Genomic DNA, 55,388 nt, shown 5'->3' with positions numbered 1-55,388 from the left:
GGCCATGGGCGAAACGCTCGTCACGGGTGGTGCTCTCGGTCATGTCGGCTCGTCCGTCCCCGGCTCCCGCTCGTGCAGCAGCCGTACGTAGTGATCGATCTTGTCGTCCAGGGCCGACGCGTTGCGCCTGAGCGCCCGGATCCGCTCCGCCAGCCCGGCCCGGTGCTCCCGGAGCATCGCCAGCCGGTCGGCGACCGTCGCGTCCCCCTTTGCCCGCAGCCCCGCGAAACGCTGCATGTCCGCGATCGACATGCCGGTCTCGCGCAGCCGCAGCAGGAACTCCAGCCAGGCCAGGTCCGCCGCCCGATAGCGCCGCTGGTTGCCGCTGGTCCGGCCGACCCGCTCGATCAGGCCGGCCTTCTCGTAGTAGCGCAGCGTGTCGTGCGACAGGCCGGTGCGTTCGACGACCTGAGCGATGGTCAGGGAGGTCTCCCCGTCCTGTCGGAGGGGCTGTCCGTCGGTCATGACACGACCGTAGAACCTGGAGTGCGCTCCAGGTCAAGCCCGATATCGGTTCACCTGCGGCTCATATGGGCGACGACGTTTGTTTTCCGAGTGATAACCGGTGATTTCCTTATGTCGGTGACGTGTATTCGGAATTCACTTCGTCAATTTTTGAGAGCGGCACAACCATCCGGAATGAAGGCCCGTCTAAGGGGGCGAATCGAACAGGCGCGGGGGCGACAACCCCGGACCGAGACGCGCCGCGTCACAAATCTTCTGGGGGTTACCGAGAATGGACGGCACGACCCTGTCCGTGGCCGATGTTCCCGGGAACCGGCGACGCCGCACGGACGGGAACAGGGTGTGAAACCGACGATGCGTCCGGCATTGCTGAGCGGCCCCGGGAAAGCGGCCTCCCTGCTCGCTGCGGCCATCACCGTCATCGCCCTGTGCGCCGCGGACGTGGTCGCCCGCAGCTACCCCTTCGGGCCCCGCACCCGCTCCGTCAACGACCTCGGCAACCAGTACGTGCCCTTCCACGCCCACCTGTGGGACCTGCTGCACGGACGGGCCGACGGCGGCCTCCTCGTCAACTGGCAGTCCGGATTCGGCGCGAGCTTCCTCCCCGACCTCGGGACCTACCTCAGCAGCCCGTTCGCCCTGCTCGTCGGGTTGTTCCCGCGTGACGAGATCGACCTCGCTGTCTATGTGGTCACCCTGCTGAAAATGGCGTCCGCCGGCGCCGCCATGGCCTGGCTGCTGCTCACCCTGCGCCCCGGCCGCTGGTGGGCGGCGGGGCTCCTGGGCGCCTCCTACGCGCTGTGCGGCTGGAGCGTGGCGGACGCCGCGTACAACCCGATGTGGCTCGACGGCCTGGTCGCCCTGCCGCTGCTGTGCCTGGTCGGCGAGTGGACGCTGACCGGACGGCGCCGGATGCTCGGCGTGCTGGTCGTGGCACTCGCCTGGATCGCCAACTTCTACACCGCCTACATGGCCACCATCGGCGCCGTCCTGGTGCTGCTGCTCCGGCTGCTGCTCGCCGATCTGCCGCGCCGCCGGGCCCTGGCGGCGGCCGGCCGCGGCGCCCTGACCGTGGCGCTCGGCGTGGGCCTGGCCGCACCGCTGGTGGCGGTGGTCTACTTCGGCACCCGGCACGCCTACCCGGGCCGGGTCCGGCACTTCGCCCCGGTGCCGAGCGAGGACCTGCTCGCCCGGCTGCTCCCGACGACGTACAGCTTCAGCTCGCCCGCCCTGTACGTGGGCGTCACGGCGCTGCTGCTCGTCCTCGCCCTGCCGTTCCACCGGTCGGTGCCCCCGCGGGTGCGCGGGGGGTGGACGCTGCTGGTGGTCGGGGTGGCGCTGTCGATGCAGTGGGGGCCGACCCATCTGGTCTGGCACGCCTTCGCCACACCGCAGGGCAGCTCCTACCGCCAGGCCTTCGTCCTGTGCGCGCTGCTGGTGATCGCCGCCTGGCACTCCCTCTCGTACGGCCCGCCCGACCGGCGCGCGCTGTACGCGGCGGGCGCGCTGCTCGCGCTGATCGCCGTCGTCGCGAGCCTGAGCCGGGTGGTGCGCCCCTTCGCCTGGCCGGTGCTCCTGCTCGCCGCCGTGGGCGCGCTGGGCGGGCTGGCCCTGCTCAGGCTCGCCGGCGACGACCGCGCCGGCGACGACCGCGCCGGCGACGACCACGCGGGCAACCACCGCACGGGCGACGAGCGTTCGGGTGCCGACCGCAAGGACGGCGTCCTCGCGGGCCGGACGCGTTTCGCCGGCCTCGGCCGTCGCGTCACCCCGGCGGGGCTCGCGATACTGCTGCTCGTCGGCGCGCAGTTCGGCGAGGCCACCGCCACCGCCGCGGTGGCCACCAGGCTGCGGCTCGCGCACATGGACGACTACGCGCCCTGGGGCGAGCGGCAGCAGGAGCAGTCGGAGGCGATCGCGCGGGCCGAGGACTGGCCCCGCTACCGCACCGACCCGGGCCGTGAGCAGACCGTCGGCAACGACCCGCTGATGGTGGGCGGCCAGGGTGCGCAGTACTACAGCAGCCTGACCTCCGACGTGCTCAGCCGCACCCTCACCGCCCTCGGCGACGGCTGGACCTCGCGCGGCCGGAACCTGCAGAGCCTCGACAACGCCGTCACGGACGTGATCTTCTCCGTCGGCGCCCGGGTGCACTCCCCGCCGGACCCGCACCAGGCGTGGTTCGCGCAGGACGGCAGCGGGGTGACCGTGTCCCGGCAGGACGTCCCGCCCCTGGTGACGGTGCGTCCGGGGCACACCCGGACCGGCCCCGCCGCCTTCGGCCCGTCGCCGTACCACAACCAGGAACTGCTGCTGGGCAGCCGCGTCTACACCGTGCCCCGGCTCACCGTGCGCACCGCCGCCGGGAAGCGGCCGGACCGCAGCGACGACGAGCGGCCGGGCCTGCGGCTCGGCCCCCTGCCCGCCGGAACCTCCGGGACCGCCGTGCCGACGCCGACGATCACCGCCCGGTGCCCGGCCGGCAGCGCGGTCTACCTGTGGGCGCCCCACTTCTCCGGCACCGCCCGGCTCCCCGGTGCCCCGGCCGACGGCCCGACCGGGCTGTTCAGGTCCGACCACCCCGTCACCAAGATCGCGTCCATGCAGCGGCTCGGCAGGGTCCCGGCCTCCGGACGGCTGCGGATCGACCTGTCCCCGAACCGGACCAGCGTCGTCCGGGACGGCGCGGTCGGCTGCCTGGACACCGCCCGGCTGCGCGCCGCCGTCGACCGGCTCAAGGCCACCGGCGCCACCCGAGTGACCGTCTCCGACGCGACCCTCCACGCCGAACTGCCCGCCGGCAGCACCGGGACCGCCGTCGTAGCCGTCCCGCGGACCGCCGGCTGGCGCTGCGCCACGGGGAATCGTTCCGCCGTACCCGCCGGTGAGTACTACGGACTCGTCGCGGTGCCGCTCGACGGCTCGTCGACCAGCCTCACCTGCACGTTCCATCCGCCCGGCCTGCGGCTGGGCGCGACGGCCGGGGGCGTCTCGCTCCTTGCCCTGATCCTGCTCGGTGTCCTGTCCGTCGTCCGCCGACGGCGTGCCATGGGCCGCCCCACGCCACCGACGACCACACCGGCGCCCGGGCGCCTGACCAACGCGCTGTGAACCGTGTCCACTGGGGGAGAACCATGCTCATCTCGATCGTCGCACCCTGCTACAACGAAGAGGACGTCATCGAGCGCTTCCACGACCGGATCCAGCAGGTCGCGGAGGAGTTCCTGCCGCTCGGCCACGACATGGAGTTCGTGTACGTCGACGACGGCAGCCGCGACCGGACCCTGGGCGCCCTGAAACGGCTGGCCGAAGAGGACTCGCGCGTCCGGTACGTCTCCTTCAGCCGCAACTTCGGCAAGGAGGCGGCGCTGCTCGCCGGCCTGCGGCACGCCGCGGGGGACTCCGTGATCGTCATGGACGCGGATCTGCAGCATCCGCCGGAACTGATCAAACGGATGGTGGACCTGCGCGACGAGGGCTACGACCAGGTCCTCGCCCGGCGCACCCGGACCGGCGACGGGTTCGCCCGCACCGTCGCCGCCCGCCTGTACTACCGGCTCATCAACCGTCTCGTCGACGTGGAACTCGTGGACGGCGTCGGTGACTTCCGCCTGCTGTCGCGGCGCGCGGTGGACGCGGTCCTGGCCCTCACCGAGTACAACCGCTTCTCCAAGGGCCTGTTCGCCTGGGTCGGGTTCCCCAGCACCACCTTCGAGTACGAGAACGCGGTGCGCGAGCACGGCCGCAGCTCGTGGAGCCTGCGCAGCCTGCTCAACTACGGGCTCGACGGTCTGATCTCGTTCAACAACAGGCCGCTGCGGGCCGCCCTCTACCTGGGCCTGGGCCTGCTGCTGTGCGCGGGGGTGTACACGGCGTGGATCGTGGTGGCCGCGCTCGTCAACGGCGTCGAGACGCCGGGCTACGTCACGATCATCACCGCCGTCAACGCCCTGGCCGGCGTACAGATGATCATGATCGCGGTCATCGGGGAGTACATCGGCCGGATCTACTACGAGGTCAAGGGACGCCCGCACTTCCTGGTGAAGGCGACCAACGTGGAACGGATGAAGGGCCTCATCCGCTGATGCGCACCCTGCTCGCCCGCCCGATATCGCGGCAGATCCTGACCTTCGGCGTGGTCGGTGTCATCAATACCTCCACGTATTACGGTCTTTACCTTTTCTTCCTCACCCTTTTGCCTTATCTCGGCGCTCACGTCCTCGCATTCCTGATCAGTATGGCGGGATCCTTTTTCCTGAACGCGCGCTTCACCTACCGGACGCGGCCGACCCTGCGGAAATTCCTGCTGTTCCCCCTGACGAACGCCACCAATTTCCTGGTCACCACCGCGGGCGTGTACGTGATCGTCGAGGTGCTGCACGCCGGGAGTCGGCCGGCCCCGCTGTTCGCGTCCGCGGCGGCCATCCCGGTGACCTTCGTGGTCTCCCGCCGGATCATGCTCCCGAAGGTGGAGGCGGAGGTGGAGGCAGAGGTGGAGATAGGGGCCGCCTAGGAGCGCGCATTGCATAAAAGTGCAGCGATACGTATAGTCATGCCATCCAGGAGGAGGGTGACATGGCGGTACGAGCGGCGGTGGCCGGAGCGAGCGGGTACGCGGGCGGAGAGGTCCTGCGGCTGCTCCTCGCGCACCCCGAGGTCGAGATCGGTGCCCTGACCGGCAACTCCAACGCCGGTCAGCGGCTCGGCGCGCTCCAGCCGCACCTGCTGCCGCTGGCCGACCGCGTGCTGACCGAGACCACGGCCGAGGCCCTGGCCGGGCACGACGTCGTCTTCCTCGCCCTGCCCCACGGACAGTCCGCCGCCGTCGCCGAGCGGCTCGGACCGGACGTCCTCGTCGTCGACATGGGCGCCGACTTCCGGCTGAAGGACGCCGCCGACTGGGAGCGGTTCTACGGCTCCGCGCACGCCGGCACCTGGCCCTACGGCCTCCCCGAACTTCCGGGTGCCCGAGCCGCGCTGGAGGGGTCCAAGCGCGTCGCGGTGCCCGGTTGCTACCCGACCGCCGTCTCCCTCGCGCTCTTCCCCGCCTACGCGGCCGGGCTCGCCGAGACCGAGGCCGTGATCGTCGCCGCCTCCGGCACCTCCGGCGCCGGCAAGGCCCCCAAGCCCAACCTGCTGGGCAGCGAGGTCATGGGGTCCATGTCGCCGTACGGCGTCGGGGGAGGCCACCGGCACACCCCCGAGATGATCCAGAACCTCAGCGCGGCCGCCGGCGAGCCGGTCTCGGTGTCCTTCACCCCCACCCTCGCGCCGATGCCCCGCGGCATCCTCGCCACGTGCAGTGCCAGGGCCAGGCCAGGCGTCACCGCCGAGTCCGTGCGCGCCGCCTACGAGAAGGCCTTCGCCGACGAGCCCTTCGTCCACCTCCTGCCCGAGGGCCAGTGGCCCGCCACCGCGTCCGTCTACGGTTCGAACGCCGTTCAGGTGCAGGTCGCACACGACGCAGCGGCGGGCCGCATCATCGCGATCAGCGCCATCGACAACCTGACCAAGGGCACCGCGGGCGGTGCCGTACAGAGCATGAACCTCGCCCTCGGGCTCGACGAGACCACGGGGCTTTCCACGATCGGAGTCGCGCCTTGAGCGTCACGGCAGCCAAGGGATTCACGGCGGCGGGCATCGCCGCCGGAATCAAGGAGAACGGCAACCCCGACCTGGCCCTCGTGGTCAACAACGGGCCCCGCCGCGCCGCCGCCGGTGTCTTCACCTCCAATCGTGTGAAGGCCGCGCCCGTGCTCTGGTCCGAGCAGGTCATGAAGAGCGGCCAGGTCTCCGCGGTCGTCCTCAACTCCGGCGGCGCCAACGCCTGCACGGGGCCGAAGGGCTTCCAGGACACCCACGCCACCGCCGAGAAGGTCGCCGACGTCCTCGGCCGGGGCCCCATCGAGGTCGCCGTCTGCTCCACCGGCCTGATCGGCGTCCTGCTCCCGATGGACAGGCTGCTCCCGGGCGTCGAGACCGCCGCCGCCCAGCTCTCCGAGCACGGCGGCGAGAAGGCGGCCATCGCCATCAAGACCACCGACACCGTCCACAAGACGTCCGTCGTGACCCGGGACGGCTGGACCGTCGGCGGCATGGCCAAGGGCGCCGGCATGCTCGCGCCGGGCCTCGCCACCATGCTGGTCGTCCTCACCACCGACGCCGACGTCGACAACGACGTACTGGACCGGGCGCTGCGCGCCGCCACCAAGGTCACCTTCGACCGCGTCGACTCCGACGGCTGCATGTCCACCAACGACACCGTGCTGCTGCTCGCCTCCGGCGCCGCCGGGGTCACCCCCGAGTACACGGAGTTCGCCGAGGCCGTACGACAGGTCTGCGACGACCTCGGCCGGCAGCTCGTCCGGGACGCCGAGGGCGCGAGCAAGGACATCAAGGTCGAGGTGATCAACGCCGCGACCGAGGACGACGCCGTCGAGGTGGGCCGCTCCATCGCCCGCAACAACCTCCTCAAGTGCGCCCTCCACGGCGAGGACCCCAACTGGGGCCGCGTCCTGTCCGCGATCGGCACCACCGCGGCCGCCTTCGAGCCCGACCGGCTCAACGTCGCCATCAACGGCGTCTGGGTGTGCAAGAACGGCGGCGTCGGCGAGGACCGCGAGAAGGTCGACATGCGCTACCGCGAGGTGCACATCGTCGCCGACCTCGCCGCGGGCGCCGAGACCGCCACCATCTGGACCAACGATCTGACCGCCGACTACGTCCACGAGAACAGCGCCTACTCGTCATGAGCAACGCACCCACCCGGAAACACACCGCACTCCCCAAAGCCCAGATCCTCATCGAGGCGCTGCCCTGGCTGACCCGCCACCACGGGAAGACCGTCGTCATCAAGTTCGGCGGGAACGCCATGGTCAACGAGGAGCTGAAGGCGGCCTTCGCCCAGGACGTGGTCTTCCTGCGGCACGCCGGCCTCAAGCCCGTCGTCGTGCACGGCGGCGGCCCGCAGATCAGCGCCGCCCTCGACCGGCACGGCATCGTCAGCGAGTTCAGGGCCGGCCTCCGGGTCACCACCGAGGACGCCATGGACGTCGTACGGATGGTGCTGGCCGGGCAGGTGCAGCGCGAGCTGGTCGGCCTGCTCAACCAGCACGGACCGCTCGCCGTCGGCCTCACCGGCGAGGACGCGCACACCATCACCGCCACCAGGCACCAGCCCGAGATCGACGGCGAACTGATCGACATCGGGCGGGTGGGCGAGATCACCGAGATCGACACGGGCGCGATCGAGGCCCTGCTCGCCGACGGCCGCATCCCGGTCGTCTCCTCCATCGCCCGCAGTCAGGACGACGGACATGTCTACAACGTCAATGCTGATACGGCGGCTGCGGCACTCGCTGCGGCACTGGGCGCCGAAACCCTCATGGTCCTCACGGACGTCGAGGGCCTCTACGAGGACTGGCCGCACAGCGACGAGGTGATCAGCCGCCTCACCGCGACCCAGCTGGAGAAGCTGCTGCCGGAGCTGTCCTCCGGCATGGTGCCGAAGATGGAGGGCTGCCTGCACGCCGTACGAGGCGGCGTCCGCACCGCCCGCGTCATCGACGGCCGGGTCCAGCACTCGATCCTGCTGGAGATCTTCACCGACGAGGGCATCGGCACGATGGTCGTGCCCGACGAGACGCCGAACGCACAGTCGCACGCACTGCCGGACGGACAGGGGGAGTCATGAGCAACCAGGAACTGACCGCGCGGTGGCAGGGCGCGCTCATGAACAACTACGGCACCCCCCGGCTGCCCCTCGTGCGCGGCGCGGGCGCGAAGCTGTGGGACGCCGACGGCACGGAGTACGTCGACTTCGTCGGCGGCATCGCGGTCAACGCCCTCGGCCACGCCCACCCCGCCGTCGTCGAGGCCGTCAGCAGGCAGATCGCCTCCCTCGGCCACGTCTCCAACCTCTTCGTCGCCGAACCCCCCGTCGCCCTCGCCGAACGCCTCCTCCAGCTCTTCGGCCGGGACGGCAAGGTGTTCTTCTGCAACTCCGGCGCCGAGGCCAACGAGGGCGCCTTCAAGATCGGCCGGCTGACCGGGCGCACCCACATGGTCGCCACCCAGGGCGGCTTCCACGGCCGCACGATGGGTGCCCTCGCGCTCACCGGCCAGCCCGGCAAGCAGGCCCCCTTCCTGCCGCTGCCCGGCGACGTCACCCATGTGCCCTACGGCGACGCCCAGGCGCTGGCCGCTGCCGTGACCGAGCAGACCGCCCTCGTCGTCATCGAGCCCATCCAGGGCGAGAACGGCGTCGTCGTCCCGCCGGCCGACTACCTGAAGGCGGCCCGCGCGATCACCGCCGCCAGCGGGGCCCTCCTGGTCCTGGACGAGGTGCAGACCGGGATCGGCCGCACCGGCACCTGGTTCGAGTACCAGGCCCACGAGGGAGTCCTGCCCGACATCGTGACCCTGGCCAAGGGCCTCGGCGGCGGACTGCCGCTCGGCGCCACCGTCGCCTTCGGCCGCGCCGCCGACCTCCTCCAGCCGGGCCAGCACGGCACCACCTTCGGCGGCAACCCGGTCGCCTGCGCGGCCGGACTCGCCGTACTCGACACCCTCGCGAACGAGGGGCTGCTGGACAACGTCAAGCGGCAGAGCGGGCGGTTGCGGGACGGAATCGAGTCACTGGGCCACTCGTTGATCGGCCATGTCCGAGGTGCGGGCCTTCTGCTCGGTATCGTGCTCACCGAGCCGCTCGCGCCCCAGATGCAGCAGGCGGCTCAGGAGGCCGGTTTCCTGGTGAACGCGCCCGCCCCCGACGTCGTACGGCTGATGCCACCGCTGAACCTCCACGACGACGAGGCGGACGCTCTTCTCCGGGCGCTGCCCGGCATCCTCGACGCAGTGCACGGGGACGGACGATCCGGAGAATGAGACGACGATGAGCCAGGCGCAGGACCACGACCAGACGGGCGCCGGGCCCGCCGTGCCGCAGACCCGTACCGCCCGCCACCGCCGGATCGTGGACATCCTCAACCGGCAACCGGTGCGCTCGCAGAGCCAGTTGGCGAAGCTGCTCGCCGACGACGGGCTGAACGTCACCCAGGCGACGCTCTCCCGGGATCTGGACGAGCTGAACGCGGTGAAGATCCGCAACACCGATGGCGACCTGATCTACGCGGTGCCGAGCGAGGGGGGCTTCCGCACCCCCCGCGCGCCGCTGGGGGAGTCCGCCAAGGAGGAGCGGATGCGGCGGCTGTCCCAGGAGCTGCTGATCTCGGCGGAGGCCTCCGCCAACCTCGTGGTCCTGCGCACCCCGCCGGGCGCGGCGCAGTTCCTGGCCTCGGCCATCGATCAGGCCGAGCTGCACGACATCCTCGGGACGATCGCGGGCGACGACACGCTGCTGCTGATCAGCCGGGACCCGGTGGGCGGCCAGGCGCTGGCGGACCATCTGCTCCGGTTGGCCCAGAACGGGCACTGAGCGGGAGTCCGCGTGCGGGCGGGCGGCGTGTCACCAACATGACGGCCGAGTGCATCTAGCCCAGCCGGGTGGCCAGCCCTCCGGTGCACCGGACCTCGTCGCCGGCCGTGATCAGGAGCGCCTCCACCTCGGGCAGTGACTCCAGCCAGGCCAGCGCCGCCCGCGAGCCCATCGCGAACGCGGCCGTGGCCCAGCAGTCCACCCAGGTCAGCCTGGGCCCGACCACGGTCACCGCCACCAGGTCGGTCACCGCGGACTTTTTGGTGCGCGGATCGACGATGTGGGCGCCGCGCTCCGCCGTGCCGGAGGTGGCCACGGCGAGCTCCGAGACACCGGCGGACGAGATCACCGCCGCCAGCCCACCGGGCCGCAGCGGATCCGACACGCCGACGCGCCACGGCCGGTGCGGCGCGGGCGCGCCGTACATCTGCACGTCCCCGCCGCCGTTCACGCTCACCCCGCTGACCCCGACGGCGGCGACCTGCCGCGCCGCCCGCTCGGCGGCCCAGCCCTTGACGATGCCGGTCGGGTCGATCCGCCCCAGGTAACGCGGGCTGAACCAGCCGTCGGTCACCCGCTCCGCCTCGTCCGCCAGCTCCAGCACCTCGGCGACCTCGGGATCGCACCGGTCCACGGTCAGCTCCCCACGGGCCAGCCGCGAGATCTGACTGTCGTCCCGGTAGGTGCTGAACACGGCGTCGACCCGGTGCAGCCCGGCGACGGCCTCGTCGAGAGCCGCCCGCACCGCATCGGGATCCCCGCCGCGGACGTCGAAGGAGAAGACGGTCCCCATGACCTCCTCCGCCCGGCGCACCGCGGCGGGAGCTTCTGCGGACTCCGCCACGGCCTCAGCCGCCGACCTGGTCCAGCGCGGACTGCAGCGACTGCTTGTAACCGGTGCTCGTGTACGTCGCCCCGGACACCGAGTCGATGTCCGCGGTGCCGGCCGCCACCGCCTCCTGGTTGAGCCTGGGCATCGCGAGCGCGGTCTTCTGGTCGCTGGTCCCGCCCTTGGGCGCCTGCACCGCCTCCGCCTTGGTGATCTTCCCGCCGGCGACCGTGATCCGGACCTGCACCGGCCCGTACTGGGTCTGTGCCACCTGCCCGGTCACGGTCTTCGCGGCCTGCCCGGCCCCGGCCGACGGAGCCCCACCGCCCTGCGAGGAACCGCCCGCCGCCTTCATCTTGTCCAGCGCGGACTGCAGCGACTTCTTGTAGCCGGTGCTCGTGTACGTCGCTCCGGACACCGAGTCGATCTGCGCGCTCTGCGCCGCCACGGCCGCCTGGTTGAGCCTGGGCACCGCGAGCGCGGTCTTCTGGTCGCTGGTGCCGCCCTTGGGCGCCTGCACCGCCTCGGCCTGGGTGATCTTGCCGTTGCTGACCGTCAGCCGCACCTGCACGGCGCCGTACTGGGTCTGGGCCGCGTCACCGGTGACCGTGCCGGCGCCGGCGGCCTGCGCGCCGCCCTGCGGCGAGTCCTGCGCGCCCGCCGACTGCTGCGCCGCGGCGCCCGCCGCGGAGGCGGAAGTGGGGTCCGTGGCCGGTTTCAGCGACAGCAGGAGGACGACACCGGAGACGGTGGCGGCGGTGGCCAGCACGACGCGTCGAATGGGGTGGCTCTTCCGCATTTCTTCTGAGCTCCTGATTTCCCGTCGGGTTCCCGTGGAGGTTTCGTCGTTCCCCGTCGCTCACATCTCGAACGACTCGTGATGGATGCGGCGGGCGGGGACCCCCGCACCGCGCAGTGCTTCGTACACCGACTGCGCGAACCCGGGCGGGCCGCACATGAACACGTCGTGGCGATCGATGTCCGGGATCTTCCGCTGGAGGCTCTCCGCGGAGATGTCCGGCCGCTCGCCCTCCGGGCTGTTGACCGCGTACATCAGCCGGGCGCCGCGCTCCTTGGCGATGCCGGCCAGCTCGTCCCACAGGGCCAGGTCCTGGGTGGTGTTGGCCCGGTAGAGCAGGGTCAGGTCCCCGGCCGCGCCGGGCAGCGTCTCGAACAGCGCGCGCATCGGCGTGATGCCCACACCGCCCGCGACCAGGAGGACCTTGCCCCGGCTGCGGCGGGACGCCGTCAGGGCGCCGTACGGGCCCTCCGCCCACACCGTGGTGCCCGGCTTCAGCCCGCGCAGCGCCGAGCTGTGGTCGCCGATCGCCTTCACCGTGATCCGCAGCAGGTCCGGGCGGGGCGCCGCCGACAGCGAGTACGGGTGCGAGCTGAACCGCATGCCCGGCGCCAGGAACCGCCACCGGAAGAACTGCCCGGCCTCCGCGCCCATCCGGTGCAGCTTCCGCCCGCCGATCAGCACCGACACGATGCCCGGCGTCTCCTCGATGACCGCCTCGACACGCATGCGGTGACGCAGGTTCAGCCGGATCGGGGTGAGGATGCGGTACCAGATCACCAGCAGGGTGACCGAGCCGTACAGGACGTACCAGAAGGTCTTGGCGGTGGGTTCGACGGCGAAGTCGTTGCCGGTGGTGATCTGGTGCCAGAACGTCAGGAACACCGCGGCGTACGTCATCAGGTGGATGTGGTACCAGGTGTCGTACGGCATCCGCTTGCGCACGCCGCCGATCGACACCAGCCCGATGAGGAACAGCAGACCGGTGCCGATCGCGGCCTTGCCCATGTCCGGCAGCTGGTTGATGGAGTCGACGGTCTGCTGGACGATGTCGCCCAGCGTCTTGCCGGCCTGCAGCGCGTAGCCCCACATGATCAGGAAGACGTGCGCGACGACCAGGCAGAGCGTGTAGCGGCCGCTCATCGCGTGCCAGCGGGCGACGCGGTCGGAGCCGACCCGCCGCTCCAGGGCGGGCACCCGGGCCATCTGGAGGACGACCAGGGCCATCAGATAGCCGGCGAGCAGGCCGGTGATCCGGCCCGCGTTCAGGATCCTGCTGTTGTCGTCGGCGATGGACGGTGTGTTGTGCCACCACAGCCACAGCACGGCCGCCGCGCCCGCCCACACGGCGAGCAGCAGCGGGACTGCCGGGGAGCGGCGCGGACGGATACGGCGCATCGTCTGTCGGCGGGCGGCACGTCCGCCTGCGATCGTGGTGGTCACGGTTCCTCCGTGGGGACTTGACCCTTGGCCCACAGATACGTGCCACGACACCCGAGTGTTCAAGACTCCGGCCGAGTCCGAGCCGGACTTGAGCGACCGGCGGTAGTCGCTCGCAGGGCGACGCGTGTGGTCCCGGTCGTGCGGCCCCCTTATTGCGCTGCGCCGCAGGAGGTGACGGGAGACACCGCCGTCACCGTGCCCGCGGGCAGGAGCACCCGCTTCCGCTCGATCTTCAGTACGACCCCGTCGCGACCCGAACCGACGAACTCCCCGCACCGCTGTCCGGTCGTCGTCGTGACCCGCACCAGATGGTCCGGCGGCGACTCGGTGGTCACCCAGGCCAGGACGACGACCCCGGCCACCAGGGCGAGGCCCGCGCCGCAGCACAGGGAGGCGTAGCGCAGGGAGCGGGTGACCCGGGTCACCTCGTCCTCCGTCCAGCGGCGCAGCGCCTGGCCCGCGAGCAGCACCCGGTCGCCGGGGTGGCCGTGCGCGGCACGGACCGCGAGGATCGAGCCGACGACGAAGAGCAGGAACGCGGCACCCAGCGCGACGCCGGCCGCGAGCTGTGCGCCGGCCGGGAGTTGGGCCAGGTCGTCGCGGCCCTTCAGGGTCACCAGGACGGCGAGCAGCGCCGTCAGTCCCGTGAGCCCCGTCCGCCAGCCCTCCGCCTGTCGGCGCAGCTCCGGGAGCTGGGTGAACTCCAGCTCCCGGGCGAGTTGCGCCCAACGGCGCGCGGACTGGGCGTTCATGGGGTCCCGCCCTCGACGAGCGTGGCGATGCGCCAGCTGGCGCCGCAGCCGGCGGGGGCGTCCGCCGGGAGGTTCGGGTGCGGGTGGCCGCACTCGCAGAAGTGCACCTCCTGGACCAGGACCGCCGCGTCGTCCCGTGGCTTGCCGGTACTGCCCGCGAGCCAGGACAGCAGACCCTTGGTGCCGGTGCCGGGAAGGCCGTGACGGTACTCGGTGGTCGTCCGGCCGTGGCAGCGGGGGCAGTTGCCCTCGACTATGACGCCGTGACCGTCGGCGGAGGCACGCCGGGTGAAGGGCGTCGGTGCCGTCCCGAGGTCGTCCTCGGCGTAGGCGGCCGCGAAGTCATGGCTGGGGGTGGGGTGTTGGGTCATTCGGAGTCGTCCAGTTCCAGGTCGAACATCGTGCGGTAGATGCGAAGGCGGTCCATGACCCAGGCCTCGGTCTCACCGACCGCCGCGGCGGCGAGGCCCAGGTGGCTCCTCGTCACCCGGCCTCCAACCGCCGGGAGTCGGCCGTCGAAGTGCCGGCTGAGCACGGCCAGGTCCTGCCACAGGGGAATGGCGCCCGGGGCGGGTGGCAGCGGCTCGCTCCCCGGGAGCAGCGGGACGTAAGGGGCGATGCGCCGGACGGTCTCCGTGACGGGCTCGCCGAGGCGGGCGGCGATGCTGACCAGGTCCAGGGCGGTGTAGGGGCCGTCGACGGGGGAGAGCCGCTGGGCGGGGGAGAGAGCGAGGAGGTCACGGTCGTCGGGGACGCGGTCGCGCAGGGCTTCCAGGGTCGAGGGCGGGAGGTCGGGGACGAGGGCGCCGAGAGGGCGCAGCGCGGACAGTTGCTCGTACGCGGTCGCGGAATCGATGGCCGATCGGTGGGCGTACGTGGCTAGTTCCGCCGCGGCGAGCGGCTTCCACTCAGGGGTTCCGGCGTCGCTGAAGGCATTGCCCTGATGTGAGATGAGAGCCGCCTGGGCATGCCTGGAAGGGCGGATTCCGGCGAGTCCCTCCGGCAGGGAAGGAATGGTGAGACGGAAGCGGGCCGCCTCCGCAGCGGCCAGTTCCCGAGCCTCGTGGAGCGATTCACTGAGGCGGCTCGCGGCGCTGAAGAGGACTGCGTGCGTGATGTCCGGTGCCGGCTGGTTCTGATCCTCCATGGAGGCGTTCTTTCCGGAGAGCACATAGCGGCTGCGCAGGGGCAGCTCACCCCAGGCGGCGGCGATGCCGATGTTGTCAGCAACACTGACCCCTGCGGCCTTGAGTTCTTCGACCGCCTCGGTCAAGTCGAAGTCGTCCCAGATCCCCTGAGCGAGCACCAGCGACTCGGGATCGAGACCGTCCTCCAGGAAGACCTCGATGAGTGCCAGATATCGGACCAGCGTCACAGCATCTGCGGAGAGGACGGTCCGACCCGCGCGGGAATCCGCCAAGCGAGGGTGATACGTCATGTTCAGCTCGGCCACGATCCGCGCGAGCCGGCGCTCGGCGGTGCCCAGGTCCTCGTCGACGAGGGAAGCGAACTCGACGGTCGCACCGTAGCTCACCTCGGGACTTCCGTCGGGTGTGGACATCAGGTAGCGGGACAGGATGTCGGCGACCTCGTCGTCCAGGTCCATCCAGGGTGCGATCTCTGCGGCGGAGGGAGCGGACCAGCCCAGCCAGCTGAAGGCCGAGAGCCTGTGCAGGACGTCCGACGGGGATGCCCCGGTCCTGCGACACACCTCGCGGACGTCCCAGCCGTCCGTCACCCGGCGCAGCCGGTCGAGGCTCGGACCGTCTCTTTCGAGGAGGAACGCCACGTCGTCGTCCGTGCACACGTAATTCTCGTGGTGCGGTGGAGTCGGGCCGATGCGCAGGGAGTGCAGCGCGTGACAGCGGTTCAGGGACCGAGCGAGCGCGCCCAGGGGAACGGACAGGTGCATCGAGGCCGGGACCAGGCCCGCGACGTCGTCCGCCTCACCACCGGTGAAGACCTGGGGGTTGCGACCCCCATCGGTTCGTGGCCTGCCGTCCAGCGCTTCCGCCAGCCGGCGGTCCAACCCGCTCGGTATCCAGTCCGGATCCGGCACGGCCAAGGGCGGTGGCGCCAGGTCCGGATCGACGATGCGCAGCTTGCGCCTGCGGTGCAGAACCTCGGCCACCGTCAGGCGGCGCCGCTCCGCGCAGATGACGATCCCACGCCAGGAACGTGCTCCAGGCTGCGCTATGTCGAAGTCTCCCGGCCGGGGTACGGGATGACCGCACAGGCTTGCCGGCCGCGGTGCGCTCTCCACGCGTGTGGGCAGCGCCTGCGCTGCCAGGCGCCATGGGAGCATCTCCGGCATGCCAAAATTCGGAATGCCGGGGTCGAGGAGCCGACTGTCCAGCTGGAACCAGCCGACCGTGTCCAGCGAGACCGAGGACCCGTCCGGCTTGCGTAGGCCGACGTTCCTGCCCCGCCATTCCTCGTCGAGGACGCGTGGGACATCCACGTCCCTCGACTCCAGTTCCGTCACCCACTTCAGCGACAGCTCCGGCCACTCGGCGAGCGGCCCCGCTCCCGCGCGCCACACGCTTTCGGCCCAGCCGTGATCGAAGTCCTGGAGTACGTTCCGGCTGACGCTCAGCTGACCGGCGTGCGGCCCCTTCAGGTCGAGCACGTACCCGAACGGTTTCCGATCGGTCGTGATCCCGTCGCAGAGGATCGCCCCTTCGCCGGTGACCCACCACAGCACGCCCGGCACGGCCTCCAGGGACGCCCCGACGTGCACGCCGGGCGGCGACTCCAGCTTCCCGACCGGCCACTCGTGCGGGGGCCCACCCCCCTCCTCGGACACCGTCAGCCGGAACTCGCTCACCCGCACGAGCTCCCGCAGCACCCGCAGACACGACAGCCCCTCGCTCGCGGCCCCCTCCCGCAGATAGAGCCGCACCCGAGTGCCGCCCTGCTGCATCCCGTCGTCCGCACCGGCATGCCGCTGGATCCGGAACAGACTGCCGCTGCTGGGAATGTCCACCCGCAGCGCGTGCTCGGCGGGCATGCCCTCGGGGCTGACATGACGGGTGACGATGGTCATCTCGTCGGCGAGCATGAAGTAGCTGAACACCCCAATGCCGAAACGGCTGTTGGGATACAGACGGAGCGACGGATCGTGGCGCAGCCACCGTGACTGCTCCTTGCGGAACGACTGCGACCGCTCGAACCGGCTCCCCGCCCGGGTGAACGTGTGCGTCAGCTGCTCGGCGCTCATGCCCACACCGTTGTCCCGGCACTCGACGTAACGCCCGCGGTCGTCCTCGCCCTGGGTGAACGTGATCCGCCCGGTCCACTCGGTGGGACAGGCCCCGCTGCTCTCCAGGTACCGCCACCGCATCGCCCGGTACCGGCAGGCGTCCATGGCGTTCTGGTACAGCTCACGGAGCGCCAGTTCCGGTCGGCCGCCGTAGAGTTGCTCGCCCATCAGCAGCTCGCGCACCTCCGTCTGGGCGAGGTGGAATCGCAGCAGGGGAGTCGCGTACGGCGCCTCGGAGCCGGTCTCCCTCGGGCGGAGCCCGCGCTCGGTGACCCGGGTGGGCACGGCGGCCAGGAGCGCAGCCTCCGCCTCGGGCAGGTCGGCGGACAGATCCTTGACCTGCGCGGCCAGTTGGTCCGCGTGCTCCACGACCTCGGACAGGGCGGCGTGCACGGCCTGGTGCGGACAGGGGGCGTCCAGGTCCAGCGCCTCGCCGTCCCGGTCCCAGCTCAGCCGGCCCGACACCCCGATGACATGCTCCGGGAGCACGGGATCGGTGACGGCCAGGTGCTCCCCGACGACCTCGGGGAAGGTCCGTACGTCCACGGCCAGGCAGGTGGCGAGCCGCAGCAGGGCCCACAGCGGACGAATGCGCAGCGGCTGGTGGCCGCCGGGCAGCAGCACCTTCTTCGGCGACCGGGAGAGCAGATCGTCCTGGACGTCGTCGAGACCGATGCCGGAGGCCAGCCCGCACAGCAGCCCGGACAGCTCCCGGACCCGGTCCTGGTCCACCCCCAGCGCGGTGACCAGAGCGCGTGCCCGGGCGGCGGGCACCGTCTCGTCGTCCGTCTCGAAGCGGTCGGTGATCCAGCGGTGCACCAGCCACATCACCACCGACGCCTCGTCCTGCACCCGGCCGCGGGCCCGGCACTGGGCCGCCTTGCGCGCCACGCGCGCGTGCTGGTCGCAGATCTGCTCGTAGTGCCGGCGGTGCGCGTCGGCGTCGGGCCGGCGTCGTCCGTCGTACGGGTCGATCTCGGCCGCCTGGCTCAGCCGGTCGGCCCACGCGGCCTCGTGCAGGAACGGCGCCGCCACCAGCAGCGCGGCCTCCACCGAGGACAGGGCCGCCGTCCCGGGGAGCACGAGGGGCAGCCGGTCCCTCAGCAGCCGTACGGGAAAGTCCTCGTCGGCCCACGGGTCGGGACGCGGCAGGCGTTCCTGGGCGTGGTGCAGGGTGCGCGCGCACTGCTCGACGAAGTCGTTCAGCCGGGTCTTCAGGAGGGGGACGCCGTCCTTGTCCTCCGGTCTGACCCTGTCCCACAGCGGTGTCTCGCGCGCCGCCTCCTGCCAGGCCTCCAGCAGCGGGCGGCCGCTGCAGATCTCCGTCTCCCGCGTCGCCGCCTCGGCGTTGGTGCCGTAGCGGATGTCGGCGGTCTGGGTCAGGCCGTGCCGCCGGGCCGCCTCCCGCGTGCGGGAGCGGGCCGCGACGAACACGTCCTGCACGGTCCGCGCGGGAGTGAGCGGGCCCAGCGCGTCGGCCAGGCCCCGGGTGAAGAAGCTTCCCTCGGCCGTGTGACCGCAGCGTTCTCCCGCCGAGCAGCCGGTCAGCACCGCGAAGCCGCCGCCCGGCGGACCGTTGTCGATGGTGTTGCCGAAGGCCACCCCGTCGCTGTCGGTGAGGGTGCGGCAGGCGTCGATGACCCACAGGACCGTGGCGGCCCGGCAGTCCTTCAGCAGGGGACTGATGGACGCCGGCAGGAGCGAGTCGACGTACGGCTCCTGCCACACCCCGTCCCCCGGGGGGATGGCGTCGGCGGGGACGAGGTAGTCGGTGCCGCCGATCCTGACGCCGTGACCGGTGAAGTACAGCAGCAGCGTGCCGCCCTCGGGGACGTCACGCGCGACCTCGTAGATCTTCGGCCGGATCCGGCTGAGCCCGGCGTCGCGCAGGACCTCGACCTCGTACCCGGCGCTGTCCAGTGCCGACCGCATCAGCCTGAGGTCCGCCTGGACGACCTCGTCGAGCGGTTCGAGGACTCCCTCTGTCGCGGGCGCCTGCCCGATCCCGATCAGCAGAGCCCTGCGCGCCGCCCCTGTGCCCCGTTGCATGTCCCCTCCCACCAGCAGAGGAACATGATGGCACCGACCACCGACTGCGGGGCGTCACAACGGAGTTCACGGCCGAAAGGGAGGTTCGGCGGGGTCCTGAGGCCACGTCGGGATCAGTAGCCGGTGATCGCCGTCGCCCCGCTGTCCGTGCCGATCGCGATGTGCGGTTTCGCCGCCGGATCGGCCCACTGCAGAATCCGGCGCATCGCGTCCACCGGCACCGACACACAACCCGCGGTCGCCCCCTTGCCGTTGACGTGCAGGAAGATCCCGGCCCCGCGTCCGGGCACCGGACGCTGGTAGTTGAAGCCGATGACGAGGGCGTGCGCGTACTGCGTCGCGTAGGTGACGAGGTGTTCGGACTCGGAGGCACGGCAGTCGGCGGGGCGCGGCTCGGTCCACCGGTTGTAGGAGGTGGAGACGGGGTCCTGGCACCACCACGACTCCTCGTGCACGGGGCGGTAGGTGACGGACGTACCACTGGGCGCCGCCTCGATGCCGAAGGCGAACGGCAGGTCGTACAGCCCGGTCGGTGTCGTGTTGGTGCCCTGGGTCCGCGAGCCGCCGTCGACGAGCCCCTTGGCGCCGAAGCGGGCCGGTGCCGAGCCCGCCTGGACCCACTGCCCGTCCCGCAGGTCCCACCAAGTCACCGTGCCCGACGTCGAGTCGGTGCCCGGAGCCTGGGCCGTGATCAGCTGGGTGCCGCCCCCGGTGTCCGCCATCAGGGCGGGCAGCGGCGGTGCGTCGGCGCCGGGCGCGGCACCGAGCAGCAGGACGGACACGGACGCGAGGGCGACGACGGCTCCGGGGCGCATGCCTCAGACGGTAGACGGCGGCAGCGGCAACGGCAGCCCGGGTAGGCCGTCCAGGCTAGTGGCGATGTACTCCTTCTTCTCGAAGTACTCGCTCAGCGACGCGTCGTCCTCCCGCGCGAACCGCTTTCCGTGCAGATCGCGGTCCGTGTCGTACGACATGAAGGGCACCGCGTAACCGCAGCTGTCCCGTACGCGTTCGGCATGGACGACGATGACCGCGCGCAGGCCGTGCGGGGTCGGGTCGATGTCCGGGAAGTGGGTGAGCAGTTCCTCGAAGCGCGGGTCGTCCCGGAAGACGGCCTCGCCGCGCCCGTGCACCCGCACGATGTTCGGCGGCCCCTGGAAGGCGCACCACATCAGGGTGATCCGGCCGTTCTCCCTGAGGTGCGCGACCGTCTCCGCGTTCGAGCCGGCGAAGTCGAGGTAGGCCACGGTGTGTTCGTCGAGCACCACGAAGGAGCCCTTGAGTCCCTTGGGGGAGAGGTTGACCGTGCCGTCGCCGGAGAGGGGAGCGGTCGCGGTGAAGAAGAGGGGCTGCTCCTCGATGAACGTGCGGAGTCTGCCGTCTATGCGCTCATAGCTCTTTCCCATGGCTAACGATTATTGGCGCCACCCTTTCGTCTGTCTAAGGGATTGCCGGACTCCGTTCCCGGGCCGTCCCCGGATCGCCATGGCCGCCCCGCGGCCGGCGCCCACGCGGGGCGGCCATGGCTGCCTGTCACCTCACTTCGTGAGCCTGCAGGCGGCCAGGGAGTCCAGGCCGGTCGGCTTGGCCGCCGTGCGCCCGATCGCCGTGGCGATGCGGTTGATGGTGGCTACGCGCTTGTCCTTGAGCGGGCCGAGGATGGCGTTGTCGACGAAGTGGGGGCCGCCCTGTCCCACCGTGCTGACCAGGCGCTTGTCGGCCTCCTGGATCTGGGTCTGCAGGAGGGTGAGGTTGCGGTTTACCTCGGCCTTCGCGGAGGCCGGGACGGCCGGCAGCTTGGAGGCCACGTCGGGGCAGGTGATCGTGCCCGCCCCGGCGGCGCTGCTGCCGCCCGTGTTGCCTGTCGACTGCTGCTGGGTGGCGGTCGGCTCGGCCGTGGCGTTGTTGTTCGCCGCGCCGACGCCCGTGCCGGCGCCCCCGGCGTTCAGGGCGCACGGCGCGAGTGCGTCCAGCCCCGTCGGTCTGGCCGCCGTGCGCCCGATCGCCGTGGCGATGCGGTTGATGGTGGCTACGCGCTTGTCCTTGAGCGGGCCGAGGATGGCGTTGTCGACGAAGTGGGGGCCGCCCTGTCCCACCGCGCTGACCAGGCGCTTGTCGGCCTCCTGGATCTGGGTCTGCAGGAGGGTGAGGTTGCGGTTTACCTCGGCCTTCGCGGAGGCCGGGACGGCCGGCAGCTTGGAGGCCACGTCGGGGCAGGTGATCGTGCCCGGGCTCGCGAGGGTGCGGGCGCTCGTGCCGCTGTCGCTCTTGGCAGGCGTCCCGGCGAGGGCGGAGCCGGCGATCACCGCGCCGGACAGCGCCACGGCGGCAGCGCCGCCGATGACCGCGACGCGACGCTTGCTGTACTTCGGAAGAGCCCTGGACATGCGGATGCCTCACTTGGGTCAGGGGTGGGGTTACAGACACGGCGCCGGCGTTCGGGGGTGAGTACGAGAAAGCGGTTTCATTTGTTCAACGCCCATTCGAAATTCCCCGCGCCCCTCTCGCGATCACGCCACGCCGCCCGGCCGGATTGACGAACCATGCAGAGTTCTGCATACTCATGCATGTCAGAGAACGCATGTGAGGAGAAACCCGTGACCGAGCGCGTCGTACTCGCCTACTCGGGCGGTCTGGACACCTCCGTCGCCATCGGCTGGATCGCCGAGGAGACGGGCGCCGAGGTCATCGCCGTTGCGGTCGACGTCGGCCAGGGCGGCGAGGACCTGGACGTCATCCGCAAGCGCGCCCTCGCGTGTGGCGCCGTCGAGGCCGAGGTCGCCGACGCCAAGGACGAGTTCGCCGACGAGTACTGCCTCCCGGCGATCAAGGCCAACGCCCTGTACATGGACCGCTACCCGCTGGTCTCCGCCCTCTCCCGGCCGACGATCGTCAAGCATCTCGTCGCCGCCGCCAAGAAGCACGGCGCCACGACCGTCGCCCACGGCTGCACCGGCAAGGGCAACGACCAGGTCCGCTTCGAGGCCGGCATCGTCGCCCTCGCCCCCGACCTGAAGTGCATCGCCCCGGTCCGCGACTACGCGATGACCCGTGACAAGGCGATCGCCTTCTGCGAGGCGAAGCAGCTTCCGATCGCCACCACCAAGAAGTCCCCGTACTCCATCGACCAGAACGTCTTCGGGCGCGCCGTCGAGACGGGCTTCCTGGAGGACATCTGGAACGCCCCGATCGAGGACATCTACGAGTACACCTCCAACCCGGCCGAGCCTCGCGAGGCCGACGAGGTGATCATCACCTTCAAGCACGGCGTCCCGGTCGCCCTCGACGGCAAGGCCGTCAGCGTCCTGCAGGCCATCCAGCAGCTCAACGAGCGTGCCGGCGCCCAGGGCATCGGCCGGATCGACATGGTCGAGGACCGGCTCGTCGGTATCAAGTCCCGTGAGGTGTACGAGGCTCCGGGCGCCATCGCCCTGATCACCGCCCACCAGGAGCTGGAGAACGTCACCGTCGAGCGCGAACTCGCTCGCTACAAGCGGCAGGTCGAGCAGCGCTGGGGCGAACTGGTCTACGACGGCCAGTGGTTCTCCCCGCTCAAGCGCGCCCTCGACGGCTTCATCGACGAGGCCAGCCAGCACGTCAACGGCGACATCCGGCTGACCCTGCACGGCGGCCGCGCGGTCGTCACCGGCCGGCGCTCCGAGTCGTCGCTGTACGACTTCAACCTCGCCACCTACGACACCGGCGACACCTTCGACCAGGCCGCGGCCAAGGGCTTCATCGACATCTACAGCCTGTCGTCGAAGATCGCCGCCAAGCGGGACCTGGCGTAACCGTCTGACGACCCCTCACACGCACTAGCCTGACAGCCGCCTCCTCACTCCCGGGTGGGGAGGCGGCGGCACATCCGGACTTCCTAGGAGCAACGCAAGTGAGCAGCAACAGCGGTGACGTACGGCTCTGGGGCGGCCGTTTCGCCGACGGTCCCGCCGAGGCCCTGGCGAAGCTGTCCGCGTCCGTCCACTTCGACTGGCGGCTCGCGCCCTACGACATCGCCGGTTCGCGTGCCCACGCGCGCGTGCTGCACAAGGCGGGGCTGCTCACGGCCGACGAGCTGACCCGGATGCTCGCCGGACTTGACCGGCTGGAGGCGGACGTGGCCGACGGCTCCTTCGTCGGCACGATCGCCGACGAGGACGTCCACACCGCCCTGGAGCGCGGCCTGCTCGAACGCCTCGGCCCCGACCTCGGCGGCAAGCTGCGCGCCGGCCGCTCCAGGAACGACCAGGTCGCGACCCTCTTCCGGATGTACCTGCGGGACCACGCCCGGATCATCGGCGGCCTGATCGCCGACCTCCAGGAGGCGCTCGTCGTACTGGCGGAGGCCCACCCGGACGTGGCGATGCCCGGCCGCACCCACCTCCAGCACGCCCAGCCGGTGCTCTTCGCCCACCATGTCCTCGCGCATGTGCAGTCCCTGTCCCGGGACGCCGAGCGGCTGCGCCAGTGGGACGAGCGGACGGCCGTGTCGCCGTACGGCTCCGGGGCCCTGGCGGGCTCCTCCCTCGGCCTGGACCCGCAGGCGGTGGCGAAGGACCTCGGCTTCGAGCACGGCAGCGTCGGCAACTCCATCGACGGCACGGCCTCCCGTGACTTCGTCGCCGAGTTCGCCTTCATCACCGCGATGATCGGCGTGAACCTGTCCCGGATCGCCGAGGAGATCATCATCTGGAACACGAAGGAGTTCTCCTTCGTGACCCTGCACGACGCGTTCTCCACGGGCTCGTCGATCATGCCGCAGAAGAAGAACCCGGACATCGCGGAGCTGGCGCGCGGCAAGTCCGGCCGGCTGATCGGCAACCTGACGGGGCTCATGGCGACCCTCAAGGCGCTCCCGCTCGCGTACAACCGCGACCTCCAGGAGGACAAGGAGCCCGTCTTCGACTCCTGCGACCAGCTGGAGGTCCTGCTCCCCGCCTTCACCGGCATGATGGCCACGCTCACGGTCAACCGCGAGCGCATGGAGGAGCTGGCCCCGGCCGGCTTCTCGCTCGCCACCGACATCGCCGAGTGGCTGGTCAAGCAGGGTGTGCCGTTCCGGGTGGCGCACGAGGTCGCCGGCGAGTGCGTGAAGGTCGCCGAGGCCGAGGGCAAGGAACTGGACGGGCTGACCGACGAGCAGTTCGCGAAGATCAGCGCCCACCTGACCCCCGAGGTCCGTACCGTCCTGAACGTGCCCGGCGCCCTCGCCTCCCGCGACGGCCGCGGCGGCACGGCACCCAGCGCGGTCGCCGTCCAGCTCGCCGAGGTCAAGAACGACCTGGCGGCACAGCAGGCCTGGGCGAGCGCGAAGCGCACGAAGTAGCGGCCACGCGCGCGTCCCGATGTGGCTCGCGCGCATGAAGCGTGGGCATCGCGGTTACGTTGGTCGTGAGCCGCAAGGAGCCGACCGAACGGAGCCCGCGATGCCCTTCGCCCGCCTCGCCTCAGCGACGACCGCCGCCTGCCACATCGGCCTGGGTCTCGCCGCCGTCGGCCGACCGGGGTACATCAACCTGGGCCGGGAGGAGGACCTGCCGGCCGAGCGCACGGTCGACGCCCTGCGGCAGCGCACCCACGAACTCCTGGACGCCGCCTACGCCCAGGGCGTCCGCTACTTCGACGTCGCCCGCTCCTATGGCCGCTCCGAGGAGTTCCTCGCCGACTGGCTGACCGCCCGCCCCGGCATCGACGACATCGTCGTCGGCAGCAAATGGGGCTACACCTACACCGCCGGCTGGTCCACCGACGCGGAGCGGCACGAGGTCAAGGACCACAGCCTCGCCACCTACCAGCGGCAGCGCGCCGAGTCCGACAGCCTGCTCGGCGACCGGCTCGACCTCTACCAGATCCACTCGGTGACCCCGGACAGCCCGGCCCTCACCGACAAGGAGCTCCACGCCGAACTGGCCGAGGCCGCCGCCGCGGGACTCACCGTCGGCTTCTCCACCAGCGGGCCCGCCCAGGCCGACGCCATCCGCGCGGCCCTCGCCGTGACGGTGGACGGCGAGCCCCTGTTCCGTACCGTCCAGTCGACGTACAACGCCCTGGAGACCTCGGCCGAGCCCGCCCTCGCCGAGGCCCACGACGCCGGGCTCACGGTGATCGTCAAGGAGGGCATGGCCAACGGGCGGCTCGCGGAGCCGTACGCGCCGGACCTGCTCAAGGCCGTGGCCGCGGAGACGGAACTCGGCTGCGACGCCGTCGCGCTCGCCCTGGTCCTGCGCCGGCCCTGGGCCGGAGTCGTCCTCTCGGGCGCCGCGACCCTCAACCAGCTCGCCTCCAACCTGCACGCCGCCGTGGTCGACCTCGACGAGGACCAGCTGACCCGGCTCGCGACGCTCGCCGAGGAGCCGGAGGCGTACTGGCGCAAGCGCGGCCAACTGCCCTGGCACTGACGGGCACACCCGCACCACAAGGGGCCACCCGGGCACACCTTCCCACCGCTCCCGCGGAGACACAGCCTGACCAGCGGCGATGAGTCACGCATGCCCAGCATGAGACAATGTTGTCTCACTTGGGCTATGGTTGTCTCATGGCCCTCGACCGTGACCACGTGCTGCGCAGCGCCGCGGCCCTGCTGACCCGCAAGTCCACCGCCACCATGGACGAGGTCGCCAAGGCGGCCGGGATCAGCCGGGCCACGCTGCACCGGCACTTCGCCGGGCGCGACGCCCTCGTACGGGCGCTGGAGTCGCTCGGCATCGCCGAGTGCGAGGCCGCGCTGGTGGCCGCCCGGCTCGACGAGGGGCCGGCGGGCGACGCCGTGCACCGGCTGGTGCGCGAGATCGAACCCGCCGGCGGACTGCTGGCCTTCCTCTACACCGAGAACCAGCTGTTCGAGGGTGAGGAGCAGAACGAGGGCTGGAAACGGATCGACGACCGCATCGCCGCCCTCTTCCGGCGCGGCCAGGCGAACGGCGAGTTCCGTATCGACCTCACCCCGGCCTGGCTCACCGAGGCGCTCTACGGCCTGCTGGCCTCCGCCGCCTGGGCCGTGTCGGAAGGCCGGGTCGCCCCCAAGGACTTCACCCACATGATCGTCGAGCTGTTGCTCGGCGGCGCACGACGAAGAGAGGAATCATGACCAGCACCCTGCAGCCGGCGTCCATGACGCGGGAGGCGGACAAGCGCCCGGGCCGCTGGCTCGCGCTGTCCGTCCTCGTGCTCGCCGTGCTGCTGGTGGCCGTCGACGCGACCGTCCTCGGCCTCGCGACCCCCTACATCAGCGAAGACCTGAGGCCCTCCGGCACCCAGCTGCTCTGGATCGGTGACGTCTACTCGTTCGTCATCGCCGGACTGCTGGTCTCCATGGGCAGTCTCGGCGACCGTATCGGCCGCAAGCGCATTCTGCTCGTCGGCGCGACGGCCTTCGGCGCGATATCCGTCCTCAACGCCTACGCCACCACGCCCGAGCTGATGATCCTGGCCCGGGCCCTGCTCGGCGTCGCGGGCGCGACCCTGATGCCCGCCACCCTCGCCCTGATCCGCAACCTCTTCCACGACGCGCGCGAGCGCAGCCTCGCCATCGGCATCTGGGGCGCCACCGCCTCCGCCGGTACGGCCGTCGGCCCCATCGTGGGCGGTTTCCTGCTCGAACACTTCTGGTGGGGCTCGGTCTTCCTGATCAACCTGCCCGTGATGGCGGTTCTGGTCCTCGTCGGTGTCCGGTCGCTGCCCGAGTCCCGCAACCCGAACCCCGGCCCCTGGGACCTGACGAGCGTCGTCCTGTCCCTCGTCGGCATGATCGGCGTGGTCTACGCGGTGAAGGAGGCCGCCTCCCACGGCTTCACCTGGGTGACGCTCGGTGCGGGCCTGCTCGGTGCCGCAGCCCTGTACGGGTTCGTGCACCGCCAGCTCACGCTCCCGATCCCGCTGCTGGACATGCGCCTGTTCTCCCGGCGCGGCTTCAGCGGCGCGGTCCTCGCCGACCTGCTGACCGTGCTCGGCATGTCCGGCCTGGTCTTCTTCCTCTCCCAGTACCTGCAACTCGTCCAGGGCAGGCACCCGTTCGAGGCCGGTCTCGCCGAACTGCCCGCCGCCGTCGGCGCGGTGGCGGCCGGTCTGGGCGCGGGCCGCGCGGCCCGCCGCTTCTCGGTACGGGCCGTGGTCTCCGGCGGCCTCGCCGCGGTCGGCTTGGCGCTGGCCGCCCTCACGACGCTGAACGAGTCGACCGGCTACCCGATCCTCGGCGCCGCGCTGCTCGTCGTGGGCGTCGGCGCGGGCTTCTCCTTCACCGTCACCGCCGACGTCATCCTCTCCAGCGTCCCCAAGGACCAGGCGGGCGCGGCCTCCGCGGTCTCCGAGACGGCGTACGAACTCGGCGCGGCCCTGGGCATCGCCCTGCTCGGCTCGATCGTGACGGGCGTCTACCGCGACTTCACGGGCCCGGCGGGCACCCCGGCGGCGGCCCATGAGTCACTGGGCGCGGCGGTGGAGACGGCGGCGAATCTGCCGCCCCACACCGCGGCGGACCTCCTGACGGCGGCCCGGGACGCCTTCGTCCATGGCCTCACCCTGGCATCGACAGCTGGAGCAGCGGTGCTGCTGGCAACGGCGGTGGCGGCTTGGTTCCTGCTGAAGGGCCAGAGACTGGAGAGCACGGGCTGAGAGCGCCCCGACAGGGGCGCGGGGAACTGCGCGACAAGCCACAACGCACCCGCACCCGGGACAGGACAGAAACCCCTACGGAGCTCAGGCCGCCTTGGCCTTCGTGGCGTACATGTCCACGTACTCCTGCCCCGACAGCCGCATGACCTCCGCCATCACGGAGTCGGTCACCGCCCGCAGCACATAGCGGTCCCGGTCCATGCCCTCGTACCGGGAGAACTCCATCGCCTCACCGAACCGGACGGTCACGCGGCCCGGCCGCGGGATCCCCCGGCCCCCGGGCTGCAGCTTGTCCGTGCCGATCATCGCGAAGGGAACCACCGGCGCCCCCGTCATCAGCGTCAGACGGGCGATGCCGGTGCGACCCCGGTACAGACGGCCGTCGGGCGACCGCGTGCCCTCGGGGTAGATGCCGAAGACCTTCCCCTCTTCGAGGATCCGGCGCCCGGTCATCAGCGCGGCCACGCCGCCGCTGGCCCCGTCCCGGTCCACCGGGATCATGCCGACGCCGGTGAAGAACCAGGCCATCAGCCGGCCCTTGAAGCCCGTGCCGGTCACGTACTCGTCCTTGCCGATGAAGAACACCTGCCGGTCGCAGACCAGCGGCAGGATCATCGAGTCGATGAACGTGAGGTGGTTGCCGGCCAGGATGACCGGACCGTCGCCGGGGATGTTCTCCACGCCTTCCACCCGGGGGCGGAACATCAGGCGCATGATCGGTCCGAGCACTGCCTTGATGAGCGCGAAGCGGGACAACGGGTCCTCCGATGTCGAGGGGTCGGTATGAGTCTGTGCAGGTGAGGACATTACTCGCGGCCTCGGGGAGAGCGCACATCGGGTGCGGCGGGTTCACCGAGGTCTTACGTACTGTTGACTCGGGTTTACCTGCGGTGGCGTGCGGGAGGCCGTGCGACGGCCGGGACGACGATGTGACGGACATCGCGCGGTCGGCCTACCGGCCGCCTACCCCGGGTGGGCGAGTCGATGCCGACGGACCATCACATGGTGCTTTCCTCATGCCATCTGGAGTCACCCGGGTGTTCGGGCCGGAGTCTCCCGTCCGTCACGTCCACCCCCCTACCATCGGCCCGCACAGACGGGCGGACGGCAGGAGAGCGCTCATGGACACCGGTAAGGACATCCCCACGGCGGACGGGCAGACGCACGGAACCGGACGGCGGGCGCTCCTCGGCGCCGCGATGTTCGGCGCGGGCGGCGCGGTGCTCGGTCTGCCCGGCTCGGCCCGGGCCGCGCAGGCCAGGACGGCCGGCCACGGCGGCGGCCTGAAGAGCCTGCCCCAGCCGACGATCATCGGCCACCGGGGCGCCAGCGGCTACCGGCCCGAGCACACCTTCGGCTCGTACCAGCTCGCCCTCGACCTGGGCGCCGACATCATCGAGGCCGGCGACCTGGTGCCCACCAAGGACGGTCACCTGGTCTGCCGCCACGAGCCGGAGATCGGCGGCACCACGGACGTGGCGTCCCACCCCGAGTTCGCCGACCGCAAGACCACCAAGGTCCTCGACGGCGTCCCCACCACCGGCTGGTTCACCGAGGACTTCACGCTCGCCGAGCTGAAGACCCTGCGGGCGGTCGAGCGCATCCCCGCCAACCGCCCGCACAACACCCTCTACAACGGGCGCTGGGAGATCCCCACGTTCGAAGAGGTCCTCCAGTGGCAGGACGAGCAGACCCGCAAGCGCGGCAAGCAGGTCTGGATCTACCCGGAGACCAAGCACCCCACCTACTTCCGCAACCTCGGCCTCGGCCTGGAGGAGCGGGTCGCCAAGCTGCTGCGCAAGTACAACAAGGACAACCGGAACTCGCCGGTCATCCTGCAGTCCTTCGAGCCGAGCAGCATCCAGCGGCTGAACAAGCTGGTGGACAACCCGCTCGTCGTCCTGCTGTCCGGCGCCACCAGCCGCCCCTGGGACTTCGTCGAGGCCGGTGACCCGCGCACGGTCGCCGACCTCATCACGCCGCGCGGCCTGCGGGAGATCGCCGGCTACGCGCAGGGCATCGGCCCGACCCTCGACCTGATCATCCCGAAGGACGCGGACGGGAAGCTGACCACGCCGACGACGCTCGTCGCCGACGCGCACAAGGTCGGGCTGATCCTGCACCCGTACACCATGCGCAACGAGAACCCCTTCCTCCCGGCGGAGTACCGCAAGGGCACGGCCGTGGACGCCTACGGAGACCCCTTCGGCGCCTTCAAGACGTACTTCGCGACCGGTATCGACGGTGTCTTCACGGACAACGCGGACACCGGTCTGCTGGCCCGCGAGGACTTCGTCAACGGCTGAGCACCCCTGAACCCTTTCGGGTGGACCAGCGGCCGTCCCGGCAACCTGCCGCCGGGGCGGCCGCGTCGTTGTGCATATGACGCACGATCTGGTGGCCGCCCTGAGCCCCCTGCTCACCGCGGAGGCCGCCGCCGAGGCATTTGCCTGCGGAACCGAACCGGGTGATCTGGAACAGGCCGTCTGGCTGCGCCTGCTGGAGCGCCTGGAGTCCGACGGGCCACCGCTCGATCCACAGGGGTGGCTGCGCAAGGCCGTCCGTGCCGAGGCGCGCCGCAGCCGTCGTACGTCCCGGGTCGAGCGGCCCTACGACGCGGAACCCGCCGACGACAGTGGCACCGGCCCGGAGCAGCTCGCACTGGCCGCCGCCCGCCACCGCGCCCTGCGCGAGGCGGTCCGCCGGCTGCCCGGTCGCTGCCCCCGGCTCATGGAGGCCCTGCTCTCCCCGAAGGACCTCACATACCGGGAGATCGCGGGGGAGTTGGGTATCTCACAGGGCAGTCTCGGACCGGAACGTTCCCGATGTCTGGGTTGTCTGCGACGTTTGCTCACACCGGAGGTTGCTTCCCGCGAACTGCGGGGATAGGAGTGGGGGACGACAGGCGATCAGGTGAGCGGGAGGCGTGCGCACATGGGCATGAGCGTGACCATCTCGGTGGCGACCGAGCAGGACGCTGAGCAGATCTTCAAGCTGCAGTACCTGTGCTTCCAGAGCGAGGCGGCGCTGTACGGCAACTACCGCATCGACCCGCTCGTCCAGAGCCTGGACTCCCTCCGTCAGGAGGTCGCCGCCGACTGCGTCTTCGTCGCCCGGCTCGGCGCGGAGGTCGTCGGCTCGGTGCGCGGCCATGTGACCGAGGACGGTGCGGCCGCCATCGGCAAGCTCTGCGTCCACCCCCGCCTGCAGGGCCACGGCATCGGCGCCCGACTGCTGCGCGCCGCCGAGGCGGCCCTCGCCGAGGAACGCGGCGCCAAGAAGTTCCGCCTGCACACCGGCCACCGCAGCGAGGGCAACCTGCGGCTGTACCGGCGGGTGGGGTACGAGACGGTGGGGACGTCCGAGGGCGCGGACGGCGTGCTGATGATCGTCCTGGAGAAGTCCGCGGGCGCGTACGCGACTACGGCGTGACGGCGGTACGCGACTTCCGCAGCCAGTACAGGGCCGACACCGGCAGCAGCACGGGGATGAGCAGGTACCCCGCGCCGTAGTCGGACCAGACCGTCGCGTCCGGGAAGGCCGACGGCTCGACCAGGGTCCAGGTACCGACGACGAGCACGCCCGCGAGTTCGGCGGCGCAGCACACCAGCGCCGCCTTGCGGGCCGTCTCGCCGCCGCGCACCAGCGTGTACGTGATGAACCCGTACACGACGCCCGCGACCGCGGACAGCGAATACGCGAGCGGAGCCCGGTCGAAGTCGGTCGCGATCTGCACGGCGGACCGCGACACGGCCCCGACGACCATCACGCCGTAGAGCCAGACGAGCAGTGTCCCCGGTCCGCTGATGAGCCGGGACTTCGCCGGCTTCTCCTCCGTGGCGGTCAACTCACCCTCCCCAGATGTCGAAGAGCCGCACTTCGAGTACGGCCAGCACCACACCGCCCGCGGCGGCGGTCACCGAACCCCAGCGGGTCCGCTCGGCCAGCGACATGAACCCCGCCGCCGGCACACACGCGAACGCGCCCAGCAGATACGCCACGAAGATCGTCGTGCCCTGCTCCGGCTTCTCGCCCCGCGCCAGCTGTACGACCCCGATCACCAGCTGCACCAGGGCCAGCACCGACACCACGGCCATGCCGATGAAGTGCCAGTCCTTGGTCGGCTGGTCACGGTAGGCGGCCCAGCCGCACCAGGCGGCGAGCAGCAGCGCGGCGACACCGGTCACCAGCGTCAGGGCATTGAGCATGCGGCGACCCTATTACGGCCCGAATGGTCCGTTGCGCGCGGGCCCGCCTCGTCGGACCCGCGACGGCATCGGCCCCGCGGGGTGAGCCCGAGGCGCGCCGTAGGGTCTAGACCATGACGATCCACGCACACGCCCTTCTGTTCGACAACGACGGCACCCTGGTCTCCTCCCTCGACTCCGTCGAGCGCTGCTGGACGCGATGGGCCGGTGAGTACGGGATCACGGCCGAGGACTTCGGGCGGGTGGAGCTGCACGGGCGGACCGCCGCCGAGATCGTCGCCGACCTGCTGCCCACCCGCCGCGTGCCGGAGGCGGTCGCGCGGGTCGAGCAGCTGGAGGTGGAGGACGTACCCAACGGGGGAGTACGGCTGCTGCCCGGCACGAAGGACGTGCTGGACGCCCTGCCGGCCGACCGGTGGGCCGTCGTCACCTCCGCCACCCGGCGACTGGCCGAGGCGCGACTCGACGCCGTCGGAATCCGGCCGAAGACCTTCGTCTCCGCTGACGACATCACGCGCGGCAAGCCCGACCCTGAGCCGTACCTGCTCGCCGCCCGTCAGTTGGGCGTCGACCCGGCCCACTGCGTGGTCTTCGAGGACGCCCCGGCCGGGCTCCGGGCCGGGCGCGCCGCCGGCATGACCACCGTGGCGTTGACCACAACCCACCGCGCCCACGAGCTGGTCGCCGACCTGGTGGTCGAGGACCTGTCCGACCTGTCGGTCCTGGTCACCGACGCGGGCGTGGAGATATCCGTCCGCCGCTGACCCCTGTCCGCCGCTGTCCAGCATGTGGACGGCGGCGGCTTGTCAGGACCGTACGTCTGGTTTACTGATCGCATGACCACGACGAGCAGCCGCACCCTTGCGACCGAGGCGACCATGACGCCCGGTGCTCGCTGTATGTGTCGAATGTGCGCCTTCTAGAGGGCCCCCGCACCACCTGAGCCTCGCGCCCCGAAGCGAGAGCCGTGGCACGTCCGCGTGTCGTCGAACGACATCCGCGACGCAAGCCGCCCCGCGAACGCACATGTTCTCCCCCGGTTCCATCGCCACCGCGAGAACCGTGCCGCGTCCCTGAACGAATGCACCTGTGCCCGGGCACATCCACGCCCGCGCACTCGACAGTGACGGAATCACAGTGATCACCACATCGGGCCTGAGCAAGGTCTACCGCTCGCGCGGCCGCGAGGTCACCGCCCTCGACGGCGTCGATCTCCATGTCCGCGAAGGCGAGGTGTACGGCGTCATCGGCCAGTCCGGTGCCGGAAAGTCCTCGCTCATCCGCTGCGTCAATCTGCTGGAGCGTCCCACCGCCGGGACCGTGACCGTCGCCGGGCAGGACCTCACCGCCCTCGCGGGCCGAGGACCGCGCGCCGGCAAGGAACTGCGCCGGGCGCGCAGCCGGATCGGCATGGTCTTCCAGCACTTCAACCTGCTGTCCACGCGCACGGTGCAGGACAACGTCGAACTGCCGCTGGAGATCCTCGGACACTCGGGCAAGGAGCGTTCTCGCAAGGCGCTCGAACTCCTCGACCTGGTCGGTCTCGCCGACACTGCGGGGGCCTACCCGGCCCAGCTCTCCGGCGGCCAGAAGCAGCGCGTCGGCATCGCCCGCGCCCTGGCCGGCGACCCCAGGGTGCTGCTCTCCGACGAGGCCACCAGCGCCCTCGACCCGGAGACCACCCGCTCCATCCTCCAACTGCTGCGCGACCTGAACCGGCAGCTGGGCCTGACCGTCCTGCTCATCACGCACGAGATGGACGTGGTCAAGAGCGTCTGCGACTCGGCCGCCCTGATGGACAAGGGTCGCATCGTCGAGTCCGGCACCGTCAGCGAACTGCTCGCCACCCCCGGCTCCGAACTGGCCGCCGCGCTGTTCCCCGTCGGCGGCGAGGCCACCGGCGCCGACCGGACGGTGCTCGACGTCACCTTCCACGGCGAGGCCGCCACCCAGCCGGTCGTCTCCCGGCTCTCGCGCACCTACAACATCGACATATCGATCCTCGGCGCCGCCATCGACACCGTCGGCGGCCTCCAGATCGGCCGCATGCGCATCGAACTGCCCGGCCGTTACGAGGACAACGTCGTGCCGATCGGCTTCCTGCGCGAACAGGGCCTGCAGATCGATGTCGTCGACCAGGCGGCCCAGGAGTCCGTGCTGGTGAAGGAAGGTGCCAAGTGACCTGGACCGACTATTCAGCGATGCAGCCCCTACTGTCCCAGGCCTGTTGGGACACGCTCTACATGGTCGGCTGGTCCACCGTCATCGCCGTCGTCGGCGGCCTTCCGCTCGGCGTCCTGCTCGTCCTCACGGACCGGGGCGGACTGCTGCAGAACGTCGTGGCCAACAAGGTCATCGGGCAGGTCGTGAACATCGCCCGCTCGATGCCGTTCATCATCCTGATGGTCGCGCTGATGAGCTTCACCCGCACCGTCACCGGGACCACCATCGGGCGCGAGGCGGCCATCGTGCCGCTCGCCATCGGCGCCATCCCCTTCTTCGCGCGTCTCGTTGAGACGGCTGTCCGCGAAGTGGACGGCGGGCTCGTCGAGGCCGTCCAGTCGATGGGCGGCAACACCTGGACCGTCGTCCGCAAGGTCCTCGTCCCGGAGTCCCTGCCCTCCCTCATCTCCAGCACCACGACCACGATCGTCGCCCTCATCGGCTACTCCGCCATGGCCGGCACGGTCGGCGCCGGCGGCCTCGGCGACATCGCCATCCGCTACGGCTACCAGCGCTTCGAGACGCAGATGATGTGGATCACCGTGGCGATCCTCGCCGTCGTCATCTCGGCCATCCAGTTCGCCGGCGACTACGCGGCCCGCTCCCTGCACCGGCGCGGCGGCCGCTCGGGCCCCGCGCCGAAGCTGCGCCTGCTCAAGGCCGAGGCGCCCGCGGCCACCGATGTGAGCAAGGCCGCCTGAGCACCTCCGGCCGCCCGAGCACCCCCACAGACTCCCCGTTCACCCAAGACGGGGTCTCCCCGTCGACCCAGGACGGGGTCGCACCACCCCATAGGAAAGGCACTTTTCGTGCGTAACACCGCCAAGATCACCACCGCTGTCCTCGCCGCCGGAGCCCTCGCCCTCGGGCTCACCGCCTGCGGCTCCGACAAGGACTCCGCCTCCGGCTCCGCCGACTACAGCGGTCCGCTGGTCGTCGCCGCGAGCCCCACCCCGCACGCCGAGATCCTGAACTTCGTCCAGAAGAACCTGGCGAAGAAGGCGGGCCTCGACCTGGAGGTCAAGGAGTTCACGGACTACATCGCCCCGAACACGGCGACCGAGGACGGCTCCGTGGGCGCCAACTACTTCCAGAACCAGCCGTATCTGGACGACTTCAACAAGAAGCGCGGCACCCACATCGTGCCCGTCGTCACGGTGCACCTGGAGCCGCTCGGCCTCTACTCCCACAAGGTGAAGAGCACCGACGCCCTCAAGAGCGGTGCGACCGTCGCCGTCCCGAACGACACCGTGAACGAGGCGCGTGCCCTGAAGCTGCTCGCCGCGAGCGGTCTCATCACGCTCAAGGACGGCGTCGGCACGGAAGCGACCCCGCAGGACATCACCAAGAACCCGAAGAACCTGAAGTTCAAGGAGGTCGAGGCGGCCCAGACCCCGCGCTCCCTGGAGGACGTGGACGCCGCGGTGGTCAACGGCAACTACGCCATCTCCGCGGGCCTCAAGCCCGCCTCGGACGCCATCGTCCTGGAGTCCGCGAAGGACAACCCGTACGGCAACTTCCTCGCGGTCAAGAAGGGCAACGAGAAGGACCCGCGGGTCGAGAAGCTCGCCAAGCTCCTGACCTCGCCCGAGGTGAAGAAGTTCATCGAGGACAAGTACCAGGGCTCGGTCATCGCGTCCTTCTGACGGGGCGTATACCGCGTATCGCCACGCACGGGGTCCACTCACTCACCAGGAGTGGGCCCCGTTGTGGGGTTGAGTGGTTTCATGCTGCATGCTGGGCAGTTGAGCAGCCCCTGAAGGTTTCCGAAGGTTACGGAGCGGCGCATGACTAGCACCTTCCCCAACATCTCCATCAACACGGAGCGGTTGGTGCTGCGTCCCCTCGACGAGGACGACGTGCCCGCACTGGCCGAAATGATGAACGACGAGCAGGTCGGCGCCTGGACCGACGTCGCCCAGCCGTTCACCGAGGACGGCGCCCGGCACTGGATCACCGAGTACGCGCCCGCCGAACGCGCCGCCGGCCGCGGTCTGGACCTCGCCGTCACCGAGTTCCTCACCCAGCGCCTGGTCGGCATCGTCCAGCTGACCAAGACCAACTGGCACATCAGGTCCACCGAGCTGTCGTACATCGTCGCCCCCTGGGCGCGCGGCGAGGGCTACGCCTCCGAGGCCGCGCTCGCCACCGCCCAATGGCTGTTCGGCGACCAGAAGTTGGAGCGCATCGAGCTGCGCACCGCCGCCGACAACACCGCGTCCCAGCAGGTCGCCCAGAAGATCGGCTGCATCAGCGAGGGCGTGCTGCGCAACGCGTGCATAGTCCACGTCCGCACCGAGGACGGCACCTGGACCGACGTACGCACCGACTTCATCGTGTGGAGCCTCCTGCCGGAGGACCTGGAGGGCGCGGGCGAGCAGCTCGCCGACTCCGACGGTTTCACGTCGTTCTCCGACTGGAACTGAGAACGCGGGGCCTGCCAGGCCGCCGCCCCCGTCGCGCGCCGCCCGTCTCCACCAGGTAGTCTCACGGAGCCCGCGTAGGGGCCCCAACCCCTGACGACCTGCGAAAACCCGGGAGACTGACGACGATGGCCGACCGCGTCACGGTGATCGGCTGGGACGGCTCGCCGCTGACCGCGGCGGCCCGCGCCGCCCTGGGCGCGGCCACACTCGTCGCGGGCGCGGCCCACCACCTCGCGCTTCCTGAGCTGCCTGGCACGGCCGAGCGCATCCGCCTCGGCAGCCTCGCCCTCGCCGCCCGCCGCATCGCCGCCCACCGCGGCAGCGCGGTCGTGCTCGCCGACGGCGACCCCGGCTTCTTCGGTGTCGTACGGACCCTGCGCGCGCCCGAGTTCGGCCTGGAGGTCGAAGTCGTTCCCGCCGTCTCCTCCGTGGCCGCCGCCTTCGCCCGCGCCGGCATGCCCTGGGACGACGCCCATGTGGTCGTCGCACATCGGCGCACCCTGCGACGCGCGGTAAACGTGTGCCGCGCCCATACCAAGGTCGCCGTCCTCACCTCACCTGGCGCCGGACCCGCCGAACTCGGACTGCTGCTGGAGGGCGTCCACCGCACCTTCGTCGTCTGCGAGGAACTCGGCACCGAGCGCGAGCAGGTCAGCGTCCTCACCTCCGACAAGGCACCCGACCACACCTGGCGCGACCCCAACGTCGTCATCGTCATCGGCGGCCCGGTGGGCGGCGGCGAGGGCGGCGGCTGGATCGCCGGACGCGACCCCGCGGCCGGTCCGCGCGGCTGGGTGCAGTCCGACGAGGCGTACGGCGCAGGACTCGGCGAGGGCGAGACCCAGCTGCTCCGGGCCGCCCAACTCGCCCACCTGGGACCGCGCGTCGGCGACCTCGTGTGGGACATCGGGTGTGGCAGCGGCGCGTTCGCCACCGAGGCCGCGCGGGCCGGCGCCGCCGTCATCGCCGTCGACCGGGACCCGCGGGCCTGCGCGCGCACCGACGCGGCCGCACGGAACTTCGGCGTCCAGCTCCAGATCGTGCACGGCACCGCTCCGCACGTCCTGGAAAACCTGCCCGAACCGGACGTCGTCCGGGTCGGCGGCGGGGGAGCGGCCGTGGTCTCGGCGGTCGCCGACCGCCGCCCGCAGCGCATCGTCACGCACGCCGCGACCCGCGACGCCGCGGAACTCATCGGGCGGGACCTGACGGAGCACGGATACCGGGTCGAGTGCGCCTTGACGCAGTCCGTCGAACTCGACACCCGGGCCTGGACGGAGACCGAGCGGAACGTCGTATTCCTGCTCAGTGGGGTTCTGCCGGATCGCGCCCCGTGATCCTGTTGTCGTACCGCGCGCGGTAGGCTGGCCGATCGTTGTACCGCTCCAGGTGGCCCGGAGATTCGTTCGTCAATGTCCGGAAAACGCGCCCGTTTTGGGGTGGGTGTGGTACGGCAGAACCGGAGGACGCGCAACGTGGCGCAGTCCACAACGGGCTGTCGCGGATCAAGCTGTCGCGACGGTCGCACGGCCGGAAGAATGCCACCGAATGGCTTTGTCGCCTTTTCCGGGCGGGTCGTTCGTGCCGCTGGGCACGCACGCTCGTTCTTCACTGCGGGGCGGTCGGTGCGCCGTTCCGGGTGAGCTGGTCGTAGAAGCACTAATCGATGGGCGAGGGGTACGCATGACGGACACCGGCCAGGTCCCGGGCGAGGGGCTGCCGGAGAGCGCAGGCAGGGTGGAGCAGCCGGGCGTCCCCGCGCACGGCATGTACACCTACCTCTCCGAGACCACCGCCGAGGACGAAGACCTCCTCCTGCCGGGTGCCCAGAGCGCGTGGGGCAACGAGGTGCCGCCGCCCGCCCCGGAGCCGCTCGTCGAGGCCGTCCACGAGCCGGGCCCGCACGAGACCGCCGGCCGCGACAGCGGTTCCGTGGACCTCAGCGGCGTTCGCCTGCCGGACTCGCCCGTGTCGGTCCCGCCGTCCCCGATCCTCTCGGTCCCGCACGAGCAGACCGCGCAGTCGGCCCCGCGCCGCCCGCTGCACCTCGGCCCGCCGATCCCCGACGCCTCCGCCAGCCCGGTCCGCTCCCTCGCCGACCGCGGCCCCGCTGGCGCGCCCGTACGGCAGGCGGGTGCGCCGACCGGCGGCCCCGAGTACCTCGACGTCCAGGCGCTGCGCGAGATGGCCCCGCAGAGCGCGGCGCCCTGGGGCGCGCCGCATACGCCCGTGGCACAGGTGGGTTCTCAGGCCCAGGCTGCGGAAACGGTTGTTCCGGTTGTGTCGGTGACGGAACCGGCCGCCGATCCGTCCGGCGCCGCTCAGGCCGCCGTGACCCGCCTCGCCACGCAGGCGGCAGGTGTGCAGATGACCGGGGACGCGACGCCCGCCCTGGGCACCGGTCCCGAGGCCCCGGTGACCGTGCACGGGCACGACGGGATGCAGCCCGCCCACGGGCACGACGGCGTGTACGCCGTGCCGGCCGGGGAGCCGACCGAGGGCGCCCAGGGCCAGGTGGCCGGGGGTGCGGATGTGCCCGACGCGACCATGAACTCCGAGGGCGGCCCGGCGGGCGTTCAGGGGGGCGAGGTTCCCGAAGCCGCGCAGGCCCAGGTTGTGGAAGGCCCGCGGTTCCCGGAGCCGGTACCGGTACCGGCCCAGGGCGCGGACATCGCCGATGCCGCCCAGGGCGCGGTGCCTTCCGAGGGTGCTCCGGTCCAGGAAGTCGGCCCTGCCGCCGATGCGGTGGTGGTCCACCCCGGTGCGCCCGTCGACGCCCCCGCCGCCGAACAGGACGCCGTACAGCACGCCGTTCAGGCCACTTCCCACGGCGAGGGCATCGCCATGCCCATCGTGGCGGAAGCCGCCGTGGAGGCCCAGCCTCAGGAACAGCAGGCGCAGGCCGCCGCGCTCGTCCCGGAGCAGCCGTCGGTCGACGGCGCCCAGCAGCCGCAGCCGGAGGCCGCCGCTGCCGTGCCCGTTCCCGCCGACGAAGCGCAGGCCGCCGCCGTCCCGCATCCCGTGGAGCCCGTCGGCCCGGAGGTCGAGGCGTTTCAGCCGACCGCGGAGCCCGGCGGTCCGCAGGCCCAGCCGTCCGCGCCCATCGTGGTCGAGCCGGCCCAGACGGAACCGGTCGCGGTCGCGCCGGCGACCGTCGTCGCACCCGAAGCCGTGGTCGCACCGGTCGCCGCGGCCATGGCGGCCGCTCCGACGGAAACGGCAACCGCTCCGACGGAGGCACCGGCACCCGCCCAGGGCCCCACCGCCGACGCGGACGTCCACGCGACGGCTCCCCTGACCGACGCGCCCGTCGCCGTATCGGGACCCGCCGCTCCCGGAGCCGCACCCGAGCCCGCCCAGGAACTTCTGCCCGGCCTCCCGTCCGAGCCCGGCGCCCTCGCGGCCACCCCCGTCGCCGCCGCGCCCGGCGCCCCCCCGGCCACCCCCGTACCCGAGGCTCCCGCCGCAGCCGCGGAGCCCGGCATCCCGGTACCCGTGACCGAAGTCGCCACGCCCGACACCGTGTCGGAGCCCGGCACACCGGTTGTCGTCGCGCCCGTGCCCCCCTCCGCGCCCGCCGCTTCCGAGACCGCGGCGGACCCCGGCACCCCCGAGGCCACCACCCAGCCCGGCACCCCCGAAGCGCCGGCCCCCGCCGAGCCCACCACCGCCGAGCCCACCCCCCTGCCGGGCAGCGTCCCGCTGGCGCCGCGGGCGGACCAGCCGCTGGGGCAGTTCGTGCCGGTCGAGGGGACGGTGCCGACCACCCCGCACCTGGCCCCGACCCCGCCGCAGCCGCTGGTGCTGCCCTTGCGGGATCCGCAGGGTCCCGTCGCCTCGGTGCCCGCCCCGCGCGAGGCCGAACCCGCTCCCGTGCCGGCCGCGCCGCAGGAGGAGCCCCACCCCGAAGTCGTACAGCACGCGGAGGACCTGGACACCCGGGTCGCCGATCAGGAAGAGAGCACGGCCGCCGTGGCAGAAGCACAACCCTCCACCGGCCCGGCCGCGCCCGGCTACGACGTCGCCGAGCGCGAGGCCGTCCTGAAGGTGATGCGCGAGCGCCGCGACATCCGCAACGGCTTCCGCAGCGACCCGATCCCGCACGAGGTGCTGCTCCGCGTCCTGGAGGCCGCCCACACGGCGCCGTCCGTGGGCCACTCGCAGCCCTGGGACTTCGTCGTCATCCGGTCCGCCGAGACCCGGCGGACCATGCACGAACTGGCCATGAGCCAGCGCGACGCGTACGCCAAGTCGCTGCCCAAGGGCCGGGCGAAGCAGTTCAAGGAACTGAAGATCGAGGCCATCCTCGACACCCCGGTGAACATCGTCGTCACCGCCGACCCGACCCGCGGCGGCCGGCACACCCTCGGCCGGCACACCCAGCCGCAGATGGCGCCTTACTCCGCCGCGCTCGCCGTGGAGAACCTCTGGCTCGCCGCCCGCGCCGAGGGCCTCGGCGTCGGCTGGGTCAGCTTCTTCGACGAGCGCGAGATGGTCCGCACCCTCGGCCTGCCGGAGCACCTGGAGGTCATCGCCTACCTGTGCGTCGGGTACGTCGACGAGTTCCCGGACGAGCCCGAGCTGATGCAGGCGGGCTGGTCCAAGCGCCGCCCGCTGTCGTGGGTCGTGCACGAGGAGACGTACGGCCGCCGCGCCCTGCCCGGCGAGGACCCGCACGACCTGCTCAACGAGACCGTGGCCGGCATCCGCCCGCTGGACGCCAAGGCGCTCGGCGAGGCCTGGGAACGGCAGAAGCGGATGACGAAGCCGGCCGGCGCGCTCGGCATGCTGGAGATCATCTCCGCGCAGCTGGCGGGCCTGTCCCGGCAGTGCCCGCCGCCGATCCCGGAGCCCGCGGCCGTCGCGATCTTCGCGGGCGACCACGGCGTGCACGCCCAGGGCGTCACCCCCTGGCCGCAGGAGGTCACCGCCCAGATGGTGGCGAACTTCCTCGGCGGGGGAGCGGTCTGCAACGCCTTCGCCAACCAGGTGGGCGCCGAGGTCTGCGTCGTCGACGTGGGTGTCGCCGCCGACCTGCCCGCCACGCCCGGCCTGCTGCCCCGCAAGATCCGTGCGGGCACGTCCGACATGACCACGGGCCCCGCGATGACCCGCGAGGAGGCCAAGGCGGCCATCGAGGTGGGCATCGAGACCGCCCGCGACCTGGTGGCGGCCGGCAACAAGGCGCTGCTCACCGGCGAGATGGGCATCGCGAACACCACCGCGTCCGCCGCCCTGATCTCGGTGTTCACGGGCGCCGACCCGGCCGAGGTCACGGGTCGTGGCACCGGCATCAACGACGAGACCCTGGCCCGCAAGACCGAGGTCGTCCGCCGCGCCATCGAGTTCCACCAGCCCGATCCTGCCGACCCGATCGGCGTCCTCGCGGCGATCGGTGGCTTCGAGCACGCGGCGATCGTCGGCCTGCTCCTCGGCGGCGCCTCGCTGCGTACGCCGGTGATCCTGGACGGCGTCAGCGCCGGCGCCGCCGCGCTGGTCGCCCGCGCCATCGCCCCCGAGGTCCTCGCGGCCTGCATCGCGGGCCACCGCAGCGCCGAGCCCGGCCATGTCGCCGCCCTCAACAAGCTCGGCCTGCGCCCCCTGGTCGACCTCGACCTGCGTCTGGGCGAGGGCACCGGCGCGCTGCTCGCCCTGCCGCTGGTGCAGAGCACGGCACGGGCGATGCACGAGGTGGCGACCTTCGACTCGGCCGGAGTCACGGAGAAGTAGCCGCGGCGGCGCGGGTGGTCCGGTGTTCAGCCGTCGGACCACCGCGCCGCCCACCCCGTCCGCACCTTAAAATCCGCACGTCAGGGCCGCTCCGAAGGCGCAGCGCGCCCACCGCACCGCCGCCTGTACGAGGAGCCGCCCCTCATGGCCGAACACCCTGCCTACCCCGTAGGCCTCCGCCTCACCGGCCGCCGCGTGGTCGTCCTCGGCGGCGGCCAGGTCGCCCAACGCCGACTCCCGGCCCTCATCGCGGCCGGCGCGGACGTCCTTCTCGTGTCCCCGGAAGCGACCCCCTCGGTCGAGGCCATGGCGGACGCCGGCGAGATCGCCTGGCAGCGCCGCCGCTACGAGGACGGAGACCTGGCGGACGCCTGGTACGCCCTCATCGCCACCAGCGACGCCGAGGCCAACGCCGCCGCCTCCGCCGAGGCCGAGCGGCACCGCGTCTGGTGCGTCCGCTCCGACGACGCCGACGCGGCCACCGCCTGGACCCCGGCGACCGGCCACAGCGAGGGCGTCACGGTCGCCGTGCTGACGACGGACGTCCGCGGCCGTGACCCCCGGCACACCGCCGCCATCCGCGACGCGGTCGTGGAGGGCCTGCGCGACGGCACGCTCGTCGCCCCGCACCACCGCACCCGCACGCCCGGCGTGGCCCTGGTCGGCGGCGGTCCCGGCGACCCCGACCTCATCACGGTGCGCGGCCGTCGCCTGCTCGCCGAGGCGGACGTCGTCATCGCCGACCGGCTCGGCCCGCGCGACCTGCTCGCCGAACTCCCCCCGCACGTCGAGGTGATCGATGCGGCGAAGATCCCGTACGGCCGTTTCATGGCCCAGGAGGCCATCAACAACGCGCTGATCGAGCACGCCCGGCAGGGCAAGTCCGTCGTGCGGCTCAAGGGCGGGGACCCCTATGTCTTCGGCCGGGGCATGGAGGAGGTCCAGGCGCTGGCGGAGGCCGGGATCCCGTGCACGGTCGTGCCCGGCATCTCCAGCTCGATCTCCGTGCCGGGCGCGGCCGGCATCCCGGTCACCCACCGGGGCGTCGCCCATGAGTTCACCGTGGTCAGCGGCCATGTCGCCCCCGACGACGAGCGCTCGCTGGTCGACTGGCCGTCCCTCGCGAAGCTCACCGGCACCCTGGTGATCCTGATGGGCGTCGACAAGATCGGGAAGATCGCCGAGACGCTCGTCGCCCACGGGAAGTCCCCGGACACCCCGGTCGCCCTGGTCCAGGAGGGCACGACGGCGGCCCAGCGCCGCGTCGACGCGACCCTGGCGACCGTCGCCGAGACCGTGCGCGCCGAGGACGTGAAGCCCCCGGCGGTCATCGTCATCGGCGCGGTCGTCGGCGTGGGTCCGCGGTCCGCCGCGGAGCCCTCCGAGTAACCGCGGGTAACAAGACCCGTTCCGAGCCGTTGGCACCACACCCAGGACAAGGCAGTATCACCCTGTGGCCGATCTCATCACCGTTGAGGACCCCGACGACCCGCGCCTGCGCGACTACACGGGTCTGACCGACGTCGAGCTGCGCCGCAAGCGCGAACCGGCGGAAGGCCTGTTCATCGCCGAGGGCGAGAAGGTCATCCGCCGCGCCAAGGACGCCGGCTACGAGATGCGCTCCATGCTGCTCTCGGCCAAGTGGGTCGACGTCATGCGCGACGTCATCGACGAACTCCCGGCGCCCGTCTACGCGGTCAGCCCGGAACTCGCCGAGCAGGTCACCGGCTACCACGTGCACCGCGGCGCGCTCGCCTCCATGCAGCGCAAGCCGCTGCCGACGGCGGCGGAGCTGCTGCGCTCCGCCCGCCGGGTGGTGGTCATGGAGTCCGTGAACGACCACACCAACATCGGCGCGATCTTCCGGTCGGCCGCCGCGCTCGGCATGGACGCGGTGCTGCTGTCGCCCGACTGCGCCGACCCGCTCTACCGCCGCAGCGTCAAGGTCTCCATGGGCGCGGTCTTCTCCGTGCCGTACGCCCGCCTGGACAGCTGGCCCAAGAGCCTGGAGTCGGTCCGGGAGGCCGGGTTCAACCTCCTGGCGCTCACCCCGGACGAGAAGGCCACGTCCCTGGACGAGGCCGCCCCGCACCGCATGGACCGGGTGGCCCTGATGCTCGGCGCGGAGGGCGACGGCCTGTCCACCCAGGCCCTGGTCGCCGCCGACGAATGGGTCCGCATCCCCATGTCCCACGGCGTCGACTCCCTCAACGTGGGCGCGGCGGCCGCGGTCGCCTTCTACGCGGTGGCCACCGGCCGCCCCGAGTCCTGAGGAACCGGCAGCCCCGCGCTCCGGCTACTCCCTGACGTCCGGCGCAACGGGCACGCGCGCGTGCCCGTTCCCGTGACCGCTCGACACGACGCTCCCGATGTCGCCGAGCCCGCGCGAGGGCCCCTGGCAGCCCTGGGCCACCGCGATGCCGAGGGCGACCAGCAGGGTCACCACGACGAACACGAACAACCGCTGCCGCAGCAGCCGCGGATTGGCGGGCCGCCGGCCGGTCCCCGTGGTGCGCGGCCCCGGACGGCCGGCACCGCTGCGCGGGGCGGGGCGGCTCCCGCTCCCGGACCGCGTGGTGCCCCGCGAGGCGGGCGTCTGACGCGCCCCGCCCGGCCGCGACGGGACACCGCCGCCGCGTGCGGGCGTACCGCCCCGGGACGCGGGGCCGCCGCGCGGCAGGGGCGTGCCCGGGGAGGACTGCGGACGCCGCTGCGCGCGCTGCTGCTCCGGATAGCTCTCGGTGTGCCGCCCCGTGGGCCGGTCCGCCTCCGCGGTGCGCGGCGCGGGCGGCCGTACGTCGGTCATGCCCTGCGCCTCGCGGGCCGCGATCTCCTTGAGCCGCAGCGAGAGTTGGAGCGTGCTGGGCCGCTCCTCGGGGTCCTTCGCCAGACAGGCGCGCACCAGCGGGGCGAGCGCGTCCGGTACGCCGTGCAGCAGCGGCTCCTCGTGGACCACGCGGTAGAGCATCACCTCGGAACTGCCGTGCCCGAAGGGCGAGTCACCGGTCGAGGCGTACGCCAGCGTCGCACCGAGGGCGAACACGTCCGTGGCGGGCGTGACGGCCGCGCCCCGCACCTGCTCGGGCGCCAGGAAGCCGGGGGAGCCGACCGCCGTGCCGACGTGCGTGAGGGTGGAGGCGCCGGTCGCCCAGGCGATGCCGAAGTCGATGATCCGCGGCCCCTTCGGGGACAGCAGGATGTTGGACGGCTTCAGGTCCCGGTGCACGACGCCGGCCTCGTGGACCGCGACGAGCCCCTCGGACAGGGCGGCACCGATCGCCGCCGCCTGCGCCGTCGCGAGCGCCCCCTCTTCGGCGACCTTGTCGTGCAGGGAGGGGCCGGGCACGTACTGCGTGGCGAACCACGGCCGGTCGGCGTCCAGATCCGCCGCGACCAGCCGTGCCGTGCACCCGCCCCTGATCCGCCGCGCCGCCGAGACCTCGCGCGCGAACCGGGACCGGAACTCCTGATCCTCCGCCAGATCGGGGCGGATGACCTTCAGGGCGACCCGCTGCCCTTTCTTGTCGGAGCCCAGGTAGACCACGCCCATGCCGCCCGCGCCGAGCCGTCTGTGAAGCCTGAACGAGCCGACGACGCGCGGGTCCTCGCGCCTCAGGCGCATCATCGCCATGTTCATCCCCGCTGCCCGGTCCGTGTGACGTGGCACAGCTTACGTTTCCACAGCCGCCTGCGCGCAGAGGCCGCGCCCTCTCGGCCCGATGGATTGTCAGTGCCGGGTGGGAGAATTGAAGGGTGGTCAGAGAGCGGGCGAACGGGGCGCCTTTGGCCGAGCCGTGAACCCAACCAGCCGTCACAGAAGGGGGATTGGACGAGTGAAGGGTGACCGGGTGGAGATAGTCGTGGACGCGGGGGACACGACCCGCACGTACGAGGTGGTGGCGAGCAGAGCGGGCCGCAGGGTGGAGACGGCGGTACGCCGAGGTGTCGTGGAAGTGAGCGAAGTCACGCGAAGCGGCACCGTGGTCCGTACCGCCCGCTTCATGGCGAACCGAGTCCTGGCCCTGGTCGAGCAGCCGGTGCCGCGCGAGGACAGCTCGGAAAAACGGGAACACTCCGGGCGCCCACTCCGGGATGACCCTGAGTCCTAGGTCCCCGTCTCCACCCAGGGGAGTAGTCCACAGGTGAGAGCTCATCCTCGGGGAGGCCCGCCAATCGGTACGAAGGCATGACGCCCGCCGGGCGCCGCGCGCCTAGATTTGAGGTCAAGCGGCGGGTGCAGCACTCGTCCCCCGAGGTCAGACATCCGCCGCTGCCAACGACAACTGAGACGGTCAGGAGAGGGACCATGGCCCACCCGGCACCGCGGACTTTCATCCGCACCCAGGGACGCACCGCGTTCCGTACGCGCCGCACGGGCCGTCGCCACCCCTTGGTGGCGACGCTGATGGCCCTTCCCCTGGCAGCGCTGCTCCTCCTCGTCTTCGACGGCTGGGAGACAGTGGCGACACAGGCGTCGTCCGTGGGCGTGATGCTGGGGCGCTGAGCGGCGACCCCAGGCCCGGAAGAGCGGTCCGGGCGGGGACATCCACCCATGAAACCCCGTGGGGACGGGGGTGCGGCGGACGGCACAGATGCCGGCGCAGCTGGGGAGCTGCGCCGGCATTGCTGTGCGCGTACGCTCGCCGGACATCCGTTGCCGCCCGAGGGACCCCGTGACCGCAGACGTACTCCCGCATCTCTCCGCCCAGGCCACCGCCACGGCCCACCCCGGTGGCGCCCCCTGTGCCTGCGGAGCGAGCGTCACCCTCGCCGACCGTCCCGATGTCACCGTCGTCCGGCACGGCGGCGCGGTCGCCAAGGCCCATGCCCGGGACACCGACCGGGCCGAGCTGGCGGTCCGGCTCGCCACGGCCGCCCGGCACCCCGAGATCCTCCTCTCCCCGCTCACCCCGGATCCGGCCGCCGTGGCCGACCGCCCGGTGACCTTCTGGCCGTACGGCACCCCGGTGGACCCGGACGACCCGGACGCGGCCCCCTGGGAAGCCGCGGCCACCCTGCTCGCCCGGCTCCACCGCTGCCCGGCGCCCGTGGACCTGCCCCCGATGCGCGGACCCGCCAAGGCCGCCCGCGCGATGGACCGGCTCCGGGCGGCCCTCTCCACCGCGCGCGAACCCCACCCCGCCGCGCCCCCGATCCGGCGCGCCTGGGCCGCCCTCCCGCCCTGGGCCCGCGCAGAGGCTCCCATGCCCGGCCCCGGCGCCCTCTGCCACGGTGATCTGCACCTCGGCCAACTCGTCCGCCACCCGTCCCCGGACGGCCCATGGCGGCTGATCGACGTCGACGACCTCGGCCTGGGCGTCGCGGCCTGGGACCTCGCGCGGCCGGCCGCCTGGTACGCCTGCGGTCTCCTCCCGCCCGACGAATGGACCCGCTTCCTGACCGCCTACCGCGTGGCCGGCGGCCCGGCGGTGCCCGCGTACGGCGATCCCTGGCCCGCCCTGGACGTCCCGGCCCGCGCCCTGACCGTCCAGGCCGCGGCCCTCGCCGTGACCAAGGCCCTGGCGGCAAACCGCCCGCTGGACGAGGTGGAGCAGGCCCTCGTCGACGCCTGTGACCGAATGGGTTCCGTACCCCCACAGTTGACGGGCGGATTCCCGAAGTAGGGTGCAACCGACCGGGGCCGGACTGAGTCTGTCCTGGGGAAACACGAAGCAGGACCTACCGGCGAGGAGTTGAGCCGACCATGCAGTGTCCGAAGTGCCATGCGCAGATGCACACGTACAACCGCAATGGCGTCCAGATCGAGCAGTGCAGCGGCTGCCGCGGCATCTTTCTCGACTACGGCGAGCTGGAGGCGCTGACCCGCCTGGAGTCCCAGTGGACCCAGCCCGCCCCGCCGCCCCCGGCCGCCCCGCAGGCGTACCCGGCGGCCCCTGCCGCGCCCGCCTGGGGCGCCCCGCACGGCGGTCACCACGGCGGCGGCCACTACGGCGGTCACGGCGGCCACCACCGTCACAAGAGCTTCGGCCACATGCTGTTCTCCAGCTGATCCGGGCGCATGACGAAGCCCCCGGCCGTTCGAGACGGCCGGGGGCTCCGGGATGTGTGGACGATACTGGGATTGAACCAGTGACCTCTTCCGTGTCAGGGAAGCGCTCTCCCGCTGAGCTAATCGTCCGGGATGCTGCGTGCGCGATACTGGGATTGAACCAGTGACCTCTTCCGTGTCAGGGAAGCGCTCTCCCGCTGAGCTAATCGCGCGGGGATCCTCGCGGATCAAGGTCCTTGCGGACCAGTGGACGATACTGGGATTGAACCAGTGACCTCTTCCGTGTCAGGGAAGCGCTCTCCCGCTGAGCTAATCGTCCTTGGAGGTGGAGACGGGATTTGAACCCGTGTAGACGGCTTTGCAGGCCGTTGCCTCGCCTCTCGGCCACTCCACCAGGAGTGTAGGGGATCGGGAAGACCCCTAGTTCCATCGAGCGGACGACGAGGCTCGAACTCGCGACCTCAACCTTGGCAAGGTTGCGCTCTACCAACTGAGCTACGTCCGCTTGTCGTTTCGGTCCGCTCCCGCGTCCCGGCGACGTGTTGAACTCTAGCGGATTCCCGGGCCAGTACAAAAACGCGTTTGCGCAGCGTGCTGCGCTGCACTCGCGGGAGGACGTGGTCAGGGCACCCACGGGCCATCCCGGGGCCGTCCCCAGTACACCCGCGACACCCGCCCTAGACTCGACTGCGTGCTCCACCTCCCTCCCCTCGCCCGCTTCGGCGACCGTGTCGCCACCGGCCTCCTCGACGTCACCAGCGACCCCGCGGCCCTGGACTCCACCGGGTTCTGGGCGGTCTGCGCCGACTTCGAGGGACGGCTGACCTGCGCCCGCTTCGCCCAGGTACGGCAGGGGCCCGTGCCCGCCCCGGTACCGGGGAGCTGGCAGGGCCCCGCGGTCGGTGACTGGACGTCGTCCCTCGACCGCGCCACGTACACGGCAGCCGTCCGCCGGATCCGCGAGCACATAGCGGCCGGCGAGGTCTACCAGGCCAACCTCTGCCGGGTGCTCTCCGCGCGCATCGCCCCCGACGCCGACGTGGACGCACTGGCCGCGCTGCTCGCGCGCGGCAATCCGGCGCCGTACGCAGGAACGATTCGGCTTCCGGAGCACGGAGTGGAGATCGCCACGGCCTCCCCCGAGCTCTTCCTGCGCCGCGCCGGGCGGGTCGTCGAGTCCGGACCGATCAAGGGCACCGGCCGCACCGAGGCGGACCTCCTGGAGAAGGACTACGCCGAGAACGTCATGATCGTGGACCTGGTCCGCAACGACATCGGGCAGGTCTGCGCCACCGGCAGCGTGACCGTCCCCGACCTGTGCGCCGTGGAGAAGCACCCCGGCCTCGTCCACCTGGTCTCCACGGTCCGCGGCGAACTGCGCGACGGCAACGGCTGGTCCCAGCTGCTCGCCGCCGCCTTCCCGCCCGGCTCGGTCACCGGCGCGCCCAAGTCCAGCGCCCTGCGGATCATCGACGCCCTGGAGACGGCGCCCCGCGGCCCCTACTGCGGCGGCATCGGCTGGGTCGACGCCGATGAGGGCACCGGTGAGCTGGCCGTGGGCATCCGCACCTTCTGGATCGACCGGCCGGCCGGGGGCGCGGCCGTCCTGCGCTTCGGCACCGGCGCCGGCATCACCTGGGGCTCCGACCCCGAGGGCGAGTGGCGGGAGACCGAGCTGAAGGCGTCCCGGCTGCTCGCGGTAGCGTCGGGAACGTACGAGGAAAGTGGAGAGGCTCTGTCATGAGGATCTGGCTCGACGGCGGACTGCAGGACATGGAGTCCGCCCGCGTCTCCGTGTTCGACCACGGGCTGACCGTGGGCGACGGCATCTTCGAGACGGTGAAGGCGGTCGACGGGAAGCCGTTCGCGCTCACCCGCCACCTCGACCGGCTGACCCGCTCGGCCCGGGGCCTGGGCCTGCCCGACCCCGACCACGACGAGCTGCGCCGCGCCTGCGCCGCCGTCCTGGAGGCCAACCCGATGCCGCTGGGCCGGCTGCGCATCACGTACACCGGCGGCCACGGCCCCCTCGGCTCCGACCGCGGCGAGCACGGCCCGACCCTGGTCGTCGCGCTCGGCGAGACCGGTCGCCGCCCCGACGCCACCGCCGTGATCACGGTCCCCTGGACCCGCAACGAGCGCGGCGCGCTCACCGGCCTGAAGACGACGTCGTACGCCGAGAACGTCGTCGCCCTCTCCCGCGCCCACCAACACGGCGCCTCCGAGGCCCTGTTCGCCAACACGCTCGGACAGCTCTGCGAGGGCACGGGCTCCAATGTCTTCGTCGTGCTCGACGGCGAGATCCACACCCCGCCGGTCGCCTCCGGCTGCCTGCCCGGCATCACCCGCGCCCTGACCGTCGAGTGGACCGGCGCCAAGGAGACCGACCTGCCGCTGGACGTCCTGGAACGCGCCGACGAGGTCTTCCTGACGTCCACCCTGCGTGACGTCCAGGCCGTGCACCGCGTCGACGACCGCGAACTCCCCGTCGCGCCGGGCCCGGTGACGGCCAAGGCGATGCGGATCTTCGACGAACGGTCCGGGGACGACCTCGATCCCTGACTGGCCCGGCCGCTCCCGGACCGCCCCGGAAATTGGGCTGCTCAGGGAGCCGGGAACGGGTAGAACACCCGTGATGACCACTACCCTGCGGCCGACCGAGCCGCTTCAGCGTGCCGACGACGGGGCGCTGTCGCGCCACTTCCAGGTGTGCGTGAACGGCCGTTCCGTCGGTGTGGTGCACCTGTCCACGCACCCCGTGTTCGGCCCCTCCGTCGCCCGGATCGACGATCTGCGCATCGAGGAGCCCGACCGCGGACGCGGCCGGGGCGCGGTGGCCGCGCTCGCCGCCGAGGAGGTGGCGCGCGGCTGGGGCTGCAGGCGCATCGAGGTCTCCGTGCCCGCCGACGCCGGGGGCGCGCTGCGGCTCAGCACGGCGCTCGGCTACGTCCACCGCAACCGCGGCATGCACAAGCCGCTCGGCGACACACCTCCCGGACTGCCCGCGGGCAGCCGGGGCAGAGCCATGACCGAGGCCGAGTACGAGCCCTGGCTCGTGCGCAAGCTCGCGGAGTACGCGCAGGACTGGATCGACCGCGGCGTACCCGAGGCCGAGGCGTGGGCCAAGTCGGAGCACGACCACGCACAGCTGCTGCCCCAGGGCCTGGCGACCGAGAACATGCTGGTGAGCGTGCTGGAGCAGGAGGGAGCCGGGGTCGGGACCCTGTGGCTGTCCCTCGCCGGGGACACGGCGTACGTCTACGACGTCGAGACCGACGAGCACGCCCGCGGCCGGGGCCACGGACGCTCCCTGATGCTGCTGGCCGAGGCGCAGGCGATCGCCGCCGGGAAGCGCGTCCTGGGCCTCAACGTCTTCGCCGGCAACACACCGGCCGAGCGGCTGTACGACTCACTGGGATACGTGCCGACGTCGTACGCGATGCACAAGAACCTGCTCTGAGGTCAGGCCCGCTCGGCCAGCAGCCGGTCCGCGATCTCCTCGACGCGCTCGCGCAGACCCTCCTGGCTCTTGCCGCCGTCGAGGCGCTCGCCGCCGATGACGTACGTGGGCGTGCCGGTCACGCCGATCGCCTTGCCCTCGGCCTGGTCGGCGTCGACGATCAGGATGTGCCGCCCGTCGATCAGCGCGGTGTCGAACTCCTCGGCGTCCAGGCCGAGTTCGCCGGCGATCTCGACCAGGAAGGGTTCTCCCTCGCGGTCCAGTTCCTCGACCCGGCCGAGCACGGCCTCCACGTACTCCCAGCCCTTCCCCTGCTCCAGAGCCTCCTCGGCGGCCTGCGCGCCGGCGAACGCGTGCTTGTGCTTCTCCAGCGGGAAGTGCCGCAGCCGCAGCTCCAGCCGGTCGCCGTAGCGGGCACGCAGGGCACGGAGGTCGTCCAGGGCGCTGCGGCAGTCCGGGCACTGGAGTTCGCACCAGACGTCGAGGACGGGGACTTCGGTGCTCGCGGGGGAGGAGTCGCTCATGCCCACCAGTCTCCCAGGCCGGGCCCCGGGGGCCGAATCGGGACCGCGTGCCGAGGACCGGCACCTGGGAAGGAGGCGACCCGGAGATGTCCCTGATGTCCGGCGGGACCGTGGCATCCCGGGGACCCGCAGGTGCACGATGGAGGGGACGCGGCGCACCGCGTTCGTCGCGCCGTGCCCGACCGAGCCCGCCAGGAGGACCGGATGATTGCCGAGACCGTCTGTTCCGCCGCGTCCGCGGCAGGACTGGGCATCGCCGTGGTCACCGCGTACCGCAAGCGCTTCCTCGCGGCCACCCGCATCGCGGCCTACTCGCTCGTGCCGGTCGGCCTGGTGATGACGGGTGTCGTCGGCTGGCTGGCCGACACCGCCTTCAGTCCCACCGCCTGGGCGGGCTTCGGTGTGCTGGGCATGGCCTGGGCCCTGTTCGCGACCACGCGCATCGTGGAGCGCCGGCGCGGAGGCACCCGCGCCGAGCGGAAGGCGGCCCGGGCCACACAGCGCGACGCGGTCGCCCCGGCGGCCTCGGCGCCCTCCCTCGAACCCGGCGCACGCCAGTCGACCCGGCCCGCGACGGCCCCCGCCGCGAAGAGCTCCGCCGACGACTTCAGCGACATCGAGGCCATCCTCAAGAAGCACGGCATATGACCCTCGCGTGACCGTTTGAAACGACACAGTGCGTCGGTGTGCGCCCACTGAAACGACACACTGCGTCGGTGGCGCGCCCGGAAGTGCTCATGGGTTGAGCCGATCCGGACCGAAGATCACGGAAAGCGGCGAACTCCCGCTCATTGCGGGCGTGTTGATCGCGTTCGGGGCGCCTGCTGCGTCATCATCGCCGCGAGATGCTGGACACAGAACAGAGCGAGGCCGCGCCGCCGAAGGACGAGCCCCGCGGGTGCCTCTTCGCCCTTTCCCAGCCACCGCTGATGATCTTCCTAGCGGTGATCGGGTGTCTGCTCCTCATGGCTGCGCTGCACGACCTGCTGTTGCTGTGAGCCGTACACGCCAGTCCCGGCGCCACCCGCCGGGCTGGCGTCGGCATCGAGGAGCCCGTCCGGCGATCAGCCGGCCGCCTCCTTGCGCCGCGCCCGGTACGCGGCCACGTGCAGCCGGTTCCCGCAGGTGCGGCTGTCGCAGTAGCGCCGCGAGCGGTTGCGGGAGAGATCGACGAAGGCGCGACGGCAGTCGGGCGCCTCGCAGCGCCGTAGCCGCTCCTGCTCGCCGGCGACCACGAAGAACGCCAGCGCCATCCCGCAGTCGGCCGCGAGGTGGTCGGCCACGGAGGCGCCGGGCGCGAAGTAGTGCACATGCCAGTCGTAGCCGTCGTGGTCGGTGAGCCGGGGGGTCGTGCCCGCGGCGGCGACCAGTTCGTTGATCAACCCGGACGCGGTCCGGGCATCAGGGGCCGCGAAGATCCCCGCGAACCGCCCGCGCACCTTGCGCACGGCCGACAGATCGAACTCCGACAGGACCCCGACATCGCTGATTTTGTGGTTTCGTACGAAATCTTCGAGGGTCGCGACATCCGGCAGCCCGTCCGTCGCGGAGTCGTCCTCCGGCACGGTGTTCACCAGATCCACCACGGTGTCGAGGGCGCACCGGGTGTCGTGGGTGATCAGCACGTTTCGCTCCCTGGCCTGGGGGGTCGGGCGGACGCCCGCCGATGCTGGCCGATGGTAGCGACAACGGTGCGGCCCGCATCGGGCCCGCCCCGCTGCCGGCTGCCTACTGGGAGAACGCCCGCGGCGCCTCGGTGGTTCCCGTGCGGGCAAGCCGACGCCGTCCCCGTGGGTTCACGGTGACGGCGTCGGTCCTGCCGTATGCGGTTGTCCTGGCCCGAGCCGTCTCCCCGAGTGGACGGCGCCGGGCGGCTTCGAGGGTCGCGGCCTAGCTTTCCGCCAGGATGTGCGACAGCTCCTGATCCAGATCGAAGTGCCGGTGCTCCGTGCCGGGAGGCACGGCGGCGTCCGTCCGCTTCAGGAACGACTCCAGGGCCCGCGCAGGGGCCTCCAGCAGAGCCTCCCCCTCCGGGGAGCTCAGGGCGATGCATACGACGCCCTGACCGTGACTACGGGACGGCCAGACGCGGACGTCGCCGGTGCCGGTGGGCCGATGCAGCCCCTCGGCGAGGAGGTCGCGGGCGAACACCCACTCGACGGTCTCCTCGGCTCCGGTGTGGAAGGTGGCGTGCACGGCGTAGGGGTCGGCCGTGTCGTACCGCAGGCCTGCGGGGACAGGCAGGGAGGACTCGCTCGACACAACGAGGCGCAGGTGCAGCTCGCAGCTGACCGTGGTGTTCATAAGCGCCAGGGCCTTTCGCTCAGTGTGCGCTCGGGGATTCGCACGTCGGCGAAATCGACATGCCACCTACGGTGCCGTTGTAAACCCCTCTGAGTGTTTTGCCTGTCTTTACGTAACTCTTCCGGCCGAGAACCAGTACGAGAGGTACGTCCATTCCGGTGACTGATTCGCTCCGGTAGGGTTTGGCCGTATGAATACGGGGAGTAACGGGGCGGGTGAGATCGCAGCGGTGTCGGACGAGGTGAAGGCTGACGGGGTGAAGGCGGACGTGGCGCAGGACGAGCGGGGACTCGGATCGCGGGCGCCGGAGTTCATCAGGGCGCGCCGCGCCCTGCATGTGAGCTGGCAGGTCGGCGTCTTCGTCGTCGGCCTCGCGGTCGTGGGCGTCGGCATCGTCATGCTTCCGCTGCCCGGGCCGGGGTGGGTGGTGATCTTCGGCGGCATGGCGATCTGGGCGACCGAGTTCGTCTGGGCCCAGCTCGTCCTGCGCTGGACGAAGCGGAAGGTCACCGAGGCGGCCCAGCGGGCGCTCGATCCCAAGGTGCGGCGCCGCAACATCACCCTGACCGTGATCGGTCTGGTGATCGTGGCGGTGCTGGTCGGGATCTACCTCTGGAAGTTCGGCATGGTGATGCCGTGGAAGCTCAAGGACCAGTGATCCGACCGTGCGGGGAGCGTGCGCCGGCCGACCGTCACCTGGTCGGAGGCACCGCCTGACTTGGGGTAATGTTCTTCCTGCGCCCGGGCGATTAGCTCAGTGGGAGAGCGCTTCGTTCACACCGAAGAGGTCACTGGTTCGAACCCAGTATCGCCCACCCGGGACGACGGCCCGTCTGCGACAGAGCAGACGGGCCCTCGTCG

General features: G+C 71.7%; 53 protein-coding genes and 6 tRNA genes (1 of these 59 running past the window's edge). 36 read left to right on the top strand and 23 right to left on the bottom strand.

The window, feature by feature from the left end; genetic code table 11:
* Together ACWGKT_RS22130 and ACWGKT_RS22125 are read right to left on the bottom strand one after the other, a co-directional pair.
* A protein-coding gene (locus tag ACWGKT_RS22130) for a carboxymuconolactone decarboxylase family protein (protein WP_453275033.1) crosses the window boundary here: on the bottom strand, positions 1-43 show its 5' portion. Its footprint begins 398 nt before the window's first position; only the first 43 of its 441 coding nucleotides appear in the window; the start codon lies at positions 41-43; its stop codon lies off the left edge, out of view.
* The gene (locus ACWGKT_RS22125; protein ID WP_356143795.1) at positions 40-465 is read right to left on the bottom strand and encodes a MerR family transcriptional regulator; all 426 of its coding nucleotides are present in this window, start codon (positions 463-465) and stop codon (positions 40-42) included. The genes ACWGKT_RS22130 and ACWGKT_RS22125 overlap by 4 nt, the downstream gene beginning before the upstream one ends.
* A gap of 354 nt (positions 466-819) precedes the next feature.
* Between ACWGKT_RS22125 and ACWGKT_RS22120 the strand changes: the two genes are divergently transcribed.
* From ACWGKT_RS22120 to ACWGKT_RS22085, 8 genes are all read left to right on the top strand, one after another.
* Positions 820-3,576, top strand: a complete 2,757-nt coding sequence (locus ACWGKT_RS22120) for a YfhO family protein (RefSeq protein WP_453275032.1) — start codon at positions 820-822, stop codon at positions 3,574-3,576.
* Between the two features lie 23 nt (positions 3,577-3,599).
* A complete protein-coding gene (locus ACWGKT_RS22115) occupies positions 3,600-4,550 on the top strand; it encodes a glycosyltransferase family 2 protein (protein ID WP_453275031.1) in 951 nt (316 codons plus the stop codon).
* On the top strand, positions 4,550-4,978 hold the full coding sequence (locus tag ACWGKT_RS22110; RefSeq protein WP_453275030.1) for a GtrA family protein: 429 nt from the start codon (positions 4,550-4,552) through the stop codon (positions 4,976-4,978). Before ACWGKT_RS22115 ends, ACWGKT_RS22110 begins: the two co-directional genes overlap by 1 nt.
* Before the next feature lie 62 nt (positions 4,979-5,040).
* Entirely contained in the window at positions 5,041-6,069 is a 1,029-nt protein-coding gene (argC, locus tag ACWGKT_RS22105) for an N-acetyl-gamma-glutamyl-phosphate reductase (protein WP_453275029.1), read from the top strand.
* Positions 6,066-7,217, top strand: coding sequence for a bifunctional glutamate N-acetyltransferase/amino-acid acetyltransferase ArgJ (gene argJ, locus ACWGKT_RS22100; protein WP_453275028.1), 1,152 nt, complete (start codon positions 6,066-6,068; stop codon positions 7,215-7,217). The genes argC and argJ overlap by 4 nt, the downstream gene beginning before the upstream one ends.
* Positions 7,214-8,158: an acetylglutamate kinase gene (argB, locus tag ACWGKT_RS22095; RefSeq protein WP_453275027.1), complete on the top strand. Its 945-nt coding sequence runs from the start codon at positions 7,214-7,216 to the stop codon at positions 8,156-8,158. The genes argJ and argB overlap by 4 nt, the downstream gene beginning before the upstream one ends.
* On the top strand, positions 8,155-9,351 hold the full coding sequence (locus ACWGKT_RS22090) for an acetylornithine transaminase (protein ID WP_453275026.1): 1,197 nt from the start codon (positions 8,155-8,157) through the stop codon (positions 9,349-9,351). Before argB ends, ACWGKT_RS22090 begins: the two co-directional genes overlap by 4 nt.
* A 7-nt stretch (positions 9,352-9,358) precedes the next feature.
* A complete protein-coding gene (locus ACWGKT_RS22085) occupies positions 9,359-9,901 on the top strand; it encodes an arginine repressor (protein WP_356143780.1) in 543 nt (180 codons plus the stop codon).
* Positions 9,902-9,956: 55 nt separating this feature from the next.
* Here ACWGKT_RS22085 and ACWGKT_RS22080 read toward each other — a convergent pair whose 3' ends face one another.
* The 9 genes from ACWGKT_RS22080 to ACWGKT_RS22040 form a co-directional block, all read right to left on the bottom strand.
* Complete coding sequence (locus ACWGKT_RS22080) at positions 9,957-10,694, bottom strand: FAD:protein FMN transferase (protein WP_453275025.1); 738 nt, start codon at positions 10,692-10,694, stop codon at positions 9,957-9,959.
* 55 nt (positions 10,695-10,749) lie between these two features.
* The gene (locus ACWGKT_RS22075; protein ID WP_453275024.1) at positions 10,750-11,529 is read right to left on the bottom strand and encodes an FMN-binding protein; all 780 of its coding nucleotides are present in this window, start codon (positions 11,527-11,529) and stop codon (positions 10,750-10,752) included.
* 60 nt (positions 11,530-11,589) lie between these two features.
* Positions 11,590-12,972 carry a ferredoxin reductase family protein gene (locus tag ACWGKT_RS22070; RefSeq protein ID WP_453275023.1) on the bottom strand — a complete coding sequence of 461 codons (1,383 nt, stop codon included), beginning with the start codon at positions 12,970-12,972 and terminating at the stop codon, positions 11,590-11,592.
* A 149-nt stretch (positions 12,973-13,121) separates the two neighbouring features.
* Positions 13,122-13,724 carry a hypothetical protein gene (locus ACWGKT_RS22065; protein WP_356143772.1) on the bottom strand — a complete coding sequence of 201 codons (603 nt, stop codon included), beginning with the start codon at positions 13,722-13,724 and terminating at the stop codon, positions 13,122-13,124.
* Complete coding sequence (locus ACWGKT_RS22060) at positions 13,721-14,095, bottom strand: hypothetical protein (RefSeq protein ID WP_356143770.1); 375 nt, start codon at positions 14,093-14,095, stop codon at positions 13,721-13,723. Before ACWGKT_RS22060 ends, ACWGKT_RS22065 begins: the two co-directional genes overlap by 4 nt.
* Positions 14,092-19,035 (bottom strand): HD domain-containing protein, encoded by a 4,944-nt coding sequence (locus ACWGKT_RS22055; protein WP_453275022.1) that lies wholly within the window; start codon positions 19,033-19,035, stop codon positions 14,092-14,094. The genes ACWGKT_RS22060 and ACWGKT_RS22055 overlap by 4 nt, the downstream gene beginning before the upstream one ends.
* A 113-nt stretch (positions 19,036-19,148) precedes the next feature.
* Complete coding sequence (locus ACWGKT_RS22050; protein ID WP_356143766.1) at positions 19,149-19,850, bottom strand: L,D-transpeptidase family protein; 702 nt, start codon at positions 19,848-19,850, stop codon at positions 19,149-19,151.
* Positions 19,851-19,853: 3 nt separating this feature from the next.
* Positions 19,854-20,441: a pyridoxamine 5'-phosphate oxidase family protein gene (locus ACWGKT_RS22045; protein ID WP_356143764.1), complete on the bottom strand. Its 588-nt coding sequence runs from the start codon at positions 20,439-20,441 to the stop codon at positions 19,854-19,856.
* Between the two features lie 132 nt (positions 20,442-20,573).
* The gene (locus ACWGKT_RS22040; protein ID WP_453275021.1) at positions 20,574-21,422 is read right to left on the bottom strand and encodes a hypothetical protein; all 849 of its coding nucleotides are present in this window, start codon (positions 21,420-21,422) and stop codon (positions 20,574-20,576) included.
* Positions 21,423-21,632: 210 nt separating this feature from the next.
* On the opposite strand from ACWGKT_RS22040, the gene ACWGKT_RS22035 reads away from it, so the two are divergent.
* The 5 genes from ACWGKT_RS22035 (at position 21,633) to ACWGKT_RS22015 (ending at position 27,642) form a co-directional block, all read left to right on the top strand.
* Positions 21,633-22,826, top strand: a complete 1,194-nt coding sequence (locus ACWGKT_RS22035) for an argininosuccinate synthase (RefSeq protein WP_356143762.1) — start codon at positions 21,633-21,635, stop codon at positions 22,824-22,826.
* Positions 22,827-22,924: 98 nt separating this feature from the next.
* A complete protein-coding gene (gene argH, locus ACWGKT_RS22030; protein ID WP_453275020.1) occupies positions 22,925-24,358 on the top strand; it encodes an argininosuccinate lyase in 1,434 nt (477 codons plus the stop codon).
* Positions 24,359-24,458: 100 nt separating this feature from the next.
* Positions 24,459-25,430 (top strand): aldo/keto reductase, encoded by a 972-nt coding sequence (locus ACWGKT_RS22025; RefSeq protein ID WP_356143758.1) that lies wholly within the window; start codon positions 24,459-24,461, stop codon positions 25,428-25,430.
* A 137-nt stretch (positions 25,431-25,567) separates the two neighbouring features.
* The gene (locus ACWGKT_RS22020) at positions 25,568-26,119 is read left to right on the top strand and encodes a TetR/AcrR family transcriptional regulator (protein WP_453275019.1); all 552 of its coding nucleotides are present in this window, start codon (positions 25,568-25,570) and stop codon (positions 26,117-26,119) included.
* On the top strand, positions 26,116-27,642 hold the full coding sequence (locus tag ACWGKT_RS22015) for an MFS transporter (RefSeq protein WP_453275018.1): 1,527 nt from the start codon (positions 26,116-26,118) through the stop codon (positions 27,640-27,642). Before ACWGKT_RS22020 ends, ACWGKT_RS22015 begins: the two co-directional genes overlap by 4 nt.
* 84 nt (positions 27,643-27,726) lie before the next feature.
* Here the strand turns inward: ACWGKT_RS22015 and ACWGKT_RS22010 are convergent, their stop codons facing one another.
* Entirely contained in the window at positions 27,727-28,398 is a 672-nt protein-coding gene (locus tag ACWGKT_RS22010) for a lysophospholipid acyltransferase family protein (protein ID WP_356143752.1), read from the bottom strand.
* Between the two features lie 365 nt (positions 28,399-28,763).
* Here ACWGKT_RS22010 and ACWGKT_RS22005 point away from each other — a divergent pair, with 365 nt between their 5' ends.
* The 3 genes from ACWGKT_RS22005 to ACWGKT_RS21995 all read left to right on the top strand — a co-directional run bounded on the left by ACWGKT_RS22005 (position 28,764) and on the right by ACWGKT_RS21995 (position 31,074).
* Positions 28,764-29,948 (top strand): glycerophosphodiester phosphodiesterase, encoded by a 1,185-nt coding sequence (locus tag ACWGKT_RS22005; protein WP_453275017.1) that lies wholly within the window; start codon positions 28,764-28,766, stop codon positions 29,946-29,948.
* 76 nt (positions 29,949-30,024) lie between these two features.
* A complete protein-coding gene (locus ACWGKT_RS22000; protein WP_453275016.1) occupies positions 30,025-30,531 on the top strand; it encodes an RNA polymerase sigma factor in 507 nt (168 codons plus the stop codon).
* Between the two features lie 45 nt (positions 30,532-30,576).
* Positions 30,577-31,074, top strand: a complete 498-nt coding sequence (locus ACWGKT_RS21995) for a GNAT family N-acetyltransferase (protein WP_356143746.1) — start codon at positions 30,577-30,579, stop codon at positions 31,072-31,074.
* Here ACWGKT_RS21995 and ACWGKT_RS21990 read toward each other — a convergent pair.
* Positions 31,064-31,489, bottom strand: coding sequence for a hypothetical protein (locus tag ACWGKT_RS21990; protein ID WP_453275015.1), 426 nt, complete (start codon positions 31,487-31,489; stop codon positions 31,064-31,066). The genes ACWGKT_RS21995 and ACWGKT_RS21990 overlap by 11 nt on opposite strands.
* Position 31,490: 1 nt before the next feature.
* Positions 31,491-31,850, bottom strand: coding sequence for a hypothetical protein (locus tag ACWGKT_RS21985; RefSeq protein WP_356143742.1), 360 nt, complete (start codon positions 31,848-31,850; stop codon positions 31,491-31,493).
* A 113-nt stretch (positions 31,851-31,963) separates the two neighbouring features.
* On the opposite strand from ACWGKT_RS21985, the gene ACWGKT_RS21980 reads away from it, so the two are divergent.
* From ACWGKT_RS21980 to ACWGKT_RS21940, 9 genes are all read left to right on the top strand, one after another.
* The gene (locus tag ACWGKT_RS21980) at positions 31,964-32,614 is read left to right on the top strand and encodes an HAD family hydrolase (protein ID WP_453275014.1); all 651 of its coding nucleotides are present in this window, start codon (positions 31,964-31,966) and stop codon (positions 32,612-32,614) included.
* A 373-nt stretch (positions 32,615-32,987) separates the two neighbouring features.
* Entirely contained in the window at positions 32,988-34,031 is a 1,044-nt protein-coding gene (locus ACWGKT_RS21975) for a methionine ABC transporter ATP-binding protein (RefSeq protein WP_453275013.1), read from the top strand.
* Positions 34,028-34,774, top strand: a complete 747-nt coding sequence (locus ACWGKT_RS21970; RefSeq protein ID WP_453275012.1) for a methionine ABC transporter permease — start codon at positions 34,028-34,030, stop codon at positions 34,772-34,774. The genes ACWGKT_RS21975 and ACWGKT_RS21970 overlap by 4 nt, the downstream gene beginning before the upstream one ends.
* 108 nt (positions 34,775-34,882) lie before the next feature.
* On the top strand, positions 34,883-35,719 hold the full coding sequence (locus tag ACWGKT_RS21965) for a MetQ/NlpA family ABC transporter substrate-binding protein (protein ID WP_356143735.1): 837 nt from the start codon (positions 34,883-34,885) through the stop codon (positions 35,717-35,719).
* A gap of 141 nt (positions 35,720-35,860) precedes the next feature.
* Positions 35,861-36,499 (top strand): GNAT family N-acetyltransferase, encoded by a 639-nt coding sequence (locus ACWGKT_RS21960; protein WP_356143733.1) that lies wholly within the window; start codon positions 35,861-35,863, stop codon positions 36,497-36,499.
* Positions 36,500-36,624: 125 nt separating this feature from the next.
* Entirely contained in the window at positions 36,625-37,836 is a 1,212-nt protein-coding gene (gene cbiE / locus ACWGKT_RS21955) for a precorrin-6y C5,15-methyltransferase (decarboxylating) subunit CbiE (protein WP_453275011.1), read from the top strand.
* A gap of 346 nt (positions 37,837-38,182) precedes the next feature.
* The gene (cobT, locus tag ACWGKT_RS21950; protein WP_453275010.1) at positions 38,183-42,229 is read left to right on the top strand and encodes a nicotinate-nucleotide--dimethylbenzimidazole phosphoribosyltransferase; all 4,047 of its coding nucleotides are present in this window, start codon (positions 38,183-38,185) and stop codon (positions 42,227-42,229) included.
* A 144-nt stretch (positions 42,230-42,373) separates the two neighbouring features.
* Entirely contained in the window at positions 42,374-43,618 is a 1,245-nt protein-coding gene (gene cobA, locus ACWGKT_RS21945; protein WP_453275009.1) for a uroporphyrinogen-III C-methyltransferase, read from the top strand.
* A 64-nt stretch (positions 43,619-43,682) separates the two neighbouring features.
* Entirely contained in the window at positions 43,683-44,501 is an 819-nt protein-coding gene (locus tag ACWGKT_RS21940; protein WP_453275008.1) for a TrmH family RNA methyltransferase, read from the top strand.
* A gap of 24 nt (positions 44,502-44,525) precedes the next feature.
* Here the strand turns inward: ACWGKT_RS21940 and ACWGKT_RS21935 are convergent, their stop codons facing one another.
* The gene (locus ACWGKT_RS21935) at positions 44,526-45,866 is read right to left on the bottom strand and encodes a protein kinase domain-containing protein (protein ID WP_453275088.1); all 1,341 of its coding nucleotides are present in this window, start codon (positions 45,864-45,866) and stop codon (positions 44,526-44,528) included.
* A 196-nt stretch (positions 45,867-46,062) separates the two neighbouring features.
* Here ACWGKT_RS21935 and ACWGKT_RS21930 point away from each other — a divergent pair, with 196 nt between their 5' ends.
* The 4 genes from ACWGKT_RS21930 to ACWGKT_RS21915 all read left to right on the top strand — a co-directional run bounded on the left by ACWGKT_RS21930 (position 46,063) and on the right by ACWGKT_RS21915 (position 48,239).
* On the top strand, positions 46,063-46,338 hold the full coding sequence (locus ACWGKT_RS21930; RefSeq protein WP_235460824.1) for a hypothetical protein: 276 nt from the start codon (positions 46,063-46,065) through the stop codon (positions 46,336-46,338).
* Between the two features lie 197 nt (positions 46,339-46,535).
* On the top strand, positions 46,536-46,733 hold the full coding sequence (locus tag ACWGKT_RS21925; protein ID WP_235460825.1) for a hypothetical protein: 198 nt from the start codon (positions 46,536-46,538) through the stop codon (positions 46,731-46,733).
* A gap of 169 nt (positions 46,734-46,902) precedes the next feature.
* Positions 46,903-47,853 carry a phosphotransferase family protein gene (locus ACWGKT_RS21920; protein WP_453275007.1) on the top strand — a complete coding sequence of 317 codons (951 nt, stop codon included), beginning with the start codon at positions 46,903-46,905 and terminating at the stop codon, positions 47,851-47,853.
* Positions 47,854-47,933: 80 nt separating this feature from the next.
* Entirely contained in the window at positions 47,934-48,239 is a 306-nt protein-coding gene (locus ACWGKT_RS21915; protein ID WP_356143720.1) for a TFIIB-type zinc ribbon-containing protein, read from the top strand.
* A gap of 57 nt (positions 48,240-48,296) precedes the next feature.
* On the opposite strand, the gene ACWGKT_RS21910 is transcribed toward ACWGKT_RS21915, so the two are convergent.
* The 5 genes from ACWGKT_RS21910 to ACWGKT_RS21890 form a co-directional block, all read right to left on the bottom strand.
* Positions 48,297-48,368: transfer RNA gene (locus ACWGKT_RS21910), tRNA-Val, on the bottom strand.
* Positions 48,369-48,379: 11 nt separating this feature from the next.
* A tRNA-Val gene (locus ACWGKT_RS21905) sits at positions 48,380-48,451 on the bottom strand.
* Between the two features lie 35 nt (positions 48,452-48,486).
* Positions 48,487-48,558: transfer RNA gene (locus ACWGKT_RS21900), tRNA-Val, on the bottom strand.
* Position 48,559: 1 nt separating this feature from the next.
* A tRNA-Cys gene (locus ACWGKT_RS21895) sits at positions 48,560-48,633 on the bottom strand.
* A gap of 38 nt (positions 48,634-48,671) precedes the next feature.
* Positions 48,672-48,744, bottom strand: a tRNA-Gly gene (locus ACWGKT_RS21890).
* 186 nt (positions 48,745-48,930) lie between these two features.
* Between ACWGKT_RS21890 and ACWGKT_RS21885 the strand changes: the two genes are divergently transcribed.
* From ACWGKT_RS21885 to ACWGKT_RS21875, 3 genes are all read left to right on the top strand, one after another.
* Positions 48,931-49,983, top strand: a complete 1,053-nt coding sequence (locus tag ACWGKT_RS21885) for a chorismate-binding protein (RefSeq protein ID WP_453275006.1) — start codon at positions 48,931-48,933, stop codon at positions 49,981-49,983.
* Complete coding sequence (locus tag ACWGKT_RS21880) at positions 49,980-50,801, top strand: aminotransferase class IV (RefSeq protein WP_453275005.1); 822 nt, start codon at positions 49,980-49,982, stop codon at positions 50,799-50,801. The genes ACWGKT_RS21885 and ACWGKT_RS21880 overlap by 4 nt, the downstream gene beginning before the upstream one ends.
* 73 nt (positions 50,802-50,874) lie before the next feature.
* Positions 50,875-51,699, top strand: coding sequence for a GNAT family N-acetyltransferase (locus ACWGKT_RS21875; RefSeq protein WP_453275004.1), 825 nt, complete (start codon positions 50,875-50,877; stop codon positions 51,697-51,699).
* Between the two features lie 2 nt (positions 51,700-51,701).
* Here ACWGKT_RS21875 and ACWGKT_RS21870 read toward each other — a convergent pair whose 3' ends face one another.
* Positions 51,702-52,223 carry a DsbA family protein gene (locus ACWGKT_RS21870; protein ID WP_356159217.1) on the bottom strand — a complete coding sequence of 174 codons (522 nt, stop codon included), beginning with the start codon at positions 52,221-52,223 and terminating at the stop codon, positions 51,702-51,704.
* Positions 52,224-52,427: 204 nt separating this feature from the next.
* Between ACWGKT_RS21870 and ACWGKT_RS21865 the strand changes: the two genes are divergently transcribed.
* A complete protein-coding gene (locus ACWGKT_RS21865) occupies positions 52,428-52,871 on the top strand; it encodes a hypothetical protein (protein WP_453275003.1) in 444 nt (147 codons plus the stop codon).
* A 197-nt stretch (positions 52,872-53,068) separates the two neighbouring features.
* Entirely contained in the window at positions 53,069-53,221 is a 153-nt protein-coding gene (locus ACWGKT_RS21860; protein ID WP_235458847.1) for a hypothetical protein, read from the top strand.
* 66 nt (positions 53,222-53,287) lie between these two features.
* On the opposite strand, the gene ACWGKT_RS21855 is transcribed toward ACWGKT_RS21860, so the two are convergent.
* Together ACWGKT_RS21855 and ACWGKT_RS21850 are read right to left on the bottom strand one after the other, a co-directional pair.
* Entirely contained in the window at positions 53,288-53,848 is a 561-nt protein-coding gene (locus ACWGKT_RS21855) for a CGNR zinc finger domain-containing protein (protein ID WP_453275002.1), read from the bottom strand.
* A 265-nt stretch (positions 53,849-54,113) separates the two neighbouring features.
* On the bottom strand, positions 54,114-54,527 hold the full coding sequence (locus tag ACWGKT_RS21850; protein ID WP_004002642.1) for an SsgA family sporulation/cell division regulator: 414 nt from the start codon (positions 54,525-54,527) through the stop codon (positions 54,114-54,116).
* Between the two features lie 190 nt (positions 54,528-54,717).
* Between ACWGKT_RS21850 and ACWGKT_RS21845 the strand changes: the two genes are divergently transcribed.
* Positions 54,718-55,185 (top strand): TIGR02611 family protein, encoded by a 468-nt coding sequence (locus tag ACWGKT_RS21845; RefSeq protein ID WP_453275001.1) that lies wholly within the window; start codon positions 54,718-54,720, stop codon positions 55,183-55,185.
* A gap of 85 nt (positions 55,186-55,270) precedes the next feature.
* Positions 55,271-55,342, top strand: a tRNA-Val gene (locus tag ACWGKT_RS21840).
* Positions 55,343-55,388: the final 46 nt, after the last annotated feature.

The organism is Streptomyces sp. NPDC054794 (assembly GCF_053611585.1).
Note: the sequence above shows the minus strand (reverse complement) of the source record. Positions and strands in the feature narration are given on the sequence as shown.

Coding starts and splice junctions, on each gene's coding strand:
- ACWGKT_RS22125 (WP_356143795.1), bottom strand. CDS start 465: ATGACCGACGGACAGCCCCTCCGACAGGACGGGGAGACCTCCCTGACC.
- ACWGKT_RS22120 (WP_453275032.1), top strand. CDS start 820: ATGCGTCCGGCATTGCTGAGCGGCCCCGGGAAAGCGGCCTCCCTGCTC.
- ACWGKT_RS22115 (WP_453275031.1), top strand. CDS start 3,600: ATGCTCATCTCGATCGTCGCACCCTGCTACAACGAAGAGGACGTCATC.
- ACWGKT_RS22110 (WP_453275030.1), top strand. CDS start 4,550: ATGCGCACCCTGCTCGCCCGCCCGATATCGCGGCAGATCCTGACCTTC.
- argC (WP_453275029.1), top strand. CDS start 5,041: ATGGCGGTACGAGCGGCGGTGGCCGGAGCGAGCGGGTACGCGGGCGGA.
- argB (WP_453275027.1), top strand. CDS start 7,214: ATGAGCAACGCACCCACCCGGAAACACACCGCACTCCCCAAAGCCCAG.
- ACWGKT_RS22090 (WP_453275026.1), top strand. CDS start 8,155: ATGAGCAACCAGGAACTGACCGCGCGGTGGCAGGGCGCGCTCATGAAC.
- ACWGKT_RS22085 (WP_356143780.1), top strand. CDS start 9,359: ATGAGCCAGGCGCAGGACCACGACCAGACGGGCGCCGGGCCCGCCGTG.
- ACWGKT_RS22080 (WP_453275025.1), bottom strand. CDS start 10,694: ATGGGGACCGTCTTCTCCTTCGACGTCCGCGGCGGGGATCCCGATGCG.
- ACWGKT_RS22075 (WP_453275024.1), bottom strand. CDS start 11,529: ATGCGGAAGAGCCACCCCATTCGACGCGTCGTGCTGGCCACCGCCGCC.
- ACWGKT_RS22065 (WP_356143772.1), bottom strand. CDS start 13,724: ATGAACGCCCAGTCCGCGCGCCGTTGGGCGCAACTCGCCCGGGAGCTG.
- ACWGKT_RS22060 (WP_356143770.1), bottom strand. CDS start 14,095: ATGACCCAACACCCCACCCCCAGCCATGACTTCGCGGCCGCCTACGCC.
- ACWGKT_RS22055 (WP_453275022.1), bottom strand. CDS start 19,035: ATGCAACGGGGCACAGGGGCGGCGCGCAGGGCTCTGCTGATCGGGATC.
- ACWGKT_RS22050 (WP_356143766.1), bottom strand. CDS start 19,850: ATGCGCCCCGGAGCCGTCGTCGCCCTCGCGTCCGTGTCCGTCCTGCTG.
- ACWGKT_RS22045 (WP_356143764.1), bottom strand. CDS start 20,441: ATGGGAAAGAGCTATGAGCGCATAGACGGCAGACTCCGCACGTTCATC.
- ACWGKT_RS22040 (WP_453275021.1), bottom strand. CDS start 21,422: ATGTCCAGGGCTCTTCCGAAGTACAGCAAGCGTCGCGTCGCGGTCATC.
- ACWGKT_RS22025 (WP_356143758.1), top strand. CDS start 24,459: ATGCCCTTCGCCCGCCTCGCCTCAGCGACGACCGCCGCCTGCCACATC.
- ACWGKT_RS22020 (WP_453275019.1), top strand. CDS start 25,568: ATGGCCCTCGACCGTGACCACGTGCTGCGCAGCGCCGCGGCCCTGCTG.
- ACWGKT_RS22015 (WP_453275018.1), top strand. CDS start 26,116: ATGACCAGCACCCTGCAGCCGGCGTCCATGACGCGGGAGGCGGACAAG.
- ACWGKT_RS22005 (WP_453275017.1), top strand. CDS start 28,764: ATGGACACCGGTAAGGACATCCCCACGGCGGACGGGCAGACGCACGGA.
- ACWGKT_RS22000 (WP_453275016.1), top strand. CDS start 30,025: ATGACGCACGATCTGGTGGCCGCCCTGAGCCCCCTGCTCACCGCGGAG.
- ACWGKT_RS21995 (WP_356143746.1), top strand. CDS start 30,577: ATGGGCATGAGCGTGACCATCTCGGTGGCGACCGAGCAGGACGCTGAG.
- ACWGKT_RS21985 (WP_356143742.1), bottom strand. CDS start 31,850: ATGCTCAATGCCCTGACGCTGGTGACCGGTGTCGCCGCGCTGCTGCTC.
- ACWGKT_RS21980 (WP_453275014.1), top strand. CDS start 31,964: ATGACGATCCACGCACACGCCCTTCTGTTCGACAACGACGGCACCCTG.
- ACWGKT_RS21960 (WP_356143733.1), top strand. CDS start 35,861: ATGACTAGCACCTTCCCCAACATCTCCATCAACACGGAGCGGTTGGTG.
- cbiE (WP_453275011.1), top strand. CDS start 36,625: ATGGCCGACCGCGTCACGGTGATCGGCTGGGACGGCTCGCCGCTGACC.
- cobT (WP_453275010.1), top strand. CDS start 38,183: ATGACGGACACCGGCCAGGTCCCGGGCGAGGGGCTGCCGGAGAGCGCA.
- cobA (WP_453275009.1), top strand. CDS start 42,374: ATGGCCGAACACCCTGCCTACCCCGTAGGCCTCCGCCTCACCGGCCGC.
- ACWGKT_RS21935 (WP_453275088.1), bottom strand. CDS start 45,866: ATGAACATGGCGATGATGCGCCTGAGGCGCGAGGACCCGCGCGTCGTC.
- ACWGKT_RS21925 (WP_235460825.1), top strand. CDS start 46,536: ATGGCCCACCCGGCACCGCGGACTTTCATCCGCACCCAGGGACGCACC.
- ACWGKT_RS21915 (WP_356143720.1), top strand. CDS start 47,934: ATGCAGTGTCCGAAGTGCCATGCGCAGATGCACACGTACAACCGCAAT.
- ACWGKT_RS21880 (WP_453275005.1), top strand. CDS start 49,980: ATGAGGATCTGGCTCGACGGCGGACTGCAGGACATGGAGTCCGCCCGC.
- ACWGKT_RS21875 (WP_453275004.1), top strand. CDS start 50,875: ATGACCACTACCCTGCGGCCGACCGAGCCGCTTCAGCGTGCCGACGAC.
- ACWGKT_RS21870 (WP_356159217.1), bottom strand. CDS start 52,223: ATGAGCGACTCCTCCCCCGCGAGCACCGAAGTCCCCGTCCTCGACGTC.
- ACWGKT_RS21865 (WP_453275003.1), top strand. CDS start 52,428: ATGATTGCCGAGACCGTCTGTTCCGCCGCGTCCGCGGCAGGACTGGGC.
- ACWGKT_RS21860 (WP_235458847.1), top strand. CDS start 53,069: ATGCTGGACACAGAACAGAGCGAGGCCGCGCCGCCGAAGGACGAGCCC.
- ACWGKT_RS21850 (WP_004002642.1), bottom strand. CDS start 54,527: ATGAACACCACGGTCAGCTGCGAGCTGCACCTGCGCCTCGTTGTGTCG.
- ACWGKT_RS21845 (WP_453275001.1), top strand. CDS start 54,718: ATGAATACGGGGAGTAACGGGGCGGGTGAGATCGCAGCGGTGTCGGAC.